43 protein-coding genes and 2 pseudogenes (1 of these 45 running past the window's edge) are annotated in these 57,671 nt (G+C 60.2%); 19 read left to right on the forward strand and 26 right to left on the reverse strand.

The features are described 5' to 3' along the window. Window positions 1-623: 623 nt before the first annotated feature. A complete protein-coding gene (locus tag AC5RWA_RS19985) occupies window positions 624-1,616 on the reverse strand; it encodes a zinc-binding dehydrogenase (RefSeq protein WP_494058855.1) in 993 nt (330 codons plus the stop codon). 138 nt (window positions 1,617-1,754) lie between these two features. Beyond that, window positions 1,755-2,618 carry an ABC transporter ATP-binding protein gene (locus tag AC5RWA_RS19990; protein ID WP_494058778.1) on the reverse strand — a complete coding sequence of 288 codons (864 nt, stop codon included), beginning with the start codon at window positions 2,616-2,618 and terminating at the stop codon, window positions 1,755-1,757. 452 nt (window positions 2,619-3,070) lie between these two features. On the opposite strand from AC5RWA_RS19990, the gene AC5RWA_RS19995 reads away from it, so the two are divergent. The 4 genes from AC5RWA_RS19995 (at window position 3,071) to AC5RWA_RS20010 (ending at window position 7,128) form a co-directional block, all read left to right on the forward strand. Continuing rightward, entirely contained in the window at window positions 3,071-4,522 is a 1,452-nt protein-coding gene (locus tag AC5RWA_RS19995; RefSeq protein WP_494058779.1) for an aldehyde dehydrogenase family protein, read from the forward strand. A gap of 131 nt (window positions 4,523-4,653) precedes the next feature. After that, entirely contained in the window at window positions 4,654-5,100 is a 447-nt protein-coding gene (panD, locus tag AC5RWA_RS20000) for an aspartate 1-decarboxylase (RefSeq protein WP_494058780.1), read from the forward strand. Window positions 5,101-5,203: 103 nt separating this feature from the next. Then, a complete protein-coding gene (panB, locus tag AC5RWA_RS20005) occupies window positions 5,204-6,109 on the forward strand; it encodes a 3-methyl-2-oxobutanoate hydroxymethyltransferase (protein WP_494058781.1) in 906 nt (301 codons plus the stop codon). A gap of 485 nt (window positions 6,110-6,594) precedes the next feature. After that, complete coding sequence (locus tag AC5RWA_RS20010) at window positions 6,595-7,128, forward strand: MarR family winged helix-turn-helix transcriptional regulator (RefSeq protein ID WP_494058782.1); 534 nt, start codon at window positions 6,595-6,597, stop codon at window positions 7,126-7,128. 40 nt (window positions 7,129-7,168) lie between these two features. On the opposite strand, the gene AC5RWA_RS20015 is transcribed toward AC5RWA_RS20010, so the two are convergent. The 10 genes from AC5RWA_RS20015 to AC5RWA_RS20060 all read right to left on the reverse strand — a co-directional run bounded on the left by AC5RWA_RS20015 (window position 7,169) and on the right by AC5RWA_RS20060 (window position 17,591). After that, window positions 7,169-7,975, reverse strand: a complete 807-nt coding sequence (locus tag AC5RWA_RS20015) for an enoyl-CoA hydratase/isomerase family protein (protein ID WP_494058783.1) — start codon at window positions 7,973-7,975, stop codon at window positions 7,169-7,171. A gap of 20 nt (window positions 7,976-7,995) precedes the next feature. Further along, a complete protein-coding gene (locus tag AC5RWA_RS20020; RefSeq protein WP_494058784.1) occupies window positions 7,996-9,231 on the reverse strand; it encodes a CaiB/BaiF CoA transferase family protein in 1,236 nt (411 codons plus the stop codon). A 3-nt stretch (window positions 9,232-9,234) separates the two neighbouring features. Continuing rightward, window positions 9,235-10,734 (reverse strand): aldehyde dehydrogenase family protein, encoded by a 1,500-nt coding sequence (locus tag AC5RWA_RS20025; protein ID WP_494058785.1) that lies wholly within the window; start codon window positions 10,732-10,734, stop codon window positions 9,235-9,237. A gap of 70 nt (window positions 10,735-10,804) precedes the next feature. After that, the gene (locus tag AC5RWA_RS20030) at window positions 10,805-11,581 is read right to left on the reverse strand and encodes an enoyl-CoA hydratase (RefSeq protein WP_494058786.1); all 777 of its coding nucleotides are present in this window, start codon (window positions 11,579-11,581) and stop codon (window positions 10,805-10,807) included. Continuing rightward, window positions 11,578-12,489 carry a 3-hydroxyisobutyrate dehydrogenase gene (gene mmsB, locus AC5RWA_RS20035; protein WP_494058787.1) on the reverse strand — a complete coding sequence of 304 codons (912 nt, stop codon included), beginning with the start codon at window positions 12,487-12,489 and terminating at the stop codon, window positions 11,578-11,580. Before mmsB ends, AC5RWA_RS20030 begins: the two co-directional genes overlap by 4 nt. A 50-nt stretch (window positions 12,490-12,539) precedes the next feature. Beyond that, window positions 12,540-13,607 (reverse strand): enoyl-CoA hydratase/isomerase family protein, encoded by a 1,068-nt coding sequence (locus AC5RWA_RS20040; RefSeq protein ID WP_494058788.1) that lies wholly within the window; start codon window positions 13,605-13,607, stop codon window positions 12,540-12,542. A gap of 18 nt (window positions 13,608-13,625) precedes the next feature. Continuing rightward, entirely contained in the window at window positions 13,626-14,762 is a 1,137-nt protein-coding gene (locus AC5RWA_RS20045) for an acyl-CoA dehydrogenase family protein (RefSeq protein ID WP_494058789.1), read from the reverse strand. Between the two features lie 78 nt (window positions 14,763-14,840). Next, a complete protein-coding gene (locus AC5RWA_RS20050; RefSeq protein WP_494058790.1) occupies window positions 14,841-15,722 on the reverse strand; it encodes a cytochrome b/b6 domain-containing protein in 882 nt (293 codons plus the stop codon). 113 nt (window positions 15,723-15,835) lie between these two features. Then, window positions 15,836-16,810: an electron transfer flavoprotein subunit alpha/FixB family protein gene (locus AC5RWA_RS20055; protein WP_494058791.1), complete on the reverse strand. Its 975-nt coding sequence runs from the start codon at window positions 16,808-16,810 to the stop codon at window positions 15,836-15,838. 13 nt (window positions 16,811-16,823) lie between these two features. After that, window positions 16,824-17,591, reverse strand: coding sequence for an electron transfer flavoprotein subunit beta/FixA family protein (locus AC5RWA_RS20060; RefSeq protein ID WP_494058792.1), 768 nt, complete (start codon window positions 17,589-17,591; stop codon window positions 16,824-16,826). A 435-nt stretch (window positions 17,592-18,026) separates the two neighbouring features. On the opposite strand from AC5RWA_RS20060, the gene AC5RWA_RS20065 reads away from it, so the two are divergent. After that, window positions 18,027-20,888: an FAD-binding and (Fe-S)-binding domain-containing protein gene (locus AC5RWA_RS20065; protein ID WP_494058856.1), complete on the forward strand. Its 2,862-nt coding sequence runs from the start codon at window positions 18,027-18,029 to the stop codon at window positions 20,886-20,888. Window positions 20,889-20,922: 34 nt separating this feature from the next. Then, window positions 20,923-22,167: an MFS transporter gene (locus AC5RWA_RS20070; RefSeq protein ID WP_494058793.1), complete on the forward strand. Its 1,245-nt coding sequence runs from the start codon at window positions 20,923-20,925 to the stop codon at window positions 22,165-22,167. Between the two features lie 242 nt (window positions 22,168-22,409). Here AC5RWA_RS20070 and AC5RWA_RS20075 read toward each other — a convergent pair whose 3' ends face one another. After that, window positions 22,410-23,804: an MFS transporter gene (locus AC5RWA_RS20075; RefSeq protein ID WP_494058794.1), complete on the reverse strand. Its 1,395-nt coding sequence runs from the start codon at window positions 23,802-23,804 to the stop codon at window positions 22,410-22,412. 185 nt (window positions 23,805-23,989) lie between these two features. After that, on the reverse strand, window positions 23,990-25,213 hold the full coding sequence (locus AC5RWA_RS20080) for a PucR family transcriptional regulator (RefSeq protein ID WP_494058795.1): 1,224 nt from the start codon (window positions 25,211-25,213) through the stop codon (window positions 23,990-23,992). A 192-nt stretch (window positions 25,214-25,405) separates the two neighbouring features. Between AC5RWA_RS20080 and AC5RWA_RS20085 the strand changes: the two genes are divergently transcribed. The 10 genes from AC5RWA_RS20085 (at window position 25,406) to AC5RWA_RS20130 (ending at window position 36,182) form a co-directional block, all read left to right on the forward strand. Beyond that, window positions 25,406-26,578: a thiolase domain-containing protein gene (locus tag AC5RWA_RS20085; protein ID WP_494058796.1), complete on the forward strand. Its 1,173-nt coding sequence runs from the start codon at window positions 25,406-25,408 to the stop codon at window positions 26,576-26,578. After that, window positions 26,575-28,236: an AMP-binding protein gene (locus tag AC5RWA_RS20090; protein WP_494058797.1), complete on the forward strand. Its 1,662-nt coding sequence runs from the start codon at window positions 26,575-26,577 to the stop codon at window positions 28,234-28,236. Before AC5RWA_RS20085 ends, AC5RWA_RS20090 begins: the two co-directional genes overlap by 4 nt. Window positions 28,237-28,328: 92 nt before the next feature. After that, a complete protein-coding gene (locus tag AC5RWA_RS20095) occupies window positions 28,329-29,129 on the forward strand; it encodes a PCC domain-containing protein (protein WP_494058857.1) in 801 nt (266 codons plus the stop codon). Beyond that, window positions 29,126-29,911: an SDR family NAD(P)-dependent oxidoreductase gene (locus AC5RWA_RS20100; RefSeq protein WP_494058798.1), complete on the forward strand. Its 786-nt coding sequence runs from the start codon at window positions 29,126-29,128 to the stop codon at window positions 29,909-29,911. Before AC5RWA_RS20095 ends, AC5RWA_RS20100 begins: the two co-directional genes overlap by 4 nt. Before the next feature lie 19 nt (window positions 29,912-29,930). Next, the gene (locus AC5RWA_RS20105) at window positions 29,931-30,461 is read left to right on the forward strand and encodes a gamma carbonic anhydrase family protein (RefSeq protein WP_494058799.1); all 531 of its coding nucleotides are present in this window, start codon (window positions 29,931-29,933) and stop codon (window positions 30,459-30,461) included. Between the two features lie 19 nt (window positions 30,462-30,480). Beyond that, on the forward strand, window positions 30,481-31,275 hold the full coding sequence (locus AC5RWA_RS20110; RefSeq protein ID WP_494058800.1) for an SDR family NAD(P)-dependent oxidoreductase: 795 nt from the start codon (window positions 30,481-30,483) through the stop codon (window positions 31,273-31,275). 205 nt (window positions 31,276-31,480) lie between these two features. After that, the gene (locus tag AC5RWA_RS20115) at window positions 31,481-33,001 is read left to right on the forward strand and encodes an MmgE/PrpD family protein (protein WP_494058801.1); all 1,521 of its coding nucleotides are present in this window, start codon (window positions 31,481-31,483) and stop codon (window positions 32,999-33,001) included. After that, window positions 33,001-33,906 (forward strand): methylisocitrate lyase, encoded by a 906-nt coding sequence (gene prpB / locus AC5RWA_RS20120; RefSeq protein ID WP_494058802.1) that lies wholly within the window; start codon window positions 33,001-33,003, stop codon window positions 33,904-33,906. The genes AC5RWA_RS20115 and prpB overlap by 1 nt, the downstream gene beginning before the upstream one ends. Before the next feature lie 32 nt (window positions 33,907-33,938). Continuing rightward, window positions 33,939-35,081 carry a bifunctional 2-methylcitrate synthase/citrate synthase gene (locus tag AC5RWA_RS20125; protein ID WP_494058803.1) on the forward strand — a complete coding sequence of 381 codons (1,143 nt, stop codon included), beginning with the start codon at window positions 33,939-33,941 and terminating at the stop codon, window positions 35,079-35,081. Window positions 35,082-35,612: 531 nt separating this feature from the next. Continuing rightward, on the forward strand, window positions 35,613-36,182 hold the full coding sequence (locus AC5RWA_RS20130; RefSeq protein WP_494058858.1) for an adenylate kinase: 570 nt from the start codon (window positions 35,613-35,615) through the stop codon (window positions 36,180-36,182). A gap of 192 nt (window positions 36,183-36,374) precedes the next feature. On the opposite strand, the gene AC5RWA_RS20135 is transcribed toward AC5RWA_RS20130, so the two are convergent. From AC5RWA_RS20135 to AC5RWA_RS20165, 7 genes and pseudogenes are all read right to left on the reverse strand, one after another. Continuing rightward, window positions 36,375-37,190, reverse strand: a complete 816-nt coding sequence (locus tag AC5RWA_RS20135) for an alpha/beta fold hydrolase (RefSeq protein ID WP_494058804.1) — start codon at window positions 37,188-37,190, stop codon at window positions 36,375-36,377. 157 nt (window positions 37,191-37,347) lie between these two features. Beyond that, window positions 37,348-38,487, reverse strand: coding sequence for an alcohol dehydrogenase family protein (locus AC5RWA_RS20140; RefSeq protein WP_494058805.1), 1,140 nt, complete (start codon window positions 38,485-38,487; stop codon window positions 37,348-37,350). 1,000 nt (window positions 38,488-39,487) lie between these two features. Continuing rightward, window positions 39,488-40,081, reverse strand: a complete 594-nt coding sequence (locus tag AC5RWA_RS20145; RefSeq protein ID WP_494058859.1) for a GMC oxidoreductase — start codon at window positions 40,079-40,081, stop codon at window positions 39,488-39,490. Window positions 40,082-40,159: 78 nt separating this feature from the next. Next, a pseudogene (locus tag AC5RWA_RS20150) lies at window positions 40,160-40,645 on the reverse strand (GMC family oxidoreductase N-terminal domain-containing protein); the annotation flags it as partial. Window positions 40,646-40,663: 18 nt separating this feature from the next. After that, on the reverse strand, window positions 40,664-41,638 hold the full coding sequence (locus tag AC5RWA_RS20155; RefSeq protein WP_494058806.1) for an IS481 family transposase: 975 nt from the start codon (window positions 41,636-41,638) through the stop codon (window positions 40,664-40,666). Window positions 41,639-41,690: 52 nt separating this feature from the next. Beyond that, the gene (locus AC5RWA_RS20160) at window positions 41,691-42,059 is read right to left on the reverse strand and encodes a GMC family oxidoreductase N-terminal domain-containing protein (protein WP_494058807.1); all 369 of its coding nucleotides are present in this window, start codon (window positions 42,057-42,059) and stop codon (window positions 41,691-41,693) included. A gap of 463 nt (window positions 42,060-42,522) precedes the next feature. Then, window positions 42,523-42,738, reverse strand: coding sequence for a hypothetical protein (locus AC5RWA_RS20165; protein ID WP_494058808.1), 216 nt, complete (start codon window positions 42,736-42,738; stop codon window positions 42,523-42,525). Window positions 42,739-43,042: 304 nt separating this feature from the next. On the opposite strand from AC5RWA_RS20165, the gene AC5RWA_RS20170 reads away from it, so the two are divergent. Then, a complete protein-coding gene (locus AC5RWA_RS20170) occupies window positions 43,043-45,334 on the forward strand; it encodes a molybdopterin-dependent oxidoreductase (protein WP_494058809.1) in 2,292 nt (763 codons plus the stop codon). Between the two features lie 710 nt (window positions 45,335-46,044). Here AC5RWA_RS20170 and AC5RWA_RS20175 read toward each other — a convergent pair. The 5 genes from AC5RWA_RS20175 to AC5RWA_RS20195 form a co-directional block, all read right to left on the reverse strand. Next, window positions 46,045-47,034, reverse strand: a complete 990-nt coding sequence (locus tag AC5RWA_RS20175) for an alpha/beta hydrolase fold domain-containing protein (RefSeq protein ID WP_494058810.1) — start codon at window positions 47,032-47,034, stop codon at window positions 46,045-46,047. 887 nt (window positions 47,035-47,921) lie between these two features. Continuing rightward, the gene (locus tag AC5RWA_RS20180) at window positions 47,922-48,308 is read right to left on the reverse strand and encodes an MmcQ/YjbR family DNA-binding protein (RefSeq protein ID WP_494058811.1); all 387 of its coding nucleotides are present in this window, start codon (window positions 48,306-48,308) and stop codon (window positions 47,922-47,924) included. 321 nt (window positions 48,309-48,629) lie between these two features. Continuing rightward, on the reverse strand, window positions 48,630-49,880 hold the full coding sequence (locus tag AC5RWA_RS20185) for a quaternary amine ABC transporter ATP-binding protein (RefSeq protein WP_494058812.1): 1,251 nt from the start codon (window positions 49,878-49,880) through the stop codon (window positions 48,630-48,632). Continuing rightward, window positions 49,828-51,858, reverse strand: coding sequence for an ABC transporter permease (locus AC5RWA_RS20190; protein ID WP_494058813.1), 2,031 nt, complete (start codon window positions 51,856-51,858; stop codon window positions 49,828-49,830). Before AC5RWA_RS20190 ends, AC5RWA_RS20185 begins: the two co-directional genes overlap by 53 nt. A gap of 135 nt (window positions 51,859-51,993) precedes the next feature. Next, on the reverse strand, window positions 51,994-53,016 hold the full coding sequence (locus tag AC5RWA_RS20195) for a glycine betaine ABC transporter substrate-binding protein (RefSeq protein WP_494058814.1): 1,023 nt from the start codon (window positions 53,014-53,016) through the stop codon (window positions 51,994-51,996). Between the two features lie 635 nt (window positions 53,017-53,651). Here AC5RWA_RS20195 and AC5RWA_RS20200 point away from each other — a divergent pair. Together AC5RWA_RS20200 and AC5RWA_RS20205 are read left to right on the forward strand one after the other, a co-directional pair. Then, a complete protein-coding gene (locus AC5RWA_RS20200) occupies window positions 53,652-55,313 on the forward strand; it encodes a choline dehydrogenase (RefSeq protein ID WP_494058815.1) in 1,662 nt (553 codons plus the stop codon). Between the two features lie 330 nt (window positions 55,314-55,643). Further along, window positions 55,644-57,671 (forward strand): annotated as a pseudogene (locus AC5RWA_RS20205) (amylo-alpha-1,6-glucosidase); it runs 139 nt beyond the window's last position.

A 57,671-nucleotide genomic window follows, 5' to 3' on the forward strand; every position in this document is an offset into this window, starting at 1 on the left:
CCAGGTTGAATGCTAGACACACTCATCCCAGCAGGGCCACGGGCCCCCTTGTCTTCAACGACACGAACTCAATTCCCCACCAACCACGAAGAGCCCCTATGTCGGACATACATCTTTTTCATACAGATCTGCCCAGACCGAAACCGCATGGTATCCCTCCGATCTTTCGTACAAGCTCCGGTGCTCGGCACCTTCCTGGCTTATCCAGATAATGTCGGCGGATGCGGAGACGGCGTCAACATAGCCAGTCCGGACGATGCAGCCGTCCTTTTTCACGTGTACTCGTAGTCCAAGCAGGTCTGACCAATCTGGTGACTTTCCCACACCACGCCTCCTTGAGCAGTAACTTTCAAAATTGTTATATTGGGGGACAGTTACTTAGTTTTCACAAAAGCTCCAGGCCTCTCTAAGTAACCATTCGAAGGGACAACAGAGGCTAGAACTTCTTTCTGCTGCAATTTTAGCTAAACCTCGCAATTGCCAGAATTGGAGATGTCACGGTAAAACGTTAATGACGCTTGTAAAGTTTCCATGGTTTAGGACTTCGCCAGACAAGTGCTGACAGCCGCTCTTCTTCAACGAGGCCCACTGGCCGCTGGCCTCCTGGTGAAACAACTGGAGGCTCACGAACGCAAGGGGACTCCTGCCACCTGCAGCACAATCTTGCCGAGATGCTCACCGTTTGCCAGCACGTCCTGTGCCTCCAATACGCTGGTCCACGGAAGCACCCGGTCGATGATAGGCCGCAGTCGGTTGGCCGCCCCCTCAAGGTCCACTCCAGAGCAGAGATCTTTGACGATTCTTGTCTTTTCGGCGATGGTCCGTGTCCGGAATGTGGTGCCGATGATTTCCAGTCTCTTGCGCGCCAGCTCCTCCAGATCCAGTGTTCCTTCAGCGCCGCCGAGCCGCCCCACTCCCACGATGCGACCTTGTAGTGCTGCGGCCCTGATGTTGTCCGAGAGATATGGACCACCAACGTGATCGATGATGATGTCTACGCCGGCTCCGTCCGTCAATTTCAGTACTTCATCGGCGAAATCTACCTCTGACGTGACGATTAGGTGGTCCAGTCCGAGCTGAGTGAGTGGAGCAGCGGGCCGATGCGCCCTGGTCGTACCGATTACCTTGGCCGCGCCCAGCTCTCGTGCGAGCGGCACCGCCTGCGTCCCGACCCCGCTGGCTGCCGCGTGCACCAAGACAGTCTCCCCCGGCCGCATCCGACCGGCAGTGGCGAGTGCATTGTGTTCTGTCATAAGACCGAGCACGGCTGCGGCGCCTTCCATCCAGGTCCACGCCCTTGGCACAGCGATTGCCATGTCAGCCGGGAGCACCACCTCCTCGGCGAGCCCGCCCGCGACCATGGCCATCACTCGGTCACCCGGCCTGAAGGTGGACACCTCGGAACCTACTTCGAGGACCTGTCCCGCCGCATCCAACCCCGCGACAGCTGGGGCGGACTGACCCGCGGGAGCGTGGGTGCCGGCACGGGTCAGGAGGTCTGCTCTGTTCACTGACGCAGCATGGACTCGAATCCGAAGATCATGAGGGCCCATTGACGGCACCTCTATATCTGCCAGCTCCAGTGTTGCGATCCCGGCAGTTGATTGGATCAGCATCGCCTTCACGCGATCACACCTTTCATACCTTGTCATGGACGTCTTTACAGTCGTGCCCTGATGTCGACAAAAGGCCGAACGGTACCCCCGGTAAAGTGCCGCGTATGGCGCTCCCCCGGCTTTGGCCCACCCGCGGTATCAGCGACCACTGAGGGCGAGGACCGACTGCTTTTCCTGTTCCACGATGGCAGGTAGTGGATGTCGCCGGCCGACGCGAGCGCTCCAGCGACGGTGACGACGCTCCACTTCAATGGGATGCCTGAATGCGGTCGTTATGTTCTCGGTAGTGATGATTTCCGGGGCCGGACCTGCTGCGACCGCCACGCCGTCAGCAATCAACACTGCATGGCTTGTAGACGTCGGCAGTTCTTCAAGGTGGTGGGTGACCAAAATGGAAGCCATCTGCGGGTGAGTTAGGGTGAGATTCTCGATGGTTTCCAGGAGTTGTTCGCGGGCGGCAACGTCCAATCCTGTGCAGGGCTCATCCAGCAGCAGCAGCTTGGGTGAGGAGATAAGTGCGCGTGCTATTAGGGCCCGTCCTCGTTCACCTTGGGACAAGTTAGGCCAGCGGTAGCCGGCCTTTTGGCCCAGGCCCACATCTTCGAGCAGCGACTCTGCCAGCGCAGACTGCGTGGCGGTTGGATCCCATCTTTGCGGCAGTTCGTTGCTACCCGTCAATCCCGTAAGTACAACCTGCCGGATGGTGAGGGGCGTAAGGATCTGATGCCGCGGATTCACGTGACCGATAGAGCGACGCAGGGCTTGCAGTTCGACTCGTCCCAGGAGTTCACCCAGAACCCGCACTTTCCCGGAACTGGGGTGGGCGATCGCTCCGCATAGTCCCATGAGGGTGCTCTTCCCCGCGCCGTTCGCGCCTAACAGCGCCCAGTGCTCTCCGGCTCCTACGGACAGTGATATGCGACTGATGATATCCCTGTTCCCCCGGCGGAATGAGACATCTTCGAGCTCCAGCACTATGTCTCGGTTCTGCTGGTAGTTCATTACAACGACTCCTCAAGAATTTTATGGGACGGTGGGGGCTTGTGAGCCGGGGCCGCAGGCCAGCGGCCCCAAAAAGGTGCACTGGCCGGACTCGGGTTACTGTCAGATATCAGGTGCCCGTAGTTACGCAGACGGTGTGCCGTTAATGCCGCTGCACGGTCGGCCCCCCGGGGTGTCGGTCGAACACAGGGCTGGAGTGAAGCGTACCTGATGCCGCCCGTTGTCTCCGTCCAGCCTACTGATCCCCCGTACACCCGCGGGCGATAGAAGGAGTATTCCGAGGCGTGGGCTTGTAACTTCATGAAGGGTTGCCCCATTCGTTTGTTAGTTTCACAGTTCTCCTGTGATGCAGATGGCAAGAAGATGGGTATTGCCAATAAATCCGGGTGGGATGCTAGCCATGGTCCTCAAGCGTTGCCGAGCCCGAACAAAGATGATGTGAGGAGTCCTTCTTGACGACGACCGTAGTTCAGAAGAATCAAGGTGGCCTTGCTGCAACCTACGCAGCGGGACCGGATGACAAAAACGTCTCCGAAGTAATCAACCCGGCGACCGGCGAGGTTACGGCCCGATACCGCCGCGCCACCAAGGAGGACGTGAATGCCGCGGTCCACAGGGCCGAGGAAGCATTCAAGGTGTGGGGATCAACCCCTCCGGTTGAACGCGCTGAGATTCTGCTCAAGATCGCTGACGCCATCCAGGAAGAGGCCGAGGAATTTGCTCGGCTTGAGAGTGAAGACGTGGGCAAGCCGATCACCCATGCACGGGGCGATATGCCTTGGATGTGGGACGTTATGCGGTTCTTTGCCGGCGCTGCACGCGTTTCCTCGGTTCCAGCTACCGGTGAATACGCGAACGGGAGTACCTCCTGGGTACGTCGGGAGCCCCTCGGAGTCGTTGGCCTGATCACGCCGTGGAACTATCCGCTCCTGATGGCTGTGTGGAAAATCGCACCGGCCCTTGCAGCTGGAAATACTGTGCTGCTAAAGCCTGCAACAGTAACTCCAGCCACGACCATCAAGCTCGTCGAGGTTGCCAACCGATTCCTGCCTGAGGGAGTCCTCAACCTCATCATCGGGGACCGCGAGAGCGGTACTGCCATGGTGGAGCATCCGAGCATCCGAAAAATTGCGCTCACAGGGGCGACATCCACAGGAAAGTTTGTTGCGGCAACTGCCGCCAAGACCCTGAAGCGGCTCGGCCTGGAGCTTGGCGGCAAGGCGCCCGTATTGGTCTTTGCCGATAGCCCGATCCGAGAGACTGTTCGGGACCTCGTTGCGTTCGGCTACTCAAACAGCGGCCAAGACTGCACGGCGGCCTGCAGGGTCATTGTGGAGGAGTCCGTCTATAACGAGTTCGTCGAGGCCTACTGTGAGGAGGTCAAGTCATTGATTGTCGGCGACCCCTCCGACCCCGCAACCACGATGGGCCCCGTCATCTCGGAGCACCACATGAACCAGATCCTTGGTTTCCTGGGCCGCGCTCGGGAAGCAGGTGCCACAATTCGCCTTGGTGGAAACCGGATCGACCGGCCGGGCTGGTTCATTGAGCCGACAGTTGTAACGGATGTGAAGCAGACGGACGAAATCATACAGAGTGAGGTTTTCGGACCCGTTGTTACCATCCAGTCGGCCGCAGATGACGATGAAATGCTTAAGCTGGCCAACGACGTTAACTTTGGCTTGTCGGCAAGCGTTTGGACCACGAACCTCGCCCGAACGATGCGCTTTACAAAGGAACTGCAGTTTGGCACTGTCTGGGTCAATCAGCATATTTTCACCGCCTCTGAGATGCCCTTCGGCGGCTACGGTGAGTCCGGCATTGGCCGAGAACTTACCGCACATGGCATTGACGAGTACTCCCAACTGAAGCACGTCATGGTCAAACCTGACCTGACCGCGTAAGCCTAATTGCCACCCTTGGGGGCCCACTTTGTCCTAGTGGGTCCCCGCGGCGTTTCTGAGACCTAAGAAAAGAAGTTCAGTTGTGCCTCCACTGTGAAAAGGGCATAACTTTCAATGGGTGGGAGCCCCCCGTGCAACGCACTGTTTTCAAGTCCAAGATTCACCGGGCAACTGTCACGCACGCTGACCTGCACTATGTTGGCTCGGTCACCGTTGACCTGGACCTCCTTGACGCTGCCGATATCCTCCCCGGTGAGCTCGTGGCCATTGTGGACGTAACCAACGGCGCCCGTTTGGAGACTTACACCATCGCAGGTGAGCGCGGCTCGGGCGTAATCGGAATCAACGGCCCTGCAGCACACCTGGTGCAGGAAAACGACGTTGTCATCCTGATCACCTACTCACAGATGACGACAGAGGAAGCCGGTGGTCACGAGCCCCGGGTAGTCCACGTGGACGAAAACAACAAGGTGATCCAGCTGGGCAGCGACCCGGCAGAAGGGCTTACGCCCGGGCTCTTGCGCCCACCCCATGCCCTTACCAAACAACCTGGACTTCATGGGCCCCGCCTTTCCTGAGAACGGAGCATTTGAGTGACGTTATATCCAACGCAAGAACCTCTCGATGGTCAGATGGAGATTCCCACTGAAACCATTAGTCAGAAAGGTGGAGACCCATCCTATGGCGGATAACAGAAGCGCTCGTCTGTCGGCGGCTGCCGAAGCTCAGGTTCCTCAGGTACCCGGTCCGACTGCGATCAGCAGCCACACATCGGATGCTGCGGCTAAACCCCAGGGACGGATCCGTACGCATCACTTGCAGCAGGCGAAGACTAACGGCAAGCGGTTCGCAATGCTAACGGCCTATGACCAATACACGGCAGAAATTTTCGACGAGGCCGGCATTGAGGTGCTCCTCGTGGGCGATTCGGCGTCCAACAACGTATTCGGCAACGAAACGAGCCTGCCGGTAACAGTTGACGAGCTCCTTCCACTGTGCCGGGCCGTTACACGTTCGGCTGCACGTGCCCTCGTTGTCGCCGACCTTCCGTTCGGCAGTTACGAAGTGTCTCCCGAGCAGGCGGTAGCCACAGGCATTAGATTCCTCAAGGAAGGGCTCGCGCATGCAGTAAAGATAGAAGGCGGCAGCTTCTACGCGACCTCCGTCAGGTCCATGGTCGAAGCGGGAATCCCAGTGATGGCCCACATCGGATTCACGCCTCAGAGCGAGCATGCCCTTGGTGGCTACCGCGTGCAAGGCAGAGGCGACGACGGGCAGCGGCTAATCGACGATGCCGTTGCCCTAGCCGAGGCGGGTGCCTTCTGCATACTCATGGAGATGGTGCCCGCGTCCACTGCAGCGGCAGTTGACGCGGCTATTCCGGTTCCCACTATAGGCATCGGCGCCGGAAACTCGACGACGGGACAGGTTCTCGTCTGGCAGGACATGGTGGGCTTGCGCAAGGGAAAGATGCCCAAATTCGTAAAAAAGTACGCCGACCTGCGCTCTTCCCTCTCCGACATCGCCAGAGCTTACGGCCAGGATGTTCGTGCCGGTCAATTCCCAGGCCCAGAGCATAGCTTCTAACCAAGCCCGGAGTCCCTTTCTGATTGGTTGTTGAATTCAAAGAACATCGAGGAGAGCTCATGCGTAGTCTGGTTTTTTACGACCCTCTAGCGCAACGTGGCAACGCAGTCCCAAAAGACACTGCACTTTCCGACGTACGAGCGTCACAACGAGGCAGACAGCCCAGGAAGTGGCGTCGAGGTCCCAATAAAAGGCAGCTTGCGAAAAGCCTCGTGCTTAAAGATCTTCACCTGCTGGCTTCCCGGTTGGATTCCTCAGGAACGGGAGATCCAAGTAGCGGCACCGCGGAATAGGGGGCGCTTCATCTCCGCCACGGAAAGTCGCCTATCAGGCAGGAATTAGGGCGTCCCTTTAGACGCCGATGAGCAGCTGCCGTAGACCGCCGCACTAGTCGGGCACCAGCCTCCCCCGGGATTGAGCAACGAAATGAGAGAATCATTGAATAGAGTTCGTCGCCAAAGCTGGCCCCAAACATAGGAGATGATGTGTCGGGTACCCTCCCCCTGCTCAAGGACCCGATAGCGGAGGCGCGGCGTCATTGGCAGGAGCACGGATGGGCCGACGCCGCAGACGGCATGGCTGCAGTCACTGCTCTGATGCGGGCCCAACAGATCCTGCTAGGCCGTATAGAAGCGGTGCTCAAACCGCATGGGCTGTCCTTTGCCCGCTATGAACTGCTGGCGCTGCTCAGCTTCACCAGGAACGGGTCGCTACCGATGGCTAAAGCCAGCGCACGTTTGCAGGTTCACCCCACGAGCGTGACAAGTGTGGTCAACCGGTTGGAACAGGCCGGGCTCGTGGACAGGGTCGCTCATCCAACAGACGGCAGAACCACTTTGGTGCAAATCTCCCCTGAAGGCCGGAAAGCGGTCCTGGCAGCTACCAAGGACCTGAACGCGAAGGTATTTTCCCGGACCGGATTTACCGCTGAGGAGGTCGACGGCCTGATCACAACACTTGGTCGCTTCCGGCGCCAGGCGGGCGACTTCGACGAAAATGCCCGCCTGGACGACGAGTGACGTCCCGGCGGGCAGCTCGAAAAGAATGGCGGGAACGCCTCTAGAGCTCGAAGAGCCGGGAATCGCGGCGCGTCCATTTGAATTCGGGAGTCTTCTTTCCGAGGAAGGCCTCGATGCCGATTTCGGGCTCGCCGCTGATGACCATTTCACGTTGCCATGCGGCGTTGGCTTCTCCGAGGCCTTCTCGGCCTTGGGCGATGATGTCCACTATGTCTTTCATCGCCTGGATCGATAGCTGCGAGCGGGAGGCCAGACGCTCGGCAAATGCCGTGGTTTCCGTCCAGAAGCTTGCCTGAGGTATCACCCGTGCCAGGAGGCCCAAGGACATTGCTTCCGAGGCCGGTATGAAGTCTCCACTGAAGAGGAGGTATTTCGCCGTCGCCGGGCCGGCCAGCTTGACGAGCCTTTCGATTCCTGACAGCGGATAGACGATGCCAACCTTCGCCGGGGTAATGCCGAATGTTGACCGGTCGGTGGCGAGCCGGATGTCGCAGGCACCTGCGATCTGCCAGCCGCCCCCGATGCAGTAGCCGTCGACGGCCGCGATGGTCGGCTTCGGGAAGCGGGCCAGGGCATTTTCGCCGGCACTGACGTGGCCGCCGTCGTGCCGGCCAGTGCCGGGATCGTGCAGGATGTCTTTGAGGTCACTGATGTCTGCTCCGGCGGAGAAGTTCTCCCCCGCCCCACGTACCACCACCACCTTGACCGATTCCTTGTCGGCCAGATGCTGGAGTACGGGCTGGAACTGCTGCCACATGTCCTTTGTCATCGCATTCCGCCGGCGCTCGTTGTCCAGCAGGATCGTTGCCACGGGACCGTTGTATTCGACCCGGAGGGTTCCAGTCACAGTGTCCTCCCTTGCCGTCTTCATAGTGGCGCCTCCAGTGGAACGAGAGCTTCCTTCACCACTCCGGCCTCAAGGAGCCCGGTGATCTGCTCCTCGTTGAGCCCTAAGCCCTCCAACACCCGTCGGGTGTCTCCGCCTAACGCCGGCGGCGCCTTGCGGATGGGCGTGCCTTCACCGTTAATGGACAGCGGTCCGCGCAAAAGGGGCAGCTGTGAGCCGTCGTGCCGTGTGACGTGCCTGACCATGTCCAGGGCCTGAACTTGCGGGTCGTCGAAGACTTCCCGGTAGTTGTAGATAGGCCCGGTGGGAATTTTTGCGCCGCGAAACAGGTCCACCCACTCGGTTCCCGACCGTGCTGCCAGCAGCCTTTCGAGCCGTGCCGTAAGGGCATCACGGTGTTCCGCGCGGTCGCGGCCCGTGACGTACTCAGGCTCCTCCGCCAATCCGGGATCGCCTACCAGGGCACACAGCTGCCGCCATTGTTTATCGTTCCCGACGGCGATGATCACCGGGATATCTGCGGTTTTGAAAACGCCGTACGGTGACAGTACCGGGTGGTTGTTGCCCTGCGGTACGGGTACTTCCCCGGTGCTGAGGTAGCGCTGACCCTGGAAGGAAGAAATGGCCAGGGCGGACTCCAGAAGGGAGGTTGAAACTTCCATACCGGTCCCGTTGCGTTCTTTACCGGCCAATGCCGAGGCAATGCCGAAGGCGATGAATACGCCGGCGTACATGTCGATGACGGGGACCCCCACCCGATATACATTCTCGGCATCCGCGCCAGTGATGGACATAAGGCCAGACATGCCTTGGGCAACCTGATCAAGTCCTGCGGCTTGGCTTAGGGGACCTGTGGTGCCAAAGCCGCTGACTGACGCGATGATCAACTCCGGTTTTTCGGCCCGCAGTGCTGCAGGATCCAGTCCTATCTCGCTGAGGACGCCGGGGCGGAAGTTCTCTACGAGGACGTCGGCTTCCAGTGCCAGCTGACGTAGCAGCCTCTGTCCATTGGAGCTGTAGAAGTCGAGGGCGAGAGACGATTTTCCACGGTTGGTGGAGTCGAAATAGAGGCTGTGTTCGTCCTCGAAAGGCGGCCAGGACCTGGTTGAGTCCCCTCCCTTGATACTCTCAACCTTGATCACCGTCGCGCCCATGTCGGTCAGGAGTGCCGTGGCGAAGGGGCCGGCAAGCGCCCGGCTGAGATCCAGGACCGTGATGCCGTCAAGCGGTCCGGCTGTTGCCGTTGATACAGTCATGGTTCAGCCCCGCAGCTTGACGTTGATTTGCTTGGTCTGGGTAAAGCCCGCCAGCATGCCCTCGAGCGAGACCTCCCGGCCGATTCCGCTCTGCTTGTAGCCACCATAGGACTGCCCCACCATTTGGCCCCCGCCCTGATTGACCTGGACCCAGCCGGCTTCCACCCGGTGGGCGGTGTTGAGGGCGTTGTCCAGATTGCGGCTCCACACGTAGGCGGCAAGTCCAAAGTGAGTGTCATTGGCCATGCGGATGACGTCATCAACGTCTTTCCACCGGATGGCCACGAGGACTGGTCCGAAAATTTCCTCTTGGGCGAGCCGGAAGTCGTTTCGGGCGCCGCCGAAAACAGTCGGCAGATGGTAGTAGCCCTCGGTCAGCCGACCGTCGGTGGGGACGTTGCCGCCCAGCGCAATGTCCAGGTCTTTGTTGGCCCGCCCCTCTTCGAGGTACTGGCTGATCTGCTTGAACTGGCTGTTGTTGATGATGGCGCCCATGTCGGTGGCCTCATCCAGAGGGTCGCCCACCTTCAAGGCACCGAGCTTGGCTACCAGCCGATCGAGCACCTCGTCATAGACATCCTCGTGAAGGAACAACCGGGAGCCCGCGGTGCAGCTTTGACCCTGGCGAGTGAAGCGCGAGGCTGCGAGCAGACCGTCTATCAGCTCGTCGTCGACCGCGTCCGGGAAGACGATGGAAGGGTTCTTGCCGCCCAGCTCGAGGGACACGTGGGCGAGACGCTGTCCGGCATCGCGCGCGACACCGCGTCCCACTTCCGTGGAACCGGTGAAGGACACTTTATCCACACCAGGGTGCTGTGACAGGGCAGAGCCGATGACACTGCCGCGGCCAGTGAGGGCGTTGACGACGCCGGCAGGCAGGTGCCGGTTGCAGATTTCGGCGAGCAGCAGAATGGTGAGTGGAGCGTCGTCGGCAGCCTTCAAAATCACCGTGTTGCCCGCGGCCAGCGCGGCGGGAACCTTGAAACCGGCGATCATCAACGGTGAATTCCACGGCAAGATGCAGGCCACAACGCCCAGGGGCTCCAGCCGGGTGTACTGCAACTGGTTGTCCCCGGCGGGCAACGTCGTGCCCTTGACTTCCCCTGTGATGCCGGCAAAGTAGCGGAAGAGAGCTACCAGGGTGGCTACCTCCGGACGGGCCTGCGTGCGCAGTGCGTTGCCGGTGTCCAGTGCGGTCAGCCGGGCAAAGTCCTCGGCCCGGGCCTCGATATCGTCGGCGATCCGGGACAGTGCGCGGGCCCGCTCCGTGAAGTGCCGGGCGCGCCACCCGGGAAACGCCTTCCGGGATGCGGTGACGGCCCGGTCCACGTCTTCAACCCCTGCCGATGGCACCCTGGCGATGACGGTGTCACGGACCGCGGGATTCTTGACTTCGCGCCACTCCCCCGTGGCCGCCTCCGTCCGCTCGCCGTCAATCCACATCAATTGGTCTCTGTCTCCCACAATCAACCCTATGTTGGGGGACGTGCTTACCTCAGTCATGCTTCCTCGCATTCAGAATTCTATTGCGCCTCGTGAAGGCCACGTTGGCTTACGGGTGGAGAAAATGGAGCTACCGGTGACTGAAATCCGGGGATCGCTTCTCAATGAAAGCGTGCATCCCCTCTTTCTGGTCCTCTATGGCAAAGCACGAATGGTTGAGCCGGCGTTCCAGGCGGACTCCTTCGGCAAGGCTCCCCTCGAACACGGCGTTGACGGCTTCCTTCGCAAGCATGGCAACGGGCTTCGACATGGAGGCGATCGTTGCGGCGACAGCGAGAGCCTCATCCACAAGAGTTGCAACCGGAACTACACGGGCGACGAGTCCGGACCTTTCGGCTTCCTCGGCCCCCATGGTCCTTCCGGTAAGCACCATCTCCATGGCCTTGGCCTTGCCGATTGCCCGGGTAAGTCGCTGGGAGCCGCCCATCCCTGGAATCACACCCAGCTTAATTTCCGGCTGCCCGAACTTGGCGTTGTCCGCGGCGATGATGATGTCGCAGATCATCGCCAGCTCGCACCCGCCGCCCAAGGCGTGACCTGCTACCGCTGCGATCATAGGGGTGCGGACCTTAGCCACCTGGTCCCACACGCCAAACCAGTCCTCCAGGTACATGTCCGTGTAGGACTTGGGTGCCATTTCCTTGATGTCGGCCCCCGCAGCGAAGGCTCGGTCGGAGCCCGTGATGACAATCGCTCCCACATCAGGATCACGGTCGAACTTCTGGGCTGCCGCCAACAGCTCGTGGCTGAGCTCATCGTTGAGGGCATTCAAAGCCTCAGGACGGTTCAAGGTGATGATGCCAACGCGGCCCTGGATCGTGACAAGGATGTTCTGGTGGGTGCTCATACTGCTTCCTTCGTCTTCGAGTTCGCCCGGATCTCGTTGATGATTGCGGAGAAGTCCTGCTGCGCGCCTTCTCCTTCGGCGAAATGGCGGTAAATCTCTTCGGCCATGGCACCCAGCCGGGCATCGACGCCGGTGCTTTCCAGGGCGTGTGCAGCAAGGCCCAGGTCTTTGGCCATGAGGGCAGTTGCGAAGCCGGGCTGATAGCCGCGGTTGGCCGGGCTGGTGGCCACTGGGCCCGGCACCGGGCAGTTGGTGGTCAGGGCCCAGCACTGGCCGGTAGCGTTGGCGGCGACGTCGAAGAGGGCCTGATGCGACAGGCCCAGCTGCTCGCCCAGCACGAAACCTTCCGATACTGCGATCATCGAGACGGCAAGAATCATGTTGTTGCAGACCTTGGCAGCCTGTCCCGCCCCTGGAGTACCGCAGTGCACCAGGCGCTTGCCCATTGCTTCCAAGACAGGTTTCGCCGTTGCAAAGTCTTCCTCGTTTCCACCGACCATGAACGTCAGCGTGCCGGCCGCGGCCCCGACCACTCCCCCGGAGACCGGGGCGTCCAGCCCGCGGTGACCTGCCGCCGTGATGAGTTCATGGGCCGAGCGTGCATCCTCGACGGAAATGGTAGAGCAATCAATGAACAGGCTGTTCGGCCTGGCAGCCGCCAGGAGACCTGTTTCTCCTTGATAGGCCGCGAGGACGTGCCGGCCTGCGGGCAGCATTGTGATGATCACGTCTGCGTCCTTGGCTGCTGCCGCGGCGGACGATGCGACGTTCACGCCGTTGTCCCGGGCCTGTGCCAAGGCGGCGGGCATGAGGTCGAAGCCCGTGACCGTGTACCCGGCCTTGGCGAGGTTGATGGCCATGGGAAGGCCCATATGGCCCAGTCCTATGAAGGCTATCTGTTCAGTCATTAAACACTTCTCCTACTGATGGTTTGACGAGTGGGTGCATTGAAGGAGGCCTAGTTGTTGGACTGGTGAACCGCCGCCGCGGCGAGCCCCAGTTCCGCCGGGCCCAAATTGGCAAAGTAGGTTTCGATCGCCTCCGTTGAGACTTCGGTCAGGGACGGCGGAGACCAGCGGGGGCTGCGGTCTTTGTCGATGACCTGCGCCCGGATGCCTTCCGGGAAATCCCTGCTGGCCAGGCAACGAAGGGAGACACGGTATTCTTGGTCGAGTGCTTCTTCAAGCAGGGAAAGCTGGCGTGCACGGCGCAGCGATTCCAGTGTTACCTTCAGTGCTGTAGGGGACTTGGCGCGGATACGCTCTGACGCAACCCGTGCTGCCGGTACCGATGCCGACTGGAGGGCATCAAGAATCGCCTGGACGTCGTCGAACGCGTAGCATTCGTTAATCCATCCCCGCTCCTTAGCCAGCGCCGACGGCGGATAGTAGTTCGCCGCGAATGCCTGGACCGTTGGGGAGGCCTGCCCATGGGCCAGTGCCTGTGCCAGCGCGGGCAGCTTGTCACTGGTGACGTAGTAGTCCGCCAGCCCCAGGGCGAGGGCGTCCGGCCCGGTGATGGTGCCAGCAGTCAGCGCTACGTGGGTGCCCAGCTCGCCCGGAGCGCGGGAAAGCAGAAAGGTGCCGCCGACGTCGGGGACGAAGCCGATGCCGGTCTCCGGCATGCCAAGTTTCGTCCTCTCCGTCACTATCCTCACCGACGCGTGTGCCGAGACGCCGACTCCGCCGCCGAGCACCACCCCGTCCATCACGGCCACGTAGGGCTTCGGGTACCGGGAGATCAGGGCGTTCAGCTTGTATTCGTCAGCCCAGAAACGCGCGGTTTCATGTCCGCCGTCCAGGGTGTCGCGATAGATGGCCACGATGTCCCCGCCTGCACAGAGCCCCCTTTCGCCGGCCCCCGTCAGGAGAATCGTCGAGACGCTGTCGTCATTTTCCCATTCCGTCAGCGCCGCCGTCATCGCTGTGACCATGCCATGAGTCAGCGCGTTCATTGCCTGTGGCCGGTTCAGGATGATGTGGCCCAGGCGGCCGTCGCGCCTGAGCAGGATTTCGTCGTTCTGCATTGCTTCGCTTTGCACTGTCTAGCCCTCCGCCAGCATCCGGCCGACAATGAGCCGCATGATCTCGTTGCTTCCTTCCAAAATCTGATGGACCCGCAGGTCCCGCATGATCCTTTCGATGCCATACTCGGACAGGTATCCATACCCGCCATGAAGTTGGATGGCGGTATTGGCGACGTTGAAACCGGCGTCCGTGGAGACCCGCTTGGCCATCGCGCAGAGTCGGACTGCGTCCGCGGAGCCCCGGTCCAGCGCATCGGCGGCCCGCCGCAGCAACGTCCGCGCGGCTTCAAGCTCCGTGTCCATGTCGGCGAGTTGGAATAGCAGTGCCTGCTGGTTAATCAGCGGTCCGCCGAAGGCCGAACGCTGTTTGAGGTAGGCAACGGTCTGGTCCAAGGCGGCCTGGCCGCCGCCCAAGGAGCAGGCACCCATGTTGATGCGGCCGCCGTTTAGCCCCTTCATGGCAATCGCGAAGCCGCTGCCTTCCTCGCCCAGCCGGTTGGCGACCGGGACGCGAACGTTCTCAAGAATGACCTGGCGGGTAGGCTGCGCGTTCCAGCCCATCTTCTTCTCGTTAGCTCCGAAGGACAGTCCGGGCGTGTCGGCGGGGACCACGATTGCGGTGATGCCCCGGGCGCCGGTGTCGGCGGTGCGGGCCATGACGATGTAAAAGCTCGAGGCTCCCGCGCCGGAGATGAACTGCTTGACGCCATTGAGCACGTACTCGTCCCCATCACGGACCGCCTTGGTGCTGAGCGCGGCGGCGTCCGATCCTGCACCGGGTTCGGTGAGGCAGTAGCTTCCCAGCGCCTCCATTGAGGCCAGCTGCGGCACCCACTGTGCGCGCTGCTGATCGTTGCCGAAGGTATCGATCATCCACACCACCATGTTGTGGATGGAGATGTAAGCCGCGATCGTCGTGTCACCCTTGGCGAGTTCCTCGAAGATCAGCACGGCATCACTGCGGGTGAGTCCTGAACCGCCGAACTTCTCCTGTACATAGATGCCGCCCATTCCCAGGGCCCCGGCCTCCCGGAGCACGTCCACGGGGAAATGCTTGTTTTCATCCCATTTGGCCGCGTTGGGCGCCAGGGCTTCATTCGCGAAGTCCCGCACCATCTCGACCATCGCTTGCTGGTCATCATTAAGTTCAAACATCTTTCGCCCTTCTGAGCTGGTGGTAAATGGTGTAGCCGCGCCCGGAAGCGCATGCCGTGCCGGCAGGAGGCCTTGCCGCTAGCGTGAAACCTTGCCCGTCAGGGAGGCGATAGGGCGCAAGAACAGAGGCCGGGCCAGGAACCAGGCCGCGATCATGACCGCCAGCGAAGCTGCGAAGATCCAAAAGCCCACCCAACTGCCGTCGTCGCGGGAGGCATAAATATGGTTCAGATTGCGCAACGCTCCCGTGGCCAGGACAAGGGTCACGTGCACAATGATGAAAAAGACAAAGTAGAGCATCACCGGGAAATGGATAGCGCGGGCAAGCTCAATCGGATACGCCTTGTTGAGCTTCACGGCGTTTTTGGGCCACGCACCCGACATGCGCAGCCCGGTGGCCAGAGCCAACGGAGCAGCAATAAAAACGGTCGTGAAGTATGCCAGCACCTGAAGTGCGTTGTAGTTGAGCCAGCCGTTCTCGGTAGGCCAGTTCAGTGACGCGTATTGCAGCGCGGTGGACAAGGCATTCGGAAGGATGTCCCAGCTGGTCGGGACGATGCGCATCCATTGCCCCGTGGCTATGAGCAGCACCATGAAGACGATGCCGTTAAGTACCCAGAGTGCGTCCATGGTCAGGTGGAACCACAGGTCCAGGCTAATTTTTGACGGCGGGTTCTTCGTCCGGATCAGACCCTTGTTGTTCCTGGTCCAGTTCGCTTTCGGCCGGGTGGTTGTCCTGACCTGCCAGCCCGAGCGGATAATGAGCAGGATAAAAAACGCGTTGAGGAAATGCTGCCACCCGAGCCATGCCGGTAGCCCTGTAGGGGCACCCGCGGGCAGCTCCGTGTGTCCCGGGTAGTCTGCCAGGAAGGACTGGACCGCGGGGAGGGTTCGCATCCATTGGGCAACGAGCACCACCGCGAGCAGTGCCACGACGGCGGCCACCACGATCGCGGCCATCTTGGTTTGCTTGTTCCTGGATACCTTGGCCGGCTTCTTCGTCGTCGTCATGTCCTCAGTTCCTTTCCGTGGATCTCCCCTCCCCCGCCACTTTCGGCCGGGGAGGGGAAGCGCTAGTTGGTGCGGGTTTTGAGGGCTTCGATCAGCTGGGGCACAACCGTGAAGACATCGCCCACAATGCCAAAGTCTGCGACATCGAAGATTGGGGCGTCCTCGTCCTTGTTGATCGCCACAATGGTCTTGGCCGTCTGCATACCGGCCAAATGCTGGATCGCACCGGAAATACCCAACGCCACATAAAGCTGGGGCGAAACCGTGATGCCCGTCTGTCCGACCTGAGAACTCTGGGGGATGTAGCCTGCATCAACCGCCGCACGGGAAGCACCCACGGCACCGCCGAGGGCGTCGGCAAGCTCCTCGACCAGCACAAAGCTCTCCTTGGACCCCAGTCCACGGCCGCCGGAGACAATGGTCGAAGCGCTGCGAAGCGGTGGCCTTCCCGAATCCGCGGCAGGCGGGTGAACCTGCTCGATGATAGCTGCAGCGCCCACCTCGACGTCCAGCGATACGGTGGTAACTTCCGGTGCAGCGGCCGGAGCACGCTCGTCCAGCGCACCCTGGCGCAGCGTGATAACTGCAGGACCTTGAGGGGCAGCCCCCTGAACGTGGTAGGCCCCACCGAACACCGAGTGGGAGGCGGTAGGAGTGCCATCAGTGGAGAGGCCGACGTCGACAACATCGGCCAGCAGGCCTCCGCCAGAACGAACGGCGAAGCGGGCAGCGATATCCCTGCTCTCAACCGAGTTCGCGGCTACGACCGCAACGGGAGAGAATGCGCGGGAGGCCTCGGCCAACGCGGCAATCTGAGGGGCCGCCAGTATCGTGCCTGTCTGCACGCTTTCGGCAACATAAATATGCTCAGCGCCGAAGTCGCCAAGCCGGGAAATGAGACCAGCACTGTGACCGGGTTTTACAGTAAGAACCGCGATCGGAGTGCCGAGCTTAGCGGCGGCCGCAATGACGGACGCTGCGCTACTCGCGACCTCCCCGGAGGGCGACGTTTCAATGAGTGCCAGTACGTTTGACATAGGGTTTCCTCGCTCAGATCAGGCGGCCGGCGGCCAGGAATTCGGCAAGCTCAGAACCGGCGTTGCCGTCGTCGTAAATTTTCTTTCCGGCAGCGCGGGCTGGCCGTTCGGACATGGCGAGCACTACGGTTGCCGGACTGGCGCTCTCCAGGCCCAGATCATCGAGGCTCTTAGTGGCCAAAGGCTTCCGCTTGGCGGTCATGATGCCCTTGAAGTTGGGGAAGCGGGCTTCGGCCACCCGTTCCGTCACAGAAATTACCGCCGGCAGCGATGAACGCACAGTCAGCGTTCCGTCCTCGATACCGACCTCGCCGGTAACGGACTCGGCGTCAATTTCGACCGTGTTCAGGGAGGGCAACAACGGCAGCCCAAGATGTTCGGCGATCATCGCCGGTACTACGCCGCCGCGACCGTCCGTGGACTCGTTACCAGCGACGAGCAGATCAAAACCGGTCAGCTTAGCCGCTGCAGCCAGCACCTCTGCAGTCCGTGCGATGTCAGCCCCCTCCAACCGGTCATCAACAACGTGAACCGCCGAGTCGGCACCCATGGATAGGGCTTTGCGGAGCGCCTGGTTGGCATCAGCAGGGCCCATTGTCAGAACTACGATCTCGGTCTTCTTATCCATATCTTTGCGGCGCAGGGCTACTTCAAGGGCGCGTTCATTTATCTCGTCGGCTACCCGTTCGGTTGCGTCGCGGTCCACGCGGCCGGTGGACGGGTCGAGCCTTCGTTCCTCTGCAGTATCGGGCACCTGCTTCACCAGCACGATGATTTTCATCGGACTTTCCTCCTCCTTGAGCCGTGTCATATGTGACCCCAAAACAAATCTACTAGGTCTTCCTAGTATTTACTAGGTCCCACGACTATTTACTTGGTCTTCCAATCATTTCGTGTGAACGTGCTTCGACGGCAGCAAAATCGAAACGCTGCAGGCGTAGCTCGATGGGACTGGGAGACCTGTCGCTAAGCGGCGCTCGGGCGGGTAAACGCAGGGGCCTCTTCACTCCGGGACCTCATCTTCCCAAGGCAGACAATCAAAAGGGCGCTACAAGTGGAGCAACTTTCCTTTCGGTGTTTCGTCTGAGGTCGGTGCTATCCAAGTGCAGTCCCGGGCATAGTGGAAAGGGCGGCAAACCCACCTCGCGCCGTGGCGTTTAACAAGCAGGTACGTACTGCCGACATTCCGGGCTCATACCTATTGAGGGACTCAACGATGACTCTTATCCACTCGCCGCATCGGCCGCAGGGATCTCCCCGCACTGAGGACAAGGCGTTGTTGCAGGACCTCAGGATATGGGGGGGCCCCGGGTCGGTAGTGGAGTCGGAACTCGAACGTCGGGCGACGGCCCACGACGCTTCCCACTACCTTCTCCAGCCGCGCGCTATCGTCCGTCCCGGTTCGGTGGATGACATGGGTGAGCTTTTTCGGGTCCTTGACCGCCATGGCCTGGGGCTGACGTTCCGTTCCGGCGGCACCTCACTGTCGGGACAGTCGGTTTCGGATCAGGTTCTGGTCGACACCCGACGGAACTTTCGGAAGATTGAGGTCCTGGATGGCGGTCACCGGGTCCGTGTCCAACCGGGAGCGACTGTACGACAAGTTAATCAGCGGCTGGCACAGTACGGGCGGAAGCTGGGTCCGGATCCGGCGAGCGAGTCGGCCTGCACTATCGGCGGCGTGGTGGCGAACAACTCTTCGGGAATGCATTGTGGTACGGAGTTCAACACCTACCGGACTCTGGAGTCAATGATCTTCGTGACGCCTTCCGGCACAGTGGTGAATACTGCCGACGCGGGGGCGGACAGCATCTTCCGCGAGCGGGAGCCGGAGCTGCACGCAGGTTTATTGGGTCTGCGGCGGCGGGTGCACGCGAATGCGGAATCCGTGGAGACCCTGCGCCGCTTGTTCTCCATGAAGAACACCATGGGTTATGGGCTCAATGCGTTCCTTGATTTCGAGGAACCGGTGCACATATTGGAGCACCTTTTGATCGGCTCCGAAGGAACGTTAGGTTTTGTGGCGGAGGCAGTCTTCCGCACCGTTGAGGTCATGCCTAAGGTGGCCACAGGGCTGCTCGTCTTCCCGGACCTGATGAGTGCAACGAGCATCGTGCCGGACCTGGTGGACGTGCAATCTGCCACCGTGGAACTGCTTGATGCAACTTCCCTGCGGATGGCTCAGCGCACTGGTCAAGCTCCTGCCGGAATGGCGGCGATCAGTGTGCAGGAGCACGCGGCATTACTGGTGGAGTATCAGGGACGTGACGATCAGGAACTACGGGACCGGATCGCTGGGGCTGAACAACTCTTCGCGCGACTGAACCTCGCTACCCCCGCAACGCTTACCGATGCGCCCCGGGAACGTGCGGCCCTATGGAAGGTCCGCAAGGGCCTGTACGCAACAGTTGCCGGGAACCGGCCCAGTGGGTCCAACGCCCTGCTCGAAGACATCGCTGTCCCCGTCGCGGTTCTGGGCGAAACGTGCCGGGACCTCACCCGGCTCTTCGATAGTCACGCGTACGAGGATTCGGTGATTTTCGGCCACGCCAAGGACGGCAACGTCCACTTCATGCTGAACGAAAACTTCGACGACGCAGCGTCCTTGAAGCGGTACGAGCAGTTTACTGAGGAGATGGTTCAACTCATCCTGGATCACGGAGGGTCGTTGAAGGCCGAGCACGGCACGGGCCGGATCATGGCTCCGTACGTTCAGCGGCAGTACGGGGACGAACTGTACGAGATCATGTGCGAACTCAAGGCCCTTGTTGATCCGCGCAACGCGTTCAACCCCGGGGTGGTCCTCAGCAATGATCCGCGCTCCTACCTCGATAATCTCAAAACCGCGCCATCCGTAGAAGAAGAAGTGGACCGCTGTGTGGAGTGCGGCTATTGCGAGCCAGTATGTCCTTCCAAAGACCTCACTCTCACGCCGCGGCAGCGGATTGTCGGGCGTCGCGAGATCGCGGCTGCGGAAGCCAGCGGTGACGAAGAGCTGGCGCGGAGACTGCGGGAGGATTATGACTACGAGGGCTTGCAGACCTGCGCTGTGGACGGCATGTGCGCCACGGCGTGCCCTGTGAACATCAACACTGGAGATCTCGTTCGTCGCCTGCGTGAGGAGAACCATTCCGTTGTGGCCGATAAGGTTTGGGGCACTGCCGCTTCGGTGTGGGGAACGACGACCCGCGTGGCCGGCCTGGGGCTCAGCGTGGCAAATGCGTTCCCGCCAGCGCTTCCCCGGGCGGTAACTAAGGTTGGCCGCGCCGTCCTCGGTTCAGAACACGTTCCTCAGTACCAGGACCTGCTGCCTGGCGGCGGTCGGCCCCGGCCCTCCCACCAGGACGCGGCTGCTACGGCTATCTTCTTCCCCGCCTGTGTTTCCAGTATGTTCGGCACACCCGACGGAACGGGGATGTCTGTCTCCGAGGCGTTCCTTGCGCTGTGCGAACGAGCCGACGTGGCCGTCACCATACCGGACGGGACCAACTCTGCATGCTGCGGAACGCCATGGAAGTCGAAGGGCTTACCCTCGGGATACCGAAATATGGCCCCTCGAACGCTCAGCATGCTATGGGCAGCAACAGACCATGGCCGGCTGCCCGTGGTCTGCGACGCATCGTCGTGCACCGAAGGATTATTGGCCATGCGTGAGCTCGCCAAGGAGTCACCGGAATATAGCAAGCTCAGGTTCGTTGATGCGGTGGAATTCGTCGCAAACACCGTCCTTCCCCACCTGACGGTCGCCAAGCCCTTTAACTCTTTGGCTGTTCATCCGACGTGCTCCTCAATCCATCTAGGTATAACAGGGGCGTTGGAGAAGGTGGCGCAGGCAGTGGCCACGGAAGTCGTTCTTCCTAAAGAGTGGGGCTGTTGCGCTTACGCCGGAGATCGGGGCATGCTGCATCCTGAACTGACAGCCTCTGCCACAGCGGCAGAGGCTGCAGAGATCGCTTCCGGCCACTACGACGCTTACGCCTCCCTCAACCGAACCTGCGAGCAGGGCATGACAGAAGCCACCGGGCGGCCCTACTGGCACGTGCTGCAGCATCTGGAGAAGGTAACGCGTACCCATTGAATCAGGCCGAAGTCGGAATTATAAGAAACCTACTATGCTGCTGAACCTCGCCCGGGAATTCCTGCTGCGCCCGAACCCCGACCCCCAGGGGTGGGACGCACCGCATACGGTACGAATCGGACTCGCCGCGCTTGGCGTTGGGTTGCTTCCCCTGGGCACCAATTTGATGACGCCGCTTTTCCCCGTGCTCCAGGACCGTTTGGCCCTGGGCAACAGCGCTGTCACGGCGGCCTTCGTAGCCTATGTTCTGCCCGTGGTCGTTGGACTGCCCCTCCTTGGTCATTGGTCGGAGTACATGGGCAGGCGGGTCGTTCTGGTAGCAAGTCTGGCGGTTGGCATCCTTGCTGCCGCGGTTCTTCTCTTTGCCTCGGGCCTCCCTGGACTGCTGGCCGGCCGGGCGCTTCATGGGTTGGCCGTCGCGTTGTCCTTTGGTGCCGGGGCAGCAGCACTTAGGGATCTGTTGCCGGGTGAGCCCAGTCTCTGCGCCCGTATCATCCTGCTGGCGTCCGTAGGAGGAGGCGCAGCCGGTCCCCTCGTGGGCGGATGGTTATCCGAGCTCGGGGATCCGGTTCGAACACCGTTCTCTGTGTATCTCATGACCATGGTGGTGGTCGTTGTCCTGCTGGCCGCGGTGAAGGCTTATCCCCCAGTGCTGGCTCCCCCATCCCGCGGTTTCCTGGAGAGTTTGCGTCCTCCCCGTCCATATCTTCCTCGGCCCACTCGCAGGATGTTCTTTCTCACCTCGGGTGTCGGATTTTTGTCCTTCGCCGTGTTCGGCTTTTTTCTCTCCGTCGCTCCAGCCTTTTATGCCCCGATGCTGGGCGGGTCGAGAATAATGGGCGGGCTCTCGGGAGCGCTGGTACTAGGTGGCTCGGCCTGCGCCCAGCTGTTACCCGTCCGGGGGCGCCACAAAGCAGCGATTAGTCTCGTGGTGATGGTGATCGGTCTTGTGCTGGTCGTTGTTGCCCAACTTCAGCAGCTCGCGGCGCTGCTGTTGTTTGCTGCCACTCTGACAGGGCTAAGCCAGGGAGTAGGCTTCCGGACGCTCTTCGCCGCACTCAACTCAGCGTTGCCAAAGGAGGCCGCGGCCCAAACTATAAGCCTGATGTACGTCATCACTTATCTGGGCAGCGCCATCCCGGTTCTCGGTCTGGGATTAGCCATGGATTTCTGGGGCGCGACAGCCGCCGTCAACGGCTTTCTGTTGAGCGCTGCCGGTGTTGCGGTGATCTTCGCAGCCCTATGCATATTCGCTAGACCCTCAACGCCGGTGTCATAGAATTCAGTATCCGCGCTTGCGTCAAGCGGGAGCGCCGTAGGGCGGCTGCCCGTCGTTGTTGCCGGGCAAAAGGGCCATCACGCTTAACAATCATGCTCTTAAGAACCCAGGACGCCCCGGCGAGGTCAATGACCTCGCCGGGGCGTCCCATAAGGGATTCACGACCATCGGCGACGACCAGGCAAACCCGGACCATCTGCATCGATTCCCTCGAGACTGCCATGTTCACCCACACCGGCTAGTCATGCGCTCCGAGGTTCTTGGGTGACCTGCGACGTAGCGGTAACTGCAGAACCGCGGTGAGTGTCTGCAGTACGGAGGTTCTTGCGCAAGAGGAGAACAGCCACCGCGGCTACGAGCTCAAACGCTCCAACGACCCACATGGCCGTGCGCGAGTCGCCCGTGGCGTCGAGCAGCCACCCGGTCAAGTAAGGGGCGACGAGGCCGGATGAGGCACCGAGGGTGTTTACCAGTGCAATGCCGGCCGCCGCGCCAGCGCCTGAAAGAAAAATGGAGGGCAGATACCAGAAGACAGGCAGCGCGCAGAAGATGCCTATGGCGGTGACGGAGATGACGGCCATCGTGGCAAAGGGCGAGTTTGTGTATAAGGCCATCGGGATGCTTACAGCCGCAAGGATCGCGGGCAGAGCCACGTGCCAGACCCGCTCCCCGGTACGGTCCGAGTGCCGACTCCAAAACACCATGACAATCGCACCACAGGCGAAGGGAACAGCAACAATCAGGCCCGTCTCAAGGATGGAAAACTTGGTGTTGAACGTCGTGGCAAGTCCACCAACGATCGTTGGAAGGAAGAAGCTCAGCGCGAAGAGGCCATAGGCGATGCCGAAGTAAACAATACCCAGGGCCCATACCCGAGGATCGCGGAGGGTGCGGCCAACAGAGGCGTGCCCTACCTGTGATGCGGTTTGGTGCTCGGAGTCGATGGTCGCGCTAAGCCACTGGCGTTCGGCCGCAGTGAGCCATTTCGCGTGCCGGGGGTGGTCCGTCAAGTAAAACCAAGCAGCGACGCCCAGCAAAACCGTTGGGATGCCTTGGATCAGAAACATCATCTGCCACCCCGCAAGGCCGAACACGCCGTCCAAATATTGGAGGATTGCGCCGGATACAGGGGCCCCCAACGCCGAGGAGACGGGCAGTGCAAGCATGAACATGCCGATGAGTCGAACCCGTACGGCACGCGGGAACCAAAATGTCAGGTACAGCATGATGCCGGGGAAAAATCCGGCCTCGGCAATGCCTAGCAGGATCCGGGTGATGTACAGCGCAGTTGGCGTGTTAACGAATGCCATGGCTGCGGTGACAAGGCCCCAGCTGACCACAATCCGGGCGATCCAGCGACGCGCACCAAACCTGTGCAGCGCCAGGTTGCTGGGAACTTCCAGAAATACGTAGCCGATAAAGAACAGCCCGCTGGCCAGGCCGTACATCGTCTCAGTGAGTCCCAGGTCCTCGCTCATCGTTAGCTTGGCGAAGGAAATATTGGTCCGGTCGAGATAGTTGAGGAAATAGGCAACCGCGAGGAAGGGAATGAGCCGCATGGCTACTTTGCGCATGACCTGCGCTTGGATGACCGGCTGGTCCTTACCTTGGTGGACTTGATCAGTTCCGAAACTCATGAAGACAGCCTCCTTGCTGTTTGAAGAGAACCGCGAAGAACGGCACTCGGGAGCAGCCCGACGACAGTGAGCTGTCTGTTACACCAGCTTGGCCGCATTGTGCCGTGGGTCACTACTACTCACCGATGAGAACTTCGCGCGCATTTTCCTCTCAGTGTCGAATGCGGCACCAAGACCAACCCAGTTCAGATTCGGTGCGCAGAGGAAGCCCTTATAAGGTTAAGCATGGTCAGCCCTGCGTGAAGACTGAGCCGCGTGCGGCCGTCGCTCAGATCCAGTCCGGTCAACTCGGTGATGCGTCCCAGACGGTAGTAGAGCGTCGTGCGGTGTATGTGCAGCGCCTCGGAAGCCGACGGACCGTTACAGGCATGGTCGAGGTAGGCCCGCAAAGTCTCGGTCAGGTCTCCACCAGGATCGACGGCGAGAAGCCGCCGGACTTCTTCAGGCAATGCTTCGTCAGTTACATCCTCGTCCGGTATTTGCAGCAGTAGGGCGTAGGGTCCCAGATCCGCCCACACTGCTAGCGGCGAACCAAGCAGGCCGCGTGCCGCTGCCCGCCGCGCCAAGTGGGCATGCCTGGCAGTCTTGTGAGCCTGCTCAAGACCGGGAACGGTGGGGCCGATACCAGCCACGCAGGCGAATCGCCCCGAAGACAAGTCCTTCAACTGATCGAGCATTTTCTGGACATGAACACGGACGGCGGCCTCGCCAGAAGACGTGTCATTACCCAGAAGCAGAAAACCAGTCCCAGGGGCCACAGCATGAAGCTCCGCTAGGCGGCCTTGCCTGGAAGCCATGGTCAAGACAGTGCGTAGCGCCGCATCGGCATGGGACGCGGTGGCACTGTCCAAGGTGCCCCGCAGACCGAACTCTACGGCAGTGACGTTCTCGAAACGTCCGGACAAGTGGCTTGCAGCAAGCTCTTCCAGAGCGCGCCGGCGCAATGTTGCCTCCCGGCCGAGCAGGTCACGGACAGTCTGATCCTGCACACCGGCGTTGGATTCCCCTTGTCCTTCAACTGCCATCACCGCTGCAATGTCCATTGCCGATTGATTGATTTTGGACAACTCGGAAGTGGTTAGGGATCCCTCAGCGTCCATCACCATCAGCTGGCCCAGAAGCTCCCCGCGCCACCTAATGGGCACGCACACGCGCGCCTTCATTCCGATCTCTTCGTTAGCCGGAATGACACCCGCCGTGGTCCACGTCGAAACGCCCTGTGCGAGTACATGACCTATGGCCTTAGTACCGGCGTCCCTCTTGAGAATTGCTTGAACCCTTGCCTGGTCCTCATCACCAAAGTGGACACTCGAATAGAGCATATGAACTCCGGGGTCATTGATTACCACGGATCGTTGAAGCTGTTCCGCCAGTTGGTCCACAGTCGACTGGATTGCGTTCTCTGTCACCGTTCGATTCTACAGACAGAGGAAGATCGCGGGTATCTTCTCGTCGGCGGGCGGTGCCATCTTATGTAGATCTTTGTCATCGTGATGGGGAAGATACAGCCCACGTCAGCGGGCTTCCCTCCCAGTTCTGTTGCCGGTTCCTTGGTCCATTGGACCAGGGTTTGGCACAAACTTTGAAACGAAGAGGTTTCGATGGTCACGTCACCCCACATCATTGGATGGGCACATACCCCGTTCGGCTGCCAACCGCATGAGGACGTTGAGGCTCTCATCGCGGACGTCAGCGGCGCCGCCATCGAAGACGCGGGGCTTGAGCCCGCTGATATTGATGCAATTTTCGTCGGTGTGTTCAACAACGGGTTTTCTGCGCAAGGGTTCGAGGCTGCACTGGTCGGCGCTGCCCTGCCAGCGCTTGCGTCAGTGCCGGCCACTCACGTGGAAAATGCCTGCGCCACCGGTTCTGCCGCAATCTTTGGGGCTCTAGACCGCATCGAGGCCGGCCGAGCCCGGGCGGTACTCGTCGTGGGCGCGGAAAAGATGACTTCGACCGCTAACGCCGAGGTCAACGATATTCTGCTCAGCGGCTCCCACCGCAGAACGGAAGGCTCTGCCGGCAGTTTCGCTGGTGTTTTCGCCGGACTGGCTGATCGTTACGCGGACCGGTACGGAGACCCGCATGACGCCATGGCCATGATCGCGGCAAAGAACCATCGCAATGGAGTCGACAACCCATTGGCCCACATGCGTAAAGACCTTGGATTTGAATTCTGCGCGACCGAATCCGAGCGAAACCCCCGGGTGGCCGGGCGACTGTTGCGCACTGACTGCTCGATGGTTTCTGACGGTGCGGCAGCTCTGGTCGTCACCGGGGCCGATATAGCCAGGACAGCGCGCCGCTCAGTTGCCGTCCGCGGCCGCGTGCACGTCAACGACCACTTCTCCATCGCTGCCCGCCCCGATCCCCTCGCCTTGGCTGGTGCGGCGAGCGCGTTCCGTGGCGCCCTCAAGGAAGCCTCCGTCACCTTGGAAGACTTGGACCTCCTTGAGACCCACGACTGCTTCACCATCGCAGAGCTTCTGCAGTACGAAGCGTTTGGGATTGCCGAACCAGGCAAGGCCGCCCAGGTCCTGGCAAGCGGCGCTACCCACCGGGACGGAAGGCTGCCGGTTAATGTCTCCGGCGGCCTGAAGTCCAAGGGCCACCCGCTGGGAGCGACGGGCGTCTCGCAGCACGTGATGGCAGCGATGCAGCTTGTAGGGGAAGCCGGAGCCATGCAACTGCCCAAAGCCAATCGGGCGGCAGTGTTCAACATGGGCGGCACCGCAGTGGCAAACTACGCAACGGTTCTGGAGAGTGTCCGGTGAGCGCCGTCAACGTCGAAATGACTAACCACCCCATCGGAAGCGCGCCTAGTGGCCCTGCCCACAGGGCAGTGAACCTGGCTCACGCTCTGACGCAAACGGCTAGGCGAATCCCGGACGCTGACGCCCTCATTCATGGGCAAACCCGCTGGAGCTGGCGCGACCTGGACGACAGGGTCACCGCCCTTGCCGCCCATATGATCGAAAGGGGGGTTAAGCCCGGACAGTGCATACTGCTGGATGCACCGAACCACCCGGAATTCGTACAGGCAATGTACGCCACTTGGCGCATCGGTGCAGTGCTGGCCCCAGTTAACACCCGTCTGCACGATAATGACATCGTTTCAATCGCCCGGGTTTGCCAGCCGGTGCTAATGATCGCCCATTCATCCACGGCTTCCCACGTCAACGCCGTCAAGGCAGCCGTGAGCCCGGAACTGGAAACTCTGTGGCTGGATGATTCTCCCGGTCCCGACACAGTCAGCGCCTACAGCCGCCCATCCGGTCCCCTCCCGGACCAAAGCATGTGGACAGGTGACGCAGCCTGGTACTTCTTCACTTCCGGAACGAGCGGTCCGCCTAAAGCCGCTGTGCTGACCCACGACCAGCTCGGGTATGTCGTTACCAATCACCTGGCAGATTTGATGCCCACCACAACTGAGACTGATCGTTCTCTCGTTGTGGCCCCGCTGTCACACGGCGCAGGCGTTCATCTCCTACCGCAGGTGGCACGAGGAGCAGCAACTGTCATCCCGGTCTCATTCAGCCTCAAACCTGCAGAGGTGTGGAAACTGGTCGAGACCGAACGTGTGGCCAACATGTTCACAGTACCGACCATCCTGAAGCGTCTGGTCGATGACGAGTCGATCAGCAGCTACGACCATTCTTCCCTTCGCTACGTCATCTACGCCGGGGCTCCCATGCCCAGCCGGGACCAGCAGGAGGCCCGCGCCGCCCTCGGCGAGGTTCTTGTGCAGTACTATGGCTTGGCCGAGGCCACAGGCAACATTACGGTCCTTCCCCCGCACCATCACGGTCATGTGTCACCTCCTGGGATTGAGTTCACCACCTGCGGCTTCCCTCGGACCGGGATGCAGGTGAGCATCCAAGATGATCAGGGCAATGAACTGGCGCCTCTGGAACACGGAGAGATTTGCGTCGCCGGACCCGCTGTTTTTCCCGGATATCTGAATAACCCGAAGGCTAATGAGGCCGCCTTTCGCAACGGCTGGCTCCGTACCGGAGATATCGGAACATTCGATAATGAGGGCTTCCTCTACATAACGGGCCGCTCCTCTGACATGTTTATTTCGGGCGGTTCCAACATCCACCCCCGGGATATCGAAGAGAAGATCCTCACGCATCCGGCCGTCCAGGAGACGCTTGTCCTGGGGATGCCTGACCCCACGTGGGGCGAGGTTGGAGTGGCCGTATGCGTGCTGCACCCGGGCAGTTCCATGACCGAAGAGGAGATGCGCCAGTACCTCTCCGAGCGCATGGCGCGATACAAGATACCCCGCCACATCGCGTTTTGGGATGAGCTGCCGCGCTCCGGAAACGGCAAAATCGTGCGCCGCACCGTACGGCAGCTCTTCCTCGAACTTGGCTGGGATCCCCAACTCGGGGCCGCCGGTGGACAAAACAAGGGAGACACCCCTTGAATCTCACCCGCCGAATCCAGCCTCTCAAGCACCCTGGAGTGGTCGCTGTGGAGCGCCGGACCTCAGTAGCTACCCGCAGCATAGCGCGCAGGGTGACCCTGCCCGCCGGGGACAAACTCCTTGATGCCATGGCAGACGCGCTAGAGGCTTTGGGAGCTACGTCCGGGCAGGTCGAACTCCTCGACGGTTCCCTGTCCAGGGTCAGCTACTGTTTTCCCGCTCTGTGTGAGGACGGATCGACCGCAGTCACCTACAGCTCGACGCATGAGGCCGCGGTCCCGGCCAGGTTGATCGCAGGGTCTGCAACCGTTGGATTCCGCGATGGAAAGCGCCTTGCCCACTGCCACGCCACCTGGTTCGACGCCAACGGCGATGTCCGAGGCGGGCACCTCTGGTGGGAAACGGTGATCGGACCCGGCCCCGTCCAGGCAATTGTTCACGCTTTGGACGAAGCAGAGCTCATCTGTGACATCGACCCCGAGAGCAGGCTCCCGGTCTTCACGCCTCATCCCTGCCCCTCCCGCAAGATGGAAAAGGCAAACTCCGTTCGTGCAGTGATATCCAGATTGGCTCCTGGCGTTGAAGTGGCCGCCGCCGTCCGGGAAATCATGCGTGAACAGGGTTTCCAACAGGCTTCAATAGCAGGCAGCGTTGGCAGTTTGGTCGGCGCTGCCTTCCATCGCCGGAACAACACAGTTGCCGTGGTCGATGGTCCCGCTACAGAAGTCACCTTCACTGGCGAATTCGACTTGCGCGATCCCAATGCCCCTGTCTCTTGGTTCAGCGGCATGGCCATCGACCGTTTCGGTGCCGTCCATACCGGCGAGCTAGTCGAGGAAGAAACCATCGTGGCCTGTGCCATGGAACTGCTCGTGGAAGAAGTTAACGAATGAACGTACGTGAACTCGACGGCAAGGTCGTCCTCGTTTTCGGTGCCGGCTCCAGTGGCGCCGGCATGAGTAACGGTGAAGCGGCCGCTATGGCTTACGCCGCGGCTGGCGCAGCGGTCGCAGCCATAGACCTCAACACTTCCGAGGCGGACCGCGTCGCCAAGGAGATTGTTGCCGCAGGCGGGACGGGCATCAGCATCACCGCTGACGTGACAAACGAGGCCGACGTAGCCCGCGCCGTCTCCGCCGTCGTGCAAGAGCTCGGGATCCCCGGAGTTCTTCACAACAATGTCGGTGTCCCAAGAATGGGATCGGTCGTTGAGACTGATCTGGACGCTTGGAACGCTTCCATCCGTCTCAACCTGACCAGTGCCTATCTAACCTGCCGACACACCATTCCGCACATGTTGCAGGCCGGGCGAGGAGTCATCACCAACATTTCGTCAGTCGCCAGTATCCGCGACACCGGCTACGTGTACCCGGCCTACAGTTCCGCGAAGGCGGCTGTGAACCAGCTGACTACCTCCCTTGCGCTTTCCTACGCCAAGCAGGGCATCAGGGCAAACGCAATCTTGCCGGGACTTATCGACACGCCGCTGGTGAGCAGCAAGATCACGGATGACCCCGAAGCCTTGGCAGCCCGACACGAAATGAGTCCCACGGGTCGGATGGGAAGTCCCCAGGACATCGCAAACGCAGCCGTATTTCTGGCCTCCGACAAGGCGTCCTACATCAACGGCGTCTGCCTTCCCGTCGACGGCGGCCTGGCGGCGCGCTGTGTCTGATCGCCCTTCGACAGCATGGATGGCACCCAACGCCATTGTCGTAGGTGACGTCACCATAGGGTCGGAATCGAGCGTCTGGTACGGCGCAGTCGTCCGGGCAGATGCTGCACCAATCCACATCGGCAACCGAACGAATGTCCAGGACAACTGTGTCCTCCATGCCGACCCCGGGTTCCCGCTTACCATCGGCAACAACACCACCCTTGGCCATGTCGCCATATGCCACGGCGCCACAATTGGCGACGGAGTACTGGTAGGGATGGGGGCAGTTGTTATGAATGGGGCAACAATCGGCGATGGAAGTCTCATTGCAGCAGGAGCTGTAGTTCTCGAAGGAACCCACATCCCACCGCGCTCGCTTGTTGCCGGGGTTCCAGCCAAAGTCATTCGACCTGTCACCGATGCCGAGGCCGCTGCACTCCTCGACAACGCCCGAAACTATGCGGCACTCGCACAACAGCATCAGGCAAATGAGTTCGCGCATTTTAAAGAGCCCGTCCCCAGCCAGCGGGAGGTTGCTGGCCCCTCCCTCTCCAGTTCAACCATTTAACTAACGCAAGGGCTTTTCGATGAGCACGACTTCTGACCTAAACCCCGGTGGCTCGACAACTTCACGCATTGCGGTGATAACGGGAGGCGCCAGCGGCATCGGCGAGAGTGTGGTGCGGCGCCTGGCCATGCGGCAACACTTCACTGCCGTCATCGCCGACCTTGACAAGGCCGGGGCGGACCGGCTTGCCGACGAACTGCAGTGCTCGGGCTACTCTGCCGAAGGCATGTCCGTCGACATATCGTCCAAGGACTCCATTGCTGAGTTTTACCAAGAACTGAAAGCAAGATATGGGCGCTGCGACGTTCTGGTGAACAATGCAGGTATGGCAAAGCTCGCTCCTTTTGCCGAACTGTCCCTTGAAACGTGGAACCGTACCTTGGCCGTGAACGTGACTGGTGCAATGCTCATGACTCAGGAGGCTCTTCCTCTTATGGGACAGAACGGCTGGGGTCGCGTCGTTAACCTGAGTTCTGTCAGCGGGCTTAGGGCAAGTGCCGGACGAATGGCATATGGAACATCGAAGGCAGCAATCACCGGCCTGACACGACAAATGGCTATCGAATTGGCCCCGCTGGGTATAACTGTGAACGCTGTGGCGCCTGGTCCTGTTGAAACTCTGTTGGCCCAAACAACGCACTCCCCGAAGACCCGCGAAGCCTATAACCGACTTGTGCCCTTGGGCCGATACGCGAGGCCCGACGAAGTTGCTGCCGCCGTCGATTTCCTGTGCTCGGATGACGCTTCGTTCATTACTGGCCACACCATCCCTGTCGACGGCGGGTACATGGCGGCGGGAATTCTCGAAACGTAAGAAGTAACTGAACGTGCTCGGAGGGCAGAACCCTGCGTGGCGTCTTCCGGGCCTGGTAGCCGGTCCTACGAGGCAATCACCTCCGCCGTTGACGTGCACGGAGCCCCGTGCCATTCTCGGCCGGCCGGTGCCGGGACGACGTTTCACCTGCACGGCAGCCTTGCCCACATCAAAGCAACCGCAGCATCCGTATAGAAGGAGAACCATGGTGAAGGAACACCACGTCCGCGTGTACAAGAGTGAAGAGAACCTGCCCCGGGAGGAGCAGCTCGCGCACAAGATTGCCGTGGTCGCCGCCGACCCGGTGGATGTCACTGCGGAGGTGACGGAGATGGTGATCAACCGGATCATCGACAACGCCTCGGTGGCCATCGCTTCCCTGAACCGGGCCCCGATCGTCGCCGCCCGCGCCCAGGCGCTGTCCCACGGTCCGTCCACCGGCGGGAAGGGCGCGAAGGTCTTCGGCATCAGCGAACGCGTCTCCCCCGAATGGGCAGCCTGGGCCAACGGCGTTGCCGTCCGTGAACTGGACTACCACGACACCTTCCTCGCCGCCGACTACTCCCACCCCGGAGACAACATTCCACCGATCCTGGCCGTCGCCCAACACATTGGCGCCAGCGGCAAGGACCTCGTCAGGGGTATCGCCACCGGCTACGAGATCCAGGCCAACCTGGTCAAGGCGATCTGCCTGCACAAGCACAAGATCGACCACGTCGCCCACCTTGGCCCCTCCGCCGCCGCCGGGATCGGCACCCTGCTCGGTCTCGACATCGAAACTATCTTCCAGTCGGTGGGCCAGGCGCTTCACACCACAACGGCCACACGCCAGTCCAGGAAAGGTGAGATCTCTACCTGGAAGGCGCACGCACCCGCTTTTGCAGGAAAGATGGCAGTGGAGGCAGCGGACCGGGCTATGCGCGGCCAGACCTCACCGGTGCCGATCTACGAGGGTGAAGATGGCGTGATCGCCTGGCTGCTGGACGGACCGGACGCGTCCTATGAAGTGCCGCTTCCCCTGCCCGGGGAGCCTAAGCGGGCAATCCTGGACACCTACACCAAGGAACACTCCGCCGAATACCAGGCCCAGGCATGGATCGACCTCGCCCGGAAACTCAATAAAGAACACCCCGAAGCCACCGACCCCGCCAACGTAAAGTCCGTGCTGATCAAAACCAGCCACCACACCCACTACGTCATCGGCTCCGGCGCCAACGACCCCCAGAAATACTCCCCCACCGCATCCCGCGAAACCCTGGACCACTCCATCCCCTACATCTTCACCGTCGCACTGCAGGACGGCGCCTGGCACCACGTGGACTCCTACTCCCCCGAACGCGCGAACCGGCCGGACACCGTAAACCTGTGGCAAAAGGTGTCCACCGAGGAAGACCAGGAATGGACCCGCCGCTACCACTCCCTGGACATCAACGAAAAAGCCTTCGGCGGCTCGGTGGAGATCATCCTCACCGACGGCAATGTCATCCGTGATGAGATCGCCGTCGCGGACGCCCACCCCCTAGGCGCCCGGCCTTTCGGCCGGGAGCAATATGTCCACAAGTTCCGCACGCTCGCCGCCGGGCTTGTGGAGGAAGCCGAAATCGAACGGTTCCTCGCCGCCGTCGAACGCCTCCCCGAACTCGCAGCCGGCGAACTGGACCAGCTGAACATCACCGCCGCCCCCGGCGTCATCGACCTGAACGCGGCACCCAAGGGACTCTTCTGATGCTGTACTCCAAGACCACCCCGGAACAGAAGCGCATCCGGTTCCGCGAACTCCTCGCGTCCGGGACCATTGCCCAGTTCCCCGGCGCGTTCAACCCGCTCTCCGCGCGGCTGATCCAGGAAAAGGGATTCGAAGGGGTCTACATCTCCGGTGCAGTGCTCGCCAACGACCTCGGCCTGCCGGACATCGGACTGACCACCCTCACCGAAGTCGCCACCCGCGCCGGACAGATCGCCCGCATGACGGACCTGCCCGCCATCGTGGACGCAGACACCGGCTTCGGCGAACCCATGAACGTGGCCCGCACCGTCCAGGAAATCGAAAACGCCGGACTCGCCGGCCTGCACATCGAGGACCAGTTCAACCCCAAACGCTGCGGCCACCTCGACGGCAAGAACGTCGTTGACCTGGAGACGGCCACCAGACGCATCCGCGCCGCCGCCGACGCCCGGCGGGACCCGAACTTCCTCATCATGGCCCGCACCGACATCCGCGCCACCGACGGACTCCAGGCAGCCAAGGACCGGGCCCGTGCCCTGGTGGACGCCGGCGCCGACGCGATCTTCCCCGAAGCCATGCGCGACCTCACCGAATTCCAGGCCATCCGCGACGCCGTTACAGTGCCCATCCTCGCCAACATGACCGAATTCGGCAAAAGCGACCTCTTCTCCACACGACAACTCCAAGCCGTGGGCGTCAACATGGTTATCTACCCCGTCACGCTGCTCCGTAGCGCCATGGGCGCCGCCGAACGCGTTCTGGACACCTTGCGTCAGGAAGGATGCCAGGAGAGCCAAGTGGAGGCCATGCTGACCAGGGCAAGGCTTTATGACTTGGTGGACTACGAAGCCTATAACCGCTTCGATACAGGGGTCTTCGACTTTCAGATCCCCGTACGAAGCTAGTACTGCGCACATCTACAAGACAAGGACGTCACATGAGCACCCCAACGATTGAAGTCCGCAAGGGACTCGCCGGAGTCGTAGTGGACTACACCTCCGTCTCCAAGGTCAACCCGGACACCAACTCACTGCTCTACAGGGGTTATCCCGTACAGGAACTTGCGGCACGCTGCAGCTTCGAAGAAGTCGCCTATCTGCTGTGGAACGGGGAGCTGCCCACCCGGGACCAGCTGGCAGAATTCACTGCCAGGGAACGAGCGGGCCGCGCCCTGGAACCCAGTGTGAAAGCAGTTATAGATTCCCTCCCCCCGTCGACACACCCAATGGATGTATGCCGCACGGCAGCGTCAGTGCTCGGAGCCCGGCATCCGTTGGCAGAAGACTCATCGGCGGCGGCAAATCTCATCAAAGCAAAGGATCTCTTTGCTGCGTTTCCTGCCGTGGTGGCCTACGATCAGCGCCGCCGCCGCGGCCAGGACATAGTGGAGCCCCGGGAGGATCTGGGCTATTCGGCGAACTTTCTCTGGATGACATTTGGGGAAGAACCGGCAGCGGAGGTCGTCGCGGCCTTTGATGTGTCGATGATCCTTTACGCCGAGCACTCCTTCAATGCGTCCACGTTCACGGCGCGGGTGGTCACCTCATCGCTTTCGGACCTGCATTCGGCAGTCACTGCCGCAGTTGGGGCACTCAAGGGCCCGCTGCATGGCGGCGCCAACGAAGCCGTCATGCACACCTTCAACGAGATCGGCATCCGCAGCGATGAGTCTCAGGAGGAGGCAGCTACCCGTGCGAAGGCCTGGATGGAACATGCGCTGGCCAACAAGAAGAAGATCATGGGTTTCGGGCACCGCGTATACAAGAACGGCGACTCCCGCGTCCCCACAATGAAGGCTGCTCTGGACAAGATGATTGCCCACTACCGCCGCCCCGAGCTTCTGGGACTCTACAACGGCCTTGAGCAGGCGATGGACGAAGCCAAGGGAATCAAGCCGAACCTCGATTACCCAGCCGGGCCCACGTACCACCTCATGGGTTTCGACACCCAGATGTTCACCCCCATCTTTGTCGCCAGCCGCATCACCGGCTGGACAGCTCACATCATGGAACAGGCGGCATCCAATTCCCTGATTCGCCCGTTGAGCGCGTACGACGGCGTTGAGCAGCGGTCCCTTTAGCCGGCAGACCGCCCTACCCTTGCGGCGGTGAGGCGCCACGAAGATCATCTCGGAGATCGACCCCTCGCCAAGACTCGGCATCTCCCGCTCGTCAATAACAATCCGTCAACACCGAAACTGACAGGACCCCCTGTGGATCTTCACTTGCAGCCGGACTGGCAACGCGCCTTAGGACAGTCAGTGGAAATACGACGTCACGGTGAGATCGTTCACACGGGGACGGTCGAAGAAGTTACGCCGGACAACTCCATACTTTGGATCTCGGCCACTGGGTCACAGCCGCGGAAGTTGTATGAAAAGGCTGAGGGATATCATGTCTTCGCCCGCTACCCTTGGGATCCAGCACCTGTCCCGGACTACAAACAGCAAGACGTTGCTGAGAGCAGCACCGAATGAGCATCCCACAACAAGCTGCCGGGTAGGCCGCCAGGATCAGGCCCACGGGCCAAAATGCTGCTACCCGCCAGACGACTTCAACGCGCTGGCGCAATTACAACAACATCACTACGAAGGGCTTTTGCCATGACGAGAATGCTGATTATTGGACCTCCCGGTTCCGGAAAAGGAACGCAGGCTGAGCGGATCTCGGAGCGCCTCGGCGTTGTGGCGATCTCCACCGGCGACATCTTCCGCGCCAATGTAAAGGGCGAGACCCCGCTTGGCATTGAAGCCAAGAAGTACATGGACGCGGGCGACTTCGTTCCGGACAGCGTGACCAACAAAATGGTGCGCGACCGGCTCAGCGAGGCCGACGTCGAAAGCGGCTTCCTGCTGGACGGCTACCCCCGCACTACAGCCCAGGTGGATTACCTGGACGACATCCTCGCCAAGGGTGACGAGAAGCTCGACGTCGTCCTGCAGCTCACTGCCGACGACGAGGAACTCGTGCACCGCCTGCTGGGCCGGGCCAAGGAAACGGGCAGGAGCGACGACAACAAAGCCGTCATCCGCCATCGCCTTGACCTCTACCACGAGCAGACCGAAGCCGTGGTGGCCAAGTACGCCGAACGGGGCATCCTCACCCAGGTTGACGGCATCGGACCCATCGATGACGTGACCGACCGTGTCATTCGGGCCCTGGAATTGCGTCAGGCAGCCTAAGCCGAAGAGCTTGTCGGCACTTCGCCTCCATCTCTGGCTGACCACACGGCCGCGCCAGTTACAGAATGAGACCATACGGGACCAACCCTCAGCCATTCTTCCGGCGAAACGGCAAAAAAAACCAGTGAAATGAAGGATGCCCGTTCATCATCGGTAGCCTCGCCTGGCGCGCCCTGAAGGCGCGCCAGGCGCTTAGTGCTGGGCGATAAACTCCAGGATTTGAGTGTTGAATTCCTGATACTCGTTCAGGTAGGGATCGTGTCCACTCTGCTCGAATACGCTCAGGCGACCGTTTGGGACAGTGTCGGCAAACCAGCGCATGCCATCTAGCTCGTAGAAGGGCGTATGCCGTCCGGTGATAACCAATGTCGGGACGGGAATCCTTGGCACGACGTCGCGCCAGTCGGCGACGAGGTGGTCAATGAGCAGACGGCGTGCCTTGTCGAACGGGAAGGTCTCCCATGACGGCTCGATTGAATCAATCAATTCCTTCACGTAGTCGGGCACAGCCGGCTCACGACCATTGTCGAACCATTCGAACCGGAAGTGAGCCGCGTCGAAGACGTTTTGCTCGGTGATCCCGCGGATCCCCCACTGCCATTCCTCGTCGTTGACGATCTTCGGTGATTGGTCCACAGCGACGAACGCAGTGATCCGATCCCAGGGATCAGCGGCGAGAGAGAAATGAGCCAGACTGACCGATACCCCCATGGAGTGACCCACCAGGACAACGTCATGGAGATCCAAAGCGGTCAACAGTTCGCTGAGGTCCAGGGCGAGGCGGCTCATCCTCTGTCCGTGTTCCGGGGAGTCAGAGCGCCCGTGGCACCTGTGGTCGTACCTAATGACACGGTATCCGGCCTGCACCAGCGCATCACGCTGCCACATGAAGTGGGCGCCTTGGGCTTGGAACCCGGACGAGAAAACAACCGGCCGCCCTTCTCCCTCGTCATCGTAGCGGAGGGTCACTCCATCGGAGGTCTCCAAGGCCAGGTTCGTGCCGCCCATGCGCAATTTCCTTTCCATATTCACAGCGATCTGGGTCGCCTTCGACCCAGATCGTTTGCTGTCACCCGTTCCAGCGGACTTACTACTTGGTAAACCAATAGAAACCGCGGCTCACCGGGGTGCGTGCCGGCCTGCCGCGGTTCGCATTGGGTAGTGGTTAAGGCGTCACGACGATCTTGCCGACGTGGGACCGCTTGAGCAACCGTGCCTGTGCTTGGGCAAGGTCCTGAAGTGCGAAGGTTTCCTCAAGTAGCGGCTTCAGCTGTCCGTCCTGAATCAGCCCGACGAGTCGTTCAAACGTGGAAGCCGTGGGGTTCGTGATGCCGTGCATCTCAAGGTCCTTGTAGATAAGGTCCCTGAGGTCGATGCGGGTTGTAGGACCGGCGATGGCACCCGCAGTAGTGTAACGGCCGGCCCTGCTCAGCAACTTCATGAGAACACCGAACATATCGCCTCCGACGACGTCGGCAGCCACGTGCGCGCCCCGCTCACCGATGAAGCGTTCAACTTCCGCCTGCACATTCTGACTCTCACGGGCGACGAACTCGTCTGCACCAAGGGCCCGAAGCCGTTCCTCTTTTGCCGCCCCGGCTATGGCTACCACCCGTGCTCCACGGATACGCGCAAGTTGGATCAGCGCGGTACCGACGCCTCCCGCGGCACCAGTAATGACAATGGTTTCTCCTTCCGAAAGGCCAGCACGCTGAAGCATTTCTTCGGCCGTGTCGTAGGAACAGGGGAAAGTGGCCAACTCGGCATCGGAAAGCGGCGAGTCAATGACATGGGCATTGATTGCCGGCACCGACACGTACTCAGCGAACCCGCCGTCACGTTCGCTGCCAAGGTACTCGAGCAGTTGGGCGCGCTCGGGCAGTCGTGGATCCCGGACGGAGGGATCAACGATGACCCGTTCACCGACGCGTGCCGGGTCCACCCCAGGGCCGACGCCGGCAATGCGCCCTACAACCGCAGCGCCCTGAACCCTGGGAAACGCCACAGTGGAGCTGTTCCAGGATGAGGCCGCGCCATCAGTACGGCCTTTCAGGCCAAGGTCCTCGGACACACCGGTTTCGACCACCTGGTCATACCAGCCGGTACGCGTATTGATGTCCGTGTTGTTGATGCCGCAAGCCCCTACCTTAATCAGCACCTCGTCAGGCAAAGGAGTGGGGGCTGGATAATCCGTGCGGAAAACCAACTTATCAACGCCACCATGCCCCGTGAGAACGGTTGCCCTCATAACTGCAACGGACTCACTGGTGTCGGATTCAGGACTTGCCGTTGACGATACTTTCATGTTGCGATTCACTTTCCTCCAGGCACTCAGGCCCAGCTCCGTACTTGAGCGGCCACATCTACAAGGACGTGCCGCGGAGTCATAGCGGTTTATTGTGATGCATGGACTGTTTCAAACCTGAGGGTTCTGGCAGCCCGGGCTCTTCTCTCCGCTTTTGTCTTACAGAAACGCTACCGAAAAGTCGGTCCGCGCACCGCTACCGGCTAACCCCTTAACCATTGCCAGTAGGGCGCGCCGGGGGAACAGGAGATTTACTCATGTGTCCTCGGAATATGTGGTGGTTTTCCAAGGCCTTCGCATAAGCGCGACGCGTTGGGCTACCGCTATTCGCATCTGCATCATTGACGTCCGATGCTGCTGTACGTGTGGGCTTTCCGGCTCCGGTACAGCACGACTGTTAAAACACAGGACGAATAGCCCAAGAATCACCATCAGGAGCGCCGCCGCAACCTCCCTGGACCCTCCAACCAGCATAGGAAAGTTTATCGCTGCCAGCACGAGGGAACTTCCCAGACCTACAGCCGCAAAGATCGGGCATACAACTGTCGCCCGGGTGGAAGAAAGCCGGCCACCATGACGCCGCATGTACAGGAAGACAGCCACATTGCAGATGGAGATTATGACCAGCGCAATCATGCTGGTCACCCCAAGCACGGCGGTGTAGAAGGCGAGAGGTTCCACTCCCGGCAGACCGATAGCCGCGTTCAGAAGCAGAGCAACGCCACTTGTCGCAACAGAAGCTACATGCGGGGACCCGTGGTGTCGTGTACTCAGGACATTGGTTGGCAGGATTCGGTCTGCGCTGAGATTGAACACGTAACGAGCAGTGATGTTATGCGCAGTCAGGATCACGGCACCTCCAGAGCGGTGAGGGAACTGCGAGGAGCATGATTCGGATGGCTGTGCTGAGCCAGCACGCGATCACACTGAGTATCGCTATGCCGACAGAGCAGAACCACAGTTATGCCCCCGCGGCGGGAGCTCGTGCGCGCCCCAGCTACTACTGGTTATCTTCCTTGATAAGGTCAGCCGCCTTGGCACCAATCATTACTACGGTCATGTTGGGGTTAACGCGGACGAGCTCGGGAAAGACGGAGGCGTCAGCAATACGGAGGCCAGAAAGCCCGCGGACCCGCAAGCGCGGGTCAACAACAGCTTCGGGGTCGTCCGCAGCCCCCATCTTGCACGTGACGCTGGGGTGATACACGGTGTTCGAGTAGCGACGCACATAGGCACCAATTTCTTCGTCGGACTGTACACCCGGGCCTGGCGCAACCTCCTTGACCACCCAACCCTTCAGCGCTTCGCTTCCCGCGATCCTCCGGCTCAGCCGAACGCCTTGCACCAGGACTTTCTCGTCCCTGCCGTCTGGATCCGTGAAATACCTTGGATCCACAAGCGGCTTATCCGTTGGATTCGACGAGGACAACCGGACAGTTCCCTTGCTAGCCGGCCGGGCAGTATTGGGGGCAAAACAGAACGCCCGCGCGGGCTTAGGAAGTTCATCGAAGGGTTCCGTGTGGAGCCAGTAGGTGAAGTGACCGAAGGTAGCCTGAAGGCTGTAATCACCCTCATTGAAAACATCTGCATACACCCCGAGATCCAGACCATTGGTGCTCTGTCCCGGGTCCTTGGCCGACTCCCAAATGACTGGAGTTTCAATGTGGTCAGCGAGATTGGAGCCAACAGCAGGAAGGTCCTTAACCACCTCGATTCCATGTTCGCGGAGGTGCTCAGCCGGACCAACGCCCGAAAGCATCAACAGCTTTGGGGTATCAATGGCGCCAGCAGAAACAATGATCTCCTTCTTCGCCCGGTATACACCTTTATCCGTATGGACTGCCACGGCCCGCTCGCCTTCGAATATAAGTCGGTGAGCCATGGTTTCAAGCTGCAGGTGAAGATTGATGCGGAGATTCGATAGAGGAAACAGATAGGCGACAGCAGTCGAAACACGGAGCCCGTTGTCCTCGTTCAAGGAGACCCAGGAAATTCCCTCCCGGTAGTCGCCTCTTGTGTTGTCGATAGTTTCGAGCCCCTGCTCATTGGTAGCAGCAAGGAATGCCTGGGATAGCTCGGCTTCCCTGGTAACACCGTGAACCCGCATGTCCCTGAACACTTGGTCGAAATAAAGTTTGACGCTCTTGCTGTCCCACCCGGTCGCCCCTAGGTGTACTCAGTCAGTAGGTTGGTTGCACCTGCTGATGGGTGGTTTGCCTCCGAGGCTGCCGTGGGGCCGGTGGGTGTTGTAGAAGTCTAGCCATGGCTGCAGGGCGTCGGTGCGTGCCTGGTTCGAGGTGAATGGTTGGCGGTAGGCCCAGCCTTCCTGGAGGGTGCGGTTGAAGCGTTCGGCTTTGCCGTTCTGCCAGGGGTGTCGGGGTTTAATCAGGATGTGTTTGGCGCCCAGCGCAGCGAGTGCGTTCTGGAAGTCGCGGGAGAGCCGGTAGGCGAAGGCGTTGTCGGTCATGACGCGTTTCACGGGTGCTCCGTTGGCTGCCATGGCTGCCGCGGCCCGGGTGAGGAATCCGGCGCAGGTCGGGCCTTTCTCGTCGGGCAGGACTTCCGCGTAGGCGAAGCGGGTGTAGTCGTCTACGGCGACGTGGACGTAGTCGAAGCCGACCTTTTGGGGCGATTTGCGGTGGTTAGCGCGGCTTTGCGCCGGGTCGGCCCGCCAGCCTCCGCCGTCCGGGATCCTGCCGAGTTTCTTGACATCGATATGGATCATGTCGCCCGGGGCGTGGCGTTCGTAGCGGCGATCGGTCGCCCGGGAAGCCCGGATCCGTGCCCCGGTCACCGGGTCCAGGTCCCACAGCCTGGGCATCCCGGCCCTGGTGAGGATTCGGGAGACCGTCCGGGCGCTGGTGCCGCAGCGCACTGCTAGATTGGCTGGCCCCTGCCGGTGCTTCAAGCGCTGGGTCAGGACGTCGGCGACGATGTTCGCCGGGGTGGCGTGCGGGCATGACTTTGGTCTGGAGCTGCGGTCCTGAAGGCCGTCCCAGCCGTGGGCACGGTATCGGCTGATCCAGCGGTGGGCGCAGGTCCGGGAGATGCCCATCTCCTTGGCTACATGGGCGATCGGGCGGCCGGCCAGGACGCGTTCGACGAGGATCCGTCTACCGGTCGGGGTCAGGCGGGCATTACGGTGGAGCATGAAGACCTCTTAGTCGTTGGCTGTGTGTGGTAACCACCAACCTAAGAGGTCTTCACCCATTCACGATGTAATCAACGTCCTGACTCAGTACACCTAGGGCACTCCACCTGTCCATGTCCGAGTCGGGGGCACGCAGCGCCCAGCAGTCGTTGTGTGAACTGCATCCCCCCAGCATTTTCGCCCGGCTCATCCGGAGCCGGGAATTGCCCCGTTCCTGTTCGACGATTGGATAGTCATAGTCATATTTGGGGTCGCCAACAAGGCCCAGCGACTCATCAAGCATCAGGACTTTCTTGTCGTCTTCGTAGGCAGGCCCCCCTTCAATCACGCAGACAGTGATTCCGGGATCGTCGGAGAGCTTGCGTGCTATAACCGATCCGGCTGTTCCGCCTCCCACGATGACATAATCGAACTCGGTCATCTTGACCTCCATAAGTCACTACTTTTCACTTGGGCAATTGTCCGAGCGACTAGATGGTTCAAGCTACACTCGCCGTAATGACCTGAGACACAATGCTGGAGCTGGAACATGCACCGCGCTGACAGGCCGGTTCCGGATACTCTCCATCGTCTTGGAGTCAGTCGCAGGTCAGCAGGCGATACACGAGTGGCCATCTTTGATGTCCTCTGATACTTGGGAACAGCACGACCGCGGGGAAGCTCTTGAACGCTCTCCTGCCCGGGCTTGAACACCGTCGTCCGAGCAGTAGCCACGGCCACTCCGTTTTAGGCATAGCAGCCCCATCAGATGATTCCGGTCGTCGGTAACCGCCAACCGGCGCCGACCCTCCGACAGCAGTACTGATGTTGCCGTATGGAGAGGGGTATCGGACGTGACGGTTCGGCCGACGAGCATGCCGCGCATGCTTGCGCGAGTACCTCCATCAACACTCAACGGGATACAGGCGCTCGATCGTTGTGATGAGGCGGAGCTCTGCATCGACGATCAGGGCCATGTGTATGTGGTCATCCTGAAACAGGGATCGGACCTGCTTCACAGTGGTAAGAGGTCCGAGAGTCTTGGGGGATGTAACCATGGCCTCCCCGACAAGTATTTCCCTCTCCAGCTTTTCGGTTTTCATTTTTCCGACCATCGGCATGACTACCTCCTGAGCGGCTGTTGGCCCTGATATCAAGAGTACCTACACGACGCTGGCTCATCTGTTCTCGACTCCTGGCTTGCCGGCCAAAGGGACTGACCTCCGTTCCTAGGGCCTCTGATGATGCGCCCTAGAGTTCCTACAAGCACAGGATGGAAGTATCGGCCCTTCTCCAGTTCTTGCATGAACAGGCAGGACCTAATGTTGTTAGACATCTAACTCAACCGTTCTGATCAACGTTCTGGAAACGGACGTGCTTAAAGCAAAAGCGACAGTTGGTAGGACAACCCAAGGAAACGGAAGCATGCGCACGCATTTGACACACTGGGGAGCGTTTGAAGCGGAGAGCGATGGCAAGTCTCTGCAGTCCGTCAGGCCCTGGTCCCAGGACTCGGACCCGCGCGACCTTCTGGACAACGTAGCCTCTGCACAACATCATCCGACTCGCGTTTTGCGCCCAGCAGTTCGTGCCGGGTGGTTGGAAGGTGGTCCGGGAACTGGTTCCGGTCGAGGAAATGAACCCTTTGTGGAAGTTTCATGGGACCGGGCAATTGAGCTGGTCAGCGCAGAACTGAAACGCGTCTATTCAGAAAAGGGTCCGTCCGCCGTCTACGGATGTTCCTACGGGTGGGCCAGTGCCGGTCGGTTTCACCATGCGCAAAGTCAGATCCACAGATTCCTCAACTCTTTGGGTGGATACGTTGCTGGCGTAACGGACTATAGCTACGGCGCTTCCGGGGTGCTTCTACCGCACATCATGGGCGTCTCCCCCGACGAGGTCATGGCCCGCGCAACTTCATGGGAAGTGGTCAGCGACAAGACAGAACTTTTCATCGCCTTTGGTGGCCTCTCCGAGAAAAACAGCGGCATTGGCCCTGGCGGAATTGGACGTCACGTAGCCAGAGACGCCATCCGGAAGGCGTTGGCCCGAGGGTGCCGGTTCATTGACGTGACGCCGATTGCAGACGACACGTACAAAGAAGCAAACGCCGAGTGGATTGCTCCGCTGCCGGGTACCGATGCCGCCCTCATGCTGGCGCTTGCATACGTGCTGGACGCCGAAAACCTTGCTGACCAAAATTTTCTTTCTCGGTACTGCGTGGGTCTGGAGAGATTCCTGCCGTACGTTCGTGGTGAGGTTGACGGCGTGCCAAAGGATGCACGTTGGGCCGAGAAGATCACAACCATTCCTGCGGCTCGAATTGTCCAGTTGGCGCGCGAAATGGCTGCTTCACGGACGATGATCAATCTGAGTTGGTCCATGCAGCGGCAACAGCACGGTGAGCAGCCCATCTGGCTTGGCGTCACGCTTGCTGCGATGCTTGGTCAAATAGGGCTGCCCGGCGGGGGCTTCCAGCACGGCTATGGTTCGTCCGCGGATGTAGGGCTGCCATTGCGAGTCTCCAGCGCACCGTCATTCCCGCAAGGCGGCAATCCTGAGACTTCTTATATTCCTGTGGCAAGAATATCGGACATGCTGCTCGAACCAGGGAGCCAGATCGATTTTAACGGCCAGCGGATCACCTTGCCGGAAATCGAGTTGATCTACTGGGCTGGCGGTAACCCGTTCCACCATCATCAGGACCTGGCCCGATTCCGGGCAGCGTGGTCCCGACCGGCCACTGTGATCGTTAATGAACAGTTCTGGACCAGCACGGCAAGACATGCTGACATAGTGCTTCCAGCAACGATGTCATTCGAGCGGAACGACTATGGGGCAGGCCGGAACGATCCCTCATTTTTCCCGATGCATGCACTGACAGCACCCCCTGGCAGCGCCCGCGACGATTACGACATTTTCGCCGCCATAGCGGACAAGCTGGGACGGGGTGACAGTTTTACGGAGAACCGGGACACGATGGATTGGCTCCGTCACCTGTACGAGGGGTGGAGAAAGAAGCTTGGTGATCGGGGCGTCGATGTCGTTGATTTCGAAACCTTTTGGAATTCAGAACACATTGAGATCCCGATCATTGAACCCCGCCAGGTTCTATTTTCTGAGTTCCGACACGATCCTGAGATGTACCCGCTTGGGACCCCTAGCGGCAAGATTGAAATTTTCTCTTCGACTATCGACAGCTTCGGCTATGCCGACTGCCCGGGGCACCCCGTATGGATCGAGCCTGACGAATGGCTCGGTTCGGCCGGCGCCTACCCGTTGCACCTAATCGCTAACCAGCCAAAGACGAAGCTCCACAGCCAACTCGACGTCGGGGCCACTAGTCAGAAATCCAAGATCCATGGACGAGAACCAATTCGGATGAACCCGGAAGATGCTGCCGCACGCGGCCTTGCAGACGGACAGGTTGTTCTGGTGAGGAACGACCGCGGACGTTGCTTAGCGGGTTTGGTGGTCTCCGCTTCGCTACGACCGGGCGTCGTTCAGCTTTCGGCCGGGGCCTGGTACGATCCTGCACCGAACGACCCGTCCTTTTGCCGCCATGGGAACCCAAATGTCCTCACGGCAGACAGGCCATCATCAAGCCTTTCACAGGCAACGACAGCACAACATGCTCTCGTCGAGGTCGAAGCCTGGTCAGATGAGATACCTGATCTCACAGTGACGGCTCCGCCCCTGTTGGTTCCCGAGGGATAGCAGCGTCAGCGGGACCAGGTTCCTCCGGGGCATCCCTACCTCGCAACTGGAACGCTCTGGTCAGCAACCGAACGACGCATGCACCTGGACCGTTCTTGAGCCGTCCCACCCTACGGCCGGTCAAATTGCGGTCAGTCCCGGGCCTGGTTTTGTTGCCGTCGTTACGGCGTCGTCCAATGACAACTAAAAGCGGGCCCTCTTGTAGATGGTCGCCTTCAAGCTCCTCGGATCGAGACGAGCGCGCGGGCATGACACAAGGCCATCTTGGCGCAACAGATTGAAGCGCCCTCAACTGCATGTGTCCGTATCTCGTGCAGAAGCGAACCACGAAGTTGGGTACATTCGGACGTAGGGATCGCCCGCTGCTCTTCGAGTTTTGGCAGCCGAGAACGCGATCGGATCGATCGTTTCAGATTCCATGGGCCTGAGTTTCCCAGCCGGTCGTTGCAGTCACCGCCGGTGACAGGCCCGCTCTAAGAAACGCCCCCATCGCGGCGTCGTCGGTTCATGGCGTCACCCTGCACATCGAGCCAGCGAGCCCCGTGGCCGGGGTGACTCAACCAGCCGCCGGCAAGATCCTGGCCAGCGGTGAGGCTGGATTGGAGGCGTTGTAGGCTCTCGACCAACCCAGGGGCGCCGGGTGGCTGAAAGCTAAACGGCTGGACCTTGCGTCACGGCTCCGAAGGAATGGCGCCCAAGCGGTCTGCCGTCTACGCGAGGGTGCGGCGGAGCCAGTCTGCCCGTGCCGCACGGCTCATCATTCCAACCGGTGTGGTCGCGCCATAGAGGTCAAAGCCGTGGTAGCCGCCCCGCCAGACGTGGAGTTCGGCTTGGACTCCAGCCGCCCAGAGCCGTGAGGCGTAGTCAACGCACTCGTCGCGGAAGACTTCGGCCGATCCCACGTCGATGAAGGTGGATGGCAGTCCTGACAGGTCCGTTGCACGAGCTGGAGCCGAGTATGCGGTTATTTCGCGGTCAGCGTGTCCCTCTCCGAGGACGGCTTCCCAGGCCCACTGGTTGTTTTCCCTAGGCCAGACGCCGCCGGCATCGCCCTGGTATTGCTGTGACGAAACCGTTTTGTTCCGGTCGTCGAGCATCGGATAGATCAACAGCTGGGCGAACACGTCTACTTCGCCGCTGTCGCGGGCCATGAGAACAGCCCCGGCCGCCATTCCCCCTCCGCCCGAGACTCCAGCGACGATGATCCTGCCTGCGTCGGCGCCCCACCCTCGAGCTTGGGATGCCGCCCAGGCAAGTGCTGCATAGCAGTCTTCGACTCCGGCAGGGGCAGGGTGCTCGGGCGCGAGCCGATACTCGGGGGTAACCAGGACCATTCCGTGTTCAGCGACCCAATCCAGTTCCTCGAACATTGTGAGGGTGGTGAAACGGTTGCCGGCAACCATGCCGCCCCCATGAATCGTGTAATAGATTGCTGCGCCGGTCCGTTGTGCGGCTGGGCGGATAATCGATACCCCGATATCGCCGCGCGGTCCAGTGATAGTGCGCTCCTCATACACGAGACCCAGCGAGGAGCACGCCTCCTGGACCGCTTCTGATGTCGGGGCGTGCGTATCGCGCATCGGCTGCAGGGTTTCGGCACTGAGCAGCGGGGAGGGTGGCAGGGCGGCCAGGATCGCTCCAGCCTCCGGGTCAAACCCAGGGCGCACGGTAGACAAAATTTCCGACATTTCAACCTCCATTCGAAGTACTCCTTTTGTGCCATCGTGGCTAGCATTTGGCGCGACGGTGGCGGATGCCGTTCCGCCATTCGGACGAAATCCGCCACCTGATTCCACTAATGACGGCTTAGAACGCGGCGAGCTTCTTTCTAAGAACCGGCATGTTGTACTCCATAGACCCACGCCGAGCTCTAGCGGTTCTGAATGGGCCTGCAACTTCAGCAGCAACAGCAGTTTGCAGGAAAAAGGTACCGGGTTGCCCATTTAGAAAGCTGACCACTGTCACTGATGAAGCCTTGCTTCTCCCACGTCGATCCCCAGTTCGTCCGGGACCCGGGTTGATTTGGAGCTAGACGCCACCGCTTTCGAAGATCTCTCGACTAGTTGCATGGTTTCAGCTCAACACTGTCACCGACGGCGTCTCGGACTTTCTCCGACACCTGGTTGTTCGACTCTGTCATGGTCTGGTCCATATCTCGTCGCACTCGCCGGGTCATCCCCGGTAATGACGTTGTTAGCGAAGAGTCCGTAATCGTCACCCGATGTGACACAAGGCACCCACGGACAAGTGTGGGTTGTGCGTTTCGAAACAATTACCGCTCTATGTCGAAATACGCAGGGCGCTCTTGCATCGACGGTAGGAAGACGGACTAACCGACCCGCAGGAATCCGTTGACAACATCATTGAGATTCCTTCGGGTAACAACCGACTGCCCGGCACCTGATCTCACTTCGTGCTGCACAGGCGGTTCCGTGTTCATCTCGCGCATCAGCCGACCACCCAGCGGCTTGACCTAGCTCCGGATTCCTCACGTTCGGGCTGTGGCAATCCAGCGCGTGAGCATAATGACAACCCCGGGCGGTTGAAATGGAACCGGGTTCTCGTTGAGACTATCGGCAGACCCACGTCACTGGTCGCGCTTGCCGAAATCGCTCGGATCGACCGGCTGCTTGGCTTTCGGGAGCTTCTCCACCACGAGTAAATAAGACTCCGTCACCACATCTTCCACAAACGCCCGGTCAATCGACCCACCCGGAGAGAGGGTAATCCAGTGCTTCTTGTTCATGTGATACCCGGGGGTGACGTCGTCGTACTCCTCCCGCAAGGCTTGCCCGTCCGACGGCGTGGCCTTCAATACGACGATCGGAGCCCCTGTGACGGCGGTGAGTAGCATAAACACCCGGTCCCGCACCTTATAGACCTCCCAGTCCGGACCGAACGGATGCGTCAACTCTGCACCGGGGAGTTCCTCTGCACGTGCTGCGGCTAACTTATGCAGCTTCTTCCCGTCCACCCTGCTGGCCTCCCCAATTCCACTGGCGTGGTTCATTGCTTTGCGGTCATTTCCCGTTCTATAAGTGGCTTCGCCCAGTCTGTCGTCCGCGACGCGCCGCCGGCGCCGTAACCCAAGACCGGCTTTCCAACCGTGTCCACGCGTGGGAAGGGACAACTTAAATGCAGTGGGCTTTCCAACCATGAGTTGAAGTACTCAGTACGCCATGAAGTACAACATAGAAGCGCCTCAAGGGAGACGAGCAGGGCAAGCGAACAATCAGAGGCGAAAGGCGATTCTCAGAATCACACGGATGTTCTGAGAACCGCCAGCCACCTTGGACTAGGAAGCGCCTGGAACTGAAAGTGCCCGCACAGCCGCGGAGTCATCTATCGCTCCCACTAAGCCGCCCGAAGGCGATTCGACCAGCACAGGACGTCCAGTGTCTATGAGTTTTCGCATTACATCTGCGAGAAGCTCGTCCGCGGTCACGGTGGCAGTCGCAAATTCCATCGAATCCAGAGTTCGCCGTGAGTCGTCCAGTTTGAGGAGATCCTGCGCCGTAACGACGAACGGCGCACGCGCATCAGGACGGACCAAGGCTGATCCGCCTCCATTCTGCGCAAGGGCCGTAAGGGCCGCCTCAACAGACAATTCGGCCGGGAGTTCAGGGACAGTCTGTGCGATGGTCGCAGCACGGACGACCCTGGCGCGCGGAGCCTCCACCGCAAAGCGGCGGACATAATCGTCAGCTGGATTCAGTACAATTTCCTCAGGTGTCCCCACCTGAACCAGAACGCCGTCGCGCATGATAGCAATGCGATCGCCTACCTTAAGAGCCTCGGTTAGATCATGCGTAATGAAAACGGAGGTCTGGCTGCCCGAACGAGCAAGCCGCATCAGTTCGTCTTGCAGGTCCGTGCGGATTAGTGGATCGAGTGCGCTGAACGGCTCATCCAACAGCAGAAGACGGGGGTTTTGGACGAGGGCGCGGGCGAGGCCAACGCGCTGACGCATGCCCCCGCTGAGCTCACTAGGGTACTTATTTTCTGTCCCGGAAAGACCAACCAGCTCGACCATTCGGTGCGCTCGTTCTTCACGCTCTCGGCGCGGAACTCCTGAGACTTCCAGACCGTATGCGACGTTCTGGAGGACTCGACGGTGAGGGAGCAAACCGAAGTGCTGGAACACCATGGCCCAGTCGCGTCTGCGCTGCTCCGACAGCTGCGAATTCGATAGTGTCAGCACATGATTGCCGTCGATATTAACACTACCTGCCGTCGGTTCGATGAGCCTCGTGAGGCAGCGGATCAATGTCGACTTTCCGCTGCCCGAAAGACCCATAACAACGAACGTCTCACAAGGGCGGACCTGGAATGTAACTCCGCGCACCGCAGTCATGTGACCCGGAACGTAGGTCGCGCCGCTCCTGTACTCCTGCAGCGCCCGTTTGGGATTCGGGCCGTAAATCTTCCAGAGGTCCTCTACCTCAATGGTGGACCCTGCAACCGAACGATCGATTTTAGGAGGGCGCGTCTCATCAGTGGGAAGGTGCAGTCGCCGTGCTTGCGGCGACAGAACTTGTTTCGTCATTTGACTTCCTAGTTACTTTGGTCGTTGTTGCGTGCTGAGCGGATGCAACGAATTGTGCGCATCCGTTGAACAGGCGGTCCAGAACCACTCCCAGCAGGAACATTGCGATCCCCGCCTCCATTCCAGTGCCCAACAATGCGCGATTGACTGCCGTAAGGATGTTGGCACCCAGGCCGGGTGCCCCGATCATGGCACTCACTACTGCCATCGCAAGAGCCAAGAGCAATGCCTGGTTGAGACCAACCATCATTGTTTGCAGTCCCATAGGAATACGGATCTGGCGGAGTATCTGCCCGGGCGTCGCTCCAAAAATTTCAGCTGCCTCGATTACTTCGGCATCGGCCCCACGGAGGCCCGCGTTGGTGAACCTAATCATCGGCGGAACGGCAGCGATGAACGTGGCCAGTACTGCGGCCACCTCGCCTACTCCGAGGAGCATAACTGCGGGGATGATTAGAAGATATATTGGCAAAGTCTGCATAACATCCAGCACCGGCCGGATGATGGCCGCTGCTGTGTTGTTCATCGCCATCAGCACGCCGAGGGGAAACCCGATCAATATCACGAGAACCAATGCCACGGTGACCACGGTCATGGTCAGTACCGTCGCTTCCCACATACCGATACAGCCGATGAATGCGACAGCAAGTCCTAGAAACAGGCCTTGAACCCTGCCGATGGTCAATATGCCAATCGCTGCGGTGGCCGCAACGACTACTGCCCACGGCACGGCCGCAAAGAAGCCGCCGATCAGATTAAGTCCGTATATCTGAATCAGGCCACTAAACGAGTCCAGGAACGGCCCCCAGTTGGTTGTTGCCCAAAAGACTGCTGCCTCCACGGGTTCGCGAAGCCGCAGTGGCACTCCCCAAGGAGGATCCGAAAAGTACTGCCACGGACCTCGAAAGACCTGGGAAGCAAATACAGTGAGGAAGAAGAGGGCCAGGCAAATCTGAGCGGACCCGTAGGGACCACTGAAGAACCCACGTAACCGTTGGCGCCAGCTTAGCGAGGCATCGCGTTGAATTCTGGTACTCCGCTTGACCCCACGGGAAGAACTCGCTCGATCAATGATTACCGCAACCAGGACCAACGCAATGCCGGCCTGAAGGGCGTCGCCGAAAGCGAGACGGTTCAGTCCGCTCCAAATCGGCGCTCCAAGGCCTGCGGCGCCTACCATCGCTGCCATCGTCGCCATCGCAATGGCATACATGATCATCTGGTTGCTGCCCGCTCGGATACTGGGTTCAGCCATCGGCAGCTTCACGCCGAACAAGAGCTGCCGCTTGGTCGTCCCGAGTGACGTTGCCGCTTCGAGAACTTCCGGTGAGACATTTCGGAGGCCGATGCTTGTCATTCTTGCAAGTGGCGGAAGCGCCCAGATCACAGTCACCACCAGCGCGGCTGCATTTCCCATACCGAAGAGGAACACGACAGGCACAAGGTAAGCGAAGGCCGGGAATGCCTGCATCGCATCGAGCAGCAGCCGCACCAGGGCGTTGATGCGAGGACCCAACGAACCTATCAGGCCGACGAAAATGCCGAGCACAAATGCCGCTGCAACAGCAACAAGCATGAACGCGATCGTCTCTACGGTGTAATCCCAGAACCCGCTGAGGACAACCCATGCGAAGAGAAGCACGCTAAGTCCCGCGAGCTTGACCCCCCGATAATGAGCGATCGTAAGAACCACGGCCGACGCGAGGATAACAGGCGAGATGGAACTAAGTGTGGCTAGCAGGACCTCGAACGTTTGTTCCAGGAAGGCTGCGAATGGCTCGTAGGCCCAAGGGGCGCTTTCAGCAAAAGAGGAAAAACCTACTTCAAAGGCATTCCCGACCGGAAAACGCAGAGCATCGGGGAAGCTCTGGGGCCCCCACACCATGGCGGCAACCGCGGCAAAACCAACCAGGGCGAGAAGACCGTGGTTCGAGAGCAGGTTGTGGCCTTTAGAACGACTGATAAGGACTGACACCATGACCTCCCTTCTCGTAACTAGCAGGTGTGTGGCGGAATTGCTGAGTCAGGGTCGAGCAAACGCGCCACCGACTAATTCGCGAATTCATCGTCCCCGAGCTGTTCGGGCGGGAGGCGATCGATTCTCGGTTGTGCTTCACGCCCAACTGGTCCATACGTCGCGGTTGTCCTGCATCCATTCCTTGACGGCCTCCTGGGGTGAGAGCCCGCCGTCGATCACCTTTGCCTGCAGCTCCTGCAGCTGATCGTTGTTCAGATCATAATTCTTAAGGATCTTCCACAGCGTTGGGTGATCCTTCTCGATAACGGAAGAAGCCCACTGATAGATGACAGTTTCAGGCCACTGGCATGCGTACGTCTTTCCCCAGCATTCTTCCGAATGCTCTGGGAACTCAACACGGGTAAGGTCGTACTTCTGCGTCATGTAGTTCGGGCGCCACATCAAACCGAGCCAAGGCTTTCCCTGTTCGTACGCCCGGGTCAGGTCCGCGTACAGAGCCGCTTCGGATCCGGCGAACACCATCTCGTAATTGAGATTGAGGTTTTCGATGCGCTGCGGATCACCATAAGCAAACGCCCAGGACTCCGCGCCAGACATGTACTGTCCTTTGCTCCCCGTCTTCGCCGTTGCAAATGCCGAAGCGCAATCATTCAGCGCTTCCCAGTTCGGCAGCCCAAGGCAAGCCGGTTCGATGCCCCGCTCTTCATCTCCCTTGATGACGTACGTGGGTACGTACCATCCCTCCTCTCCGGGATAGTCGGTAGTGCCGAATTCCACGACGCCCCCTTCCGCGGCATACTTGTCCCACAGCTCGGGCGTCTGCCACTTCCAATAGGCCATTCCTACAATCGGCTGGCCTTTAGAGGCTGCTGCCATGGTTTCCGTCACGGCGCCCTGAAGCACTTCTGCCTTACCGCCCAGTTCGTTCACGACGGCGGTCATCAAGTTCGCCTGAATATCCTGTTCAAGATCTCCTACTGTCGTGAACTGGACTTTGCCTTCTTCCTTCAGCGCAGATGCTACTGCCGAATCCACGGCTTGCGAGCCAGGGCCGGCGGCTTCCTGGGGAGTACAGCCGCTGATGAGTCCAATCGTGCAGAGCCCTGCAGCGACGGCCATCGGCCATCGCTTGCCAGCCAAAAATGAAACTTTGGTCACGTTGCCTCCTAGGCATTCGATATCGAAGGCGAGCTGAAAAGTCACCTAACTCACACCTAGTGAAGATCTATGATGCACCTCACGCCACTGGGAATATTCCAGCGATTCGGTGTCCTTTTGTGGGTGTCACCAGACACGGTGTCCTGGGCACTGAACACATCTACGACGAATACGCCCTGGCCTCTACCGGTATTCGGCACGACGTCATGGGCGCTTGAAGTGCCCGCGGCGCGTTAACGAGCACCACTGGGGTCCGTGCTGCCAAGCAGCACCTTCTGCTGAAGCATGGGCATATTATTGGGTCGATCAGAACGCGGCAAACCAGGCCGTCATTGATGCAGGGACGTCCGGCCGAGGCTCAGCAAGTGGTCCCGGGTCGGGGGGAGCGGCAACGACGTAACTCACTGGGAGGCTTATCGTTTGGTGTGCTGGGTCCCCAATGACGAAAATTAGACCAACAGGCATGGAGCACCGGTCCGTCTTATTCGGTCGCCAAGATCCTCGTCTAAGCATCGTAAAGTTCCCAAGTGCCGAATGTGCCCTATCTGTAGGAAGTTTGATTCCTATCCACAGCGTCGCGGAACCCGGAATTCGGGTGTGGCTCGTGGGATTGCCTCAGTGACAGGAGAAGAGCCTTGAAGTTTGATACCTATGACTACATCATCGTCGGAGGAGGGTCTGCGGGTTGTGTCTTAGCGAATCGGTTGTCCGCCGATGATCGAAGCCGCGTCTTGGTCCTTGAGGCAGGACATCGCCACTCACGTCTCGATTACCCAGTACGCGTGCCTGCGGCCTTTCTCTTCTTGATGGGTCATCCTTTCTACGACTGGCGTTTCAAGTCTGAGCCGGAACCCATGCTCGGTGGTCGGAGGATCGATCAGTACCGAGGAAAGATCATGGGCGGCTGCAGTTCCATCAATGGGATGTTCTTCCAGCGCGCCAATCCGCTCAGTTATGAGAAGTGGGCTGCAGAATCCGGGAGCAACGAATGGGACTATGCACATGTGCTGCCTTACTTTAAGCGACTTGAAAGGTTCAGCGGATCAGATCCTGACAAACAGTACCGAGGCTACACAGGACCCATTCCCGTTTATCAGCACGCTGTAAAAAACCCGCTCTTTAATGCCCTTTTCGGTGCGGCCAAGGAAGCCGGCTACGAGATTGTCGACAACGTCAACGGTTACCGGCAGGAAGGGTTCGCGCCCTTCGACTCCAACATCGAGAACGGCGAGCGTTACGACGCTGCACGAACTTACTTCGCGCCGATTCGGGACCGGAAGAATCTCGACGTCGTCACGGGAGCCCAAGCAACCCGGATCATGTTCGATGGTAATCGCGCGGTCGGTGTGGAATATGGCTCGCGGAGAGGCGGTCGCAAGGTTATCAGGGGAACTGAGATTATCCTTTGCGGTGGCGCATTCAATTCCCCTCAACTGCTGCAGCTATCCGGAGTCGGTAACGCAGATGAACTGACCAAGCTCGGCATCAATGTGGTGGAAAATCTGCCAGGCGTAGGTGAAAACCTGCAGGACCATCTTGAGGCATTCGTGATGTATTCATGCACACAGCCGGTCTCAAATGCTGGAATCCTACGGAAACGAACTTACCCCAGTACCGGTCTGAAATGGCTCACAGGACGCAACGGCCCGGCGTCAACGAACCACTTCGAAGCAGGCGGATTCATACGATCGCAGCCAGATGACCCCATGCCCAACCTCATGCTCACCATGCTGTCCCTGGGTGTGCGCAACGATGGCACGCCCGCGCCCACACCTCACGCGTACCAAATCAACCTCGGCCCTCAGCAGCCAGAATCAAGGGGACACGTCAAACTTCGATCAAACGACCCGCTTCAAGATCCTGTACTTACCTTTAACTACCTCTCAACGGAACGGGATAGGCAGGATTGGATCGATGGGGTTCGTCTCACGCGGGAACTTATGAACCAGCCGTCGTTTGCTCCATTCAACGGCGGAGAACTCTCCCCTGGGCCCGCTGTAAGAACAGACAAAGAGATTCTCGACTGGGTAGCTAAGGACGCCGAGACAACCTACCATCCCTGCGGGACGGCCAAGATGGGCACTGATGAGGAGTCTGTTGTAGACCCCACCACGCTGCGTGTGCATGGTACTGAGGGTCTTCGCGTTGTTGATGCATCCGTGATGCCGTCAATCCCGAATGCCAATCTGTACGCGCCTGTGATGATGATTGCAGAGAAGGCCGCCGACCTCATTCTTGGAAACGCGATACTGCCTCCGGATGAAGTCGACTTCTACCGGCCGGCCAAGGTCTTCTAAACGTAAGACTCAGCCTCCAGTTCTTGCCGAAGAACAGGTTGCAAGGATCGTAGCTGCCGGTGTCTCATCCCAAGGTGGGTGAGGCACCGGCAGTCGCTTAAGGACGTGTGCATCGGTAGAACTGGTTCAATCGCGGAGTCTGCCATACGCCTCTCGGCTTGAGGCGCCGGGGTCGGCAGTCGTAATTGCGGACCGGATACCATGCCACCTGATGATGCCTCTGGCCTCCCGAAACAAGCAGGAGTACCGTCGATGTAGCCGGCAGCGATCAACCGCAGCCCGTCCGAAACGGGAAAGCCACGCTGGCGATGGTTTCTTAAAGGAGCCGGGATGGCTGGGTGGAATATTGATACTGCGGCCAGTCCACTAGGTACCGGGACGGTCACACTAGTGGAGGGATCGTCCTTCTGTATTTCAGCGCCTAATGGAGACATGCACACCGAACTTCCGCATGGCGTCTTCGTTCACGACACCCGCACCTTGTCCGGGTGGGTCCTAACCATCAACGGCCAGCCACTGGAGTCATTGGCTGCTGAGACGAGGGAGCCATCCCGGGCACTGTTTGTCGGCCGCGTTGCCGGAGCCGAGGGGTATGCGGACAACCCGCTGATCGTTCAGCGGCTGCGCGAAGTAGGCGGCGGCATCCAAGAGCAAATTACTATTCGCAACCACTCCAGGAAGCCCGCTCAATGTACAGTCACACTGAGCGTTGAGGCTGATTTCGCGGACTTGTTCGAGGTGAAAGAAGCACGCATCAAGCGGACTTGGAACCAAACAAGCCAGGCAGCGGATGGTGCGCTGACTCTACAGGCAACCTGGCAAGCGATTCGGAAAGGCGTCGTCATCCGGGCCCCAGGATCGGTCGTTTCACCCGGGGCCCTTACTTACCAGGTGTCCGTTCCACCGCACGAGCAGTGGAGCACGGTCGTCACCGTCACAGCCGACATGGACGGAGCCGGCGCCGAGGGGGCCGCCAGGATAGACTTCGCCCATATCGATGAGAACGGCATCTCCCCGAGGGACCGTCGCAGGCAGGAGTGGGTGGCGAAGATCCCGATAGTGCAGATGGGAAACCGTTCCATCGAACGTACCCTTCGGCGCAGTTACGACGATTTGGGCGCCCTTCGCATCGAGGACCCGAATCATCCGGACCGGGTAGTGGTGGCCGCCGGGGCACCTTGGTTCATGACCCTGTTCGGCCGCGACTCGCTGTGGGCTTCGGAAATGGCGTTGCCCGTGGACCCGTCCCTGGCACTGGGGACGCTACGGACCCTCGCCGATCGGCAAGGATCGGTGGTGGACCCTATAAGCGAAGAGGAACCGGGGAAAATTCTGCATGAGGTCAGGCTCGATGTATCCAGTGGCTTGTCTCTTGGGGGGAAGTCCACGTACTACGGCAGTATCGACGCCACTCCCCTGTTCGTAATGGTCTTGGGATCGGTCAGCCGCTGGGGCTTTGCCAAAGAAACCATCGATGCTCTGCTGCCCCATGCAGACAGGGCATTGAACTGGATCCGGGACTATGGAGACAGAGACGGTGACGGGTTCGTCGAATATCAGCGCCTCAACCCGAAAGGATTGATCAACCAGGGCTGGAAGGACTCTTGGGACGGCATTAACCTCGCCGACGGTACGCTCGCCGACCCGCCGATCGCGCTCTGCGAGGTGCAAGCTTACGTCTACGCCGCTTTCTCAGCCCGCGCATGGATGGCTTACGACGCCGGCGATGCCAGTCTGGGCGATGAACTCGCCGAACGTGCGGCGCAGCTGAAGAAACAGTTCAATGAACAGTTTTGGATTCCCGAGCGCGGATATTACGCCGTTGCCCTCGACGGGAGGAAGCGGCAGGTTGACGCATGCGCCTCCAACATGGGCCAGTGTCTGGGCTCGGCATCCTAGATGGGGACAAGGCCCCGCAGGTGGTTGAACATCTGATGTCTCCTGAAATGTTCAGCGGCTGGGGGTAAGAACGCTCGCCAGCGATATGGGAGCCTATAACCCCTCGAGCTACCACAACGGCTCAGTTTGGCCTCACGACAACGCGCTCATTGTTGCCGGGCTTCTGCGCTACGGCTTCATAGCGGAAGCACAGCGGATCTCCACCGCGCTGCTCGAGGCGGCCGAGTACAGCGACGGCCGCCTGCCGGAGCTGTTCTGCGGTTTCAGCCGGGATGAGCTCGCAACACCCGTGCCCTACCCAACAGCCTGCTCACCACAGGCCTGGGCAGCGACCACGCCAATCCTGCTCGTGACCAGCCTGATGCGGTATGACACACACGTTTCGCGTGGAGGGTTCTGGCTGGATCCAGTACTTCCGAAGTCATACGGTGACCTTTACATCGCGAACGCGCCCCTGGC

The sequence above is a fragment of the Arthrobacter sp. 210 2 genome (genome assembly GCF_059093025.1).

What these genes read in the sequence shown, in the direction of transcription:
- AC5RWA_RS19985 (WP_494058855.1), bottom strand. Translation starts at nt 1,616, where the DNA reads ATGCTGATCCAATCAACTGCCGGGATCGCAACACTGGAGCTGGCAGAT.
- AC5RWA_RS19990 (WP_494058778.1), bottom strand. Translation starts at nt 2,618, where the DNA reads ATGAACTACCAGCAGAACCGAGACATAGTGCTGGAGCTCGAAGATGTC.
- panB (WP_494058781.1), top strand. Translation starts at nt 5,204, where the DNA reads ATGGCGGATAACAGAAGCGCTCGTCTGTCGGCGGCTGCCGAAGCTCAG.
- AC5RWA_RS20020 (WP_494058784.1), bottom strand. Translation starts at nt 9,231, where the DNA reads ATGACTGTATCAACGGCAACAGCCGGACCGCTTGACGGCATCACGGTC.
- AC5RWA_RS20025 (WP_494058785.1), bottom strand. Translation starts at nt 10,734, where the DNA reads ATGACTGAGGTAAGCACGTCCCCCAACATAGGGTTGATTGTGGGAGAC.
- AC5RWA_RS20030 (WP_494058786.1), bottom strand. Translation starts at nt 11,581, where the DNA reads ATGAGCACCCACCAGAACATCCTTGTCACGATCCAGGGCCGCGTTGGC.
- mmsB (WP_494058787.1), bottom strand. Translation starts at nt 12,489, where the DNA reads ATGACTGAACAGATAGCCTTCATAGGACTGGGCCATATGGGCCTTCCC.
- AC5RWA_RS20040 (WP_494058788.1), bottom strand. Translation starts at nt 13,607, where the DNA reads ATGCAGAACGACGAAATCCTGCTCAGGCGCGACGGCCGCCTGGGCCAC.
- AC5RWA_RS20045 (WP_494058789.1), bottom strand. Translation starts at nt 14,762, where the DNA reads ATGTTTGAACTTAATGATGACCAGCAAGCGATGGTCGAGATGGTGCGG.
- AC5RWA_RS20050 (WP_494058790.1), bottom strand. Translation starts at nt 15,722, where the DNA reads ATGGCCGCGATCGTGGTGGCCGCCGTCGTGGCACTGCTCGCGGTGGTG.
- AC5RWA_RS20055 (WP_494058791.1), bottom strand. Translation starts at nt 16,810, where the DNA reads ATGTCAAACGTACTGGCACTCATTGAAACGTCGCCCTCCGGGGAGGTC.
- AC5RWA_RS20060 (WP_494058792.1), bottom strand. Translation starts at nt 17,591, where the DNA reads ATGAAAATCATCGTGCTGGTGAAGCAGGTGCCCGATACTGCAGAGGAA.
- AC5RWA_RS20065 (WP_494058856.1), top strand. Translation starts at nt 18,027, where the DNA reads ATGACTCTTATCCACTCGCCGCATCGGCCGCAGGGATCTCCCCGCACT.
- AC5RWA_RS20070 (WP_494058793.1), top strand. Translation starts at nt 20,923, where the DNA reads ATGCTGCTGAACCTCGCCCGGGAATTCCTGCTGCGCCCGAACCCCGAC.
- AC5RWA_RS20075 (WP_494058794.1), bottom strand. Translation starts at nt 23,804, where the DNA reads ATGAGTTTCGGAACTGATCAAGTCCACCAAGGTAAGGACCAGCCGGTC.
- AC5RWA_RS20085 (WP_494058796.1), top strand. Translation starts at nt 25,406, where the DNA reads ATGGTCACGTCACCCCACATCATTGGATGGGCACATACCCCGTTCGGC.
- AC5RWA_RS20100 (WP_494058798.1), top strand. Translation starts at nt 29,126, where the DNA reads ATGAACGTACGTGAACTCGACGGCAAGGTCGTCCTCGTTTTCGGTGCC.
- AC5RWA_RS20105 (WP_494058799.1), top strand. Translation starts at nt 29,931, where the DNA reads ATGGCACCCAACGCCATTGTCGTAGGTGACGTCACCATAGGGTCGGAA.
- AC5RWA_RS20110 (WP_494058800.1), top strand. Translation starts at nt 30,481, where the DNA reads ATGAGCACGACTTCTGACCTAAACCCCGGTGGCTCGACAACTTCACGC.
- AC5RWA_RS20115 (WP_494058801.1), top strand. Translation starts at nt 31,481, where the DNA reads ATGGTGAAGGAACACCACGTCCGCGTGTACAAGAGTGAAGAGAACCTG.
- prpB (WP_494058802.1), top strand. Translation starts at nt 33,001, where the DNA reads ATGCTGTACTCCAAGACCACCCCGGAACAGAAGCGCATCCGGTTCCGC.
- AC5RWA_RS20125 (WP_494058803.1), top strand. Translation starts at nt 33,939, where the DNA reads ATGAGCACCCCAACGATTGAAGTCCGCAAGGGACTCGCCGGAGTCGTA.
- AC5RWA_RS20130 (WP_494058858.1), top strand. Translation starts at nt 35,613, where the DNA reads ATGCTGATTATTGGACCTCCCGGTTCCGGAAAAGGAACGCAGGCTGAG.
- AC5RWA_RS20135 (WP_494058804.1), bottom strand. Translation starts at nt 37,190, where the DNA reads ATGGGCGGCACGAACCTGGCCTTGGAGACCTCCGATGGAGTGACCCTC.
- AC5RWA_RS20140 (WP_494058805.1), bottom strand. Translation starts at nt 38,487, where the DNA reads ATGAAAGTATCGTCAACGGCAAGTCCTGAATCCGACACCAGTGAGTCC.
- AC5RWA_RS20155 (WP_494058806.1), bottom strand. Translation starts at nt 41,638, where the DNA reads ATGCTCCACCGTAATGCCCGCCTGACCCCGACCGGTAGACGGATCCTC.
- AC5RWA_RS20160 (WP_494058807.1), bottom strand. Translation starts at nt 42,059, where the DNA reads ATGACCGAGTTCGATTATGTCATCGTGGGAGGCGGAACAGCCGGATCG.
- AC5RWA_RS20165 (WP_494058808.1), bottom strand. Translation starts at nt 42,738, where the DNA reads ATGCCGATGGTCGGAAAAATGAAAACCGAAAAGCTGGAGAGGGAAATA.
- AC5RWA_RS20170 (WP_494058809.1), top strand. Translation starts at nt 43,043, where the DNA reads ATGCGCACGCATTTGACACACTGGGGAGCGTTTGAAGCGGAGAGCGAT.
- AC5RWA_RS20175 (WP_494058810.1), bottom strand. Translation starts at nt 47,034, where the DNA reads ATGGAGGTTGAAATGTCGGAAATTTTGTCTACCGTGCGCCCTGGGTTT.
- AC5RWA_RS20185 (WP_494058812.1), bottom strand. Translation starts at nt 49,880, where the DNA reads ATGACGAAACAAGTTCTGTCGCCGCAAGCACGGCGACTGCACCTTCCC.
- AC5RWA_RS20190 (WP_494058813.1), bottom strand. Translation starts at nt 51,858, where the DNA reads ATGGTGTCAGTCCTTATCAGTCGTTCTAAAGGCCACAACCTGCTCTCG.